This is a genomic window from Providencia sp. PROV114 (assembly GCF_032704305.1).
Taxonomy (GTDB): Bacteria; Pseudomonadota; Gammaproteobacteria; order Enterobacterales; family Enterobacteriaceae; genus Providencia; species Providencia rettgeri.
This window is the reverse complement of sequence record NZ_CP120528.1, coordinates 922,742-980,412: the sequence shown is the minus strand read 5'-3', so window position 1 is coordinate 980,412 and position 57,671 is coordinate 922,742. Positions and strand designations below refer to the sequence as shown.

The 57,671-nt window shown below is 40.5% G+C and carries 55 protein-coding genes, 3 tRNA genes and 1 pseudogene (1 of these 59 cut by a window edge); 23 read left to right on the top strand and 36 right to left on the bottom strand.

The window, feature by feature from the left end:
* Positions 1–85 precede the first annotated feature (85 nt).
* The 14 genes from P3L37_RS04255 to gpt all read right to left on the bottom strand — a co-directional run bounded on the left by P3L37_RS04255 (position 86) and on the right by gpt (position 14,887).
* Positions 86–162, bottom strand: a tRNA-Arg gene (locus tag P3L37_RS04255).
* Between the two features lie 11 nt (positions 163–173).
* A tRNA-Ser gene (locus P3L37_RS04250) sits at positions 174–266 on the bottom strand.
* 437 nt (positions 267–703) lie between these two features.
* The gene (gene csrA, locus P3L37_RS04245; RefSeq protein WP_004264815.1) at positions 704–889 is read right to left on the bottom strand and encodes a carbon storage regulator CsrA; all 186 of its coding nucleotides are present in this window, start codon (positions 887–889) and stop codon (positions 704–706) included.
* Positions 890–1,117: 228 nt separating this feature from the next.
* The gene (gene alaS, locus P3L37_RS04240) at positions 1,118–3,745 is read right to left on the bottom strand and encodes an alanine--tRNA ligase (protein WP_110732234.1); all 2,628 of its coding nucleotides are present in this window, start codon (positions 3,743–3,745) and stop codon (positions 1,118–1,120) included.
* Positions 3,746–4,071: 326 nt separating this feature from the next.
* Positions 4,072–5,139 carry a recombinase RecA gene (recA, locus tag P3L37_RS04235; protein WP_004914068.1) on the bottom strand — a complete coding sequence of 356 codons (1,068 nt, stop codon included), beginning with the start codon at positions 5,137–5,139 and terminating at the stop codon, positions 4,072–4,074.
* Positions 5,140–5,243: 104 nt separating this feature from the next.
* A complete protein-coding gene (gene pncC / locus P3L37_RS04230) occupies positions 5,244–5,747 on the bottom strand; it encodes a nicotinamide-nucleotide amidase (protein ID WP_109911978.1) in 504 nt (167 codons plus the stop codon).
* A 14-nt stretch (positions 5,748–5,761) separates the two neighbouring features.
* On the bottom strand, positions 5,762–6,964 hold the full coding sequence (gene lplT / locus P3L37_RS04225) for a lysophospholipid transporter LplT (protein ID WP_109911977.1): 1,203 nt from the start codon (positions 6,962–6,964) through the stop codon (positions 5,762–5,764).
* 1 nt (position 6,965) lies between these two features.
* Entirely contained in the window at positions 6,966–9,113 is a 2,148-nt protein-coding gene (gene aas, locus P3L37_RS04220; protein ID WP_109911976.1) for a bifunctional acyl-ACP--phospholipid O-acyltransferase/long-chain-fatty-acid--ACP ligase, read from the bottom strand.
* A gap of 140 nt (positions 9,114–9,253) precedes the next feature.
* Positions 9,254–9,751 carry a shikimate kinase AroL gene (gene aroL, locus P3L37_RS04215; RefSeq protein ID WP_004914075.1) on the bottom strand — a complete coding sequence of 166 codons (498 nt, stop codon included), beginning with the start codon at positions 9,749–9,751 and terminating at the stop codon, positions 9,254–9,256.
* Positions 9,752–10,038: 287 nt separating this feature from the next.
* Positions 10,039–11,292 (bottom strand): glutamate-5-semialdehyde dehydrogenase, encoded by a 1,254-nt coding sequence (gene proA, locus P3L37_RS04210; protein ID WP_109911975.1) that lies wholly within the window; start codon positions 11,290–11,292, stop codon positions 10,039–10,041.
* A 2-nt stretch (positions 11,293–11,294) separates the two neighbouring features.
* Positions 11,295–12,398, bottom strand: a complete 1,104-nt coding sequence (gene proB, locus P3L37_RS04205) for a glutamate 5-kinase (RefSeq protein WP_036958967.1) — start codon at positions 12,396–12,398, stop codon at positions 11,295–11,297.
* Positions 12,399–12,514: 116 nt separating this feature from the next.
* Positions 12,515–12,916: a sigma factor-binding protein Crl gene (crl, locus tag P3L37_RS04200; RefSeq protein ID WP_109911974.1), complete on the bottom strand. Its 402-nt coding sequence runs from the start codon at positions 12,914–12,916 to the stop codon at positions 12,515–12,517.
* Positions 12,917–12,987: 71 nt separating this feature from the next.
* Entirely contained in the window at positions 12,988–14,238 is a 1,251-nt protein-coding gene (gene frsA, locus P3L37_RS04195) for an esterase FrsA (RefSeq protein ID WP_004914084.1), read from the bottom strand.
* A 184-nt stretch (positions 14,239–14,422) separates the two neighbouring features.
* A complete protein-coding gene (gene gpt, locus P3L37_RS04190) occupies positions 14,423–14,887 on the bottom strand; it encodes a xanthine phosphoribosyltransferase (protein WP_109911994.1) in 465 nt (154 codons plus the stop codon).
* Positions 14,888–15,324: 437 nt separating this feature from the next.
* On the opposite strand from gpt, the gene pepD reads away from it, so the two are divergent.
* The gene (gene pepD / locus P3L37_RS04185) at positions 15,325–16,785 is read left to right on the top strand and encodes a beta-Ala-His dipeptidase (protein ID WP_109911973.1); all 1,461 of its coding nucleotides are present in this window, start codon (positions 15,325–15,327) and stop codon (positions 16,783–16,785) included.
* Positions 16,786–16,828: 43 nt separating this feature from the next.
* On the opposite strand, the gene dinB is transcribed toward pepD, so the two are convergent.
* Positions 16,829–17,884 (bottom strand): DNA polymerase IV, encoded by a 1,056-nt coding sequence (gene dinB, locus P3L37_RS04180; protein ID WP_004914090.1) that lies wholly within the window; start codon positions 17,882–17,884, stop codon positions 16,829–16,831.
* A 284-nt stretch (positions 17,885–18,168) separates the two neighbouring features.
* Between dinB and P3L37_RS04175 the strand changes: the two genes are divergently transcribed.
* The gene (locus tag P3L37_RS04175) at positions 18,169–19,083 is read left to right on the top strand and encodes a glycerophosphodiester phosphodiesterase family protein (protein WP_110732235.1); all 915 of its coding nucleotides are present in this window, start codon (positions 18,169–18,171) and stop codon (positions 19,081–19,083) included.
* Between the two features lie 178 nt (positions 19,084–19,261).
* Complete coding sequence (locus P3L37_RS04170) at positions 19,262–19,624, top strand: hypothetical protein (protein WP_110732236.1); 363 nt, start codon at positions 19,262–19,264, stop codon at positions 19,622–19,624.
* A gap of 96 nt (positions 19,625–19,720) precedes the next feature.
* Here the strand turns inward: P3L37_RS04170 and nqrM are convergent, their stop codons facing one another.
* The 8 genes from nqrM to P3L37_RS04130 form a co-directional block, all read right to left on the bottom strand.
* Positions 19,721–19,948, bottom strand: coding sequence for a (Na+)-NQR maturation NqrM (gene nqrM, locus P3L37_RS04165; RefSeq protein WP_004914094.1), 228 nt, complete (start codon positions 19,946–19,948; stop codon positions 19,721–19,723).
* A 17-nt stretch (positions 19,949–19,965) separates the two neighbouring features.
* The gene (locus tag P3L37_RS04160; RefSeq protein ID WP_042851653.1) at positions 19,966–20,997 is read right to left on the bottom strand and encodes an FAD:protein FMN transferase; all 1,032 of its coding nucleotides are present in this window, start codon (positions 20,995–20,997) and stop codon (positions 19,966–19,968) included.
* A 240-nt stretch (positions 20,998–21,237) separates the two neighbouring features.
* Positions 21,238–22,464 carry an NADH:ubiquinone reductase (Na(+)-transporting) subunit F gene (nqrF, locus tag P3L37_RS04155; protein WP_004914098.1) on the bottom strand — a complete coding sequence of 409 codons (1,227 nt, stop codon included), beginning with the start codon at positions 22,462–22,464 and terminating at the stop codon, positions 21,238–21,240.
* A gap of 15 nt (positions 22,465–22,479) precedes the next feature.
* Positions 22,480–23,076 carry an NADH:ubiquinone reductase (Na(+)-transporting) subunit E gene (gene nqrE / locus P3L37_RS04150; RefSeq protein WP_004914100.1) on the bottom strand — a complete coding sequence of 199 codons (597 nt, stop codon included), beginning with the start codon at positions 23,074–23,076 and terminating at the stop codon, positions 22,480–22,482.
* A gap of 4 nt (positions 23,077–23,080) precedes the next feature.
* Positions 23,081–23,710: an NADH:ubiquinone reductase (Na(+)-transporting) subunit D gene (locus tag P3L37_RS04145; protein ID WP_004914102.1), complete on the bottom strand. Its 630-nt coding sequence runs from the start codon at positions 23,708–23,710 to the stop codon at positions 23,081–23,083.
* Positions 23,703–24,497 carry a Na(+)-translocating NADH-quinone reductase subunit C gene (locus tag P3L37_RS04140; RefSeq protein WP_004914104.1) on the bottom strand — a complete coding sequence of 265 codons (795 nt, stop codon included), beginning with the start codon at positions 24,495–24,497 and terminating at the stop codon, positions 23,703–23,705. The genes P3L37_RS04145 and P3L37_RS04140 overlap by 8 nt, the downstream gene beginning before the upstream one ends.
* The gene (locus P3L37_RS04135) at positions 24,490–25,728 is read right to left on the bottom strand and encodes an NADH:ubiquinone reductase (Na(+)-transporting) subunit B (RefSeq protein ID WP_004914105.1); all 1,239 of its coding nucleotides are present in this window, start codon (positions 25,726–25,728) and stop codon (positions 24,490–24,492) included. Before P3L37_RS04135 ends, P3L37_RS04140 begins: the two co-directional genes overlap by 8 nt.
* A gap of 4 nt (positions 25,729–25,732) precedes the next feature.
* Positions 25,733–27,076 carry a Na(+)-translocating NADH-quinone reductase subunit A gene (locus tag P3L37_RS04130; RefSeq protein ID WP_109911970.1) on the bottom strand — a complete coding sequence of 448 codons (1,344 nt, stop codon included), beginning with the start codon at positions 27,074–27,076 and terminating at the stop codon, positions 25,733–25,735.
* A gap of 416 nt (positions 27,077–27,492) precedes the next feature.
* Between P3L37_RS04130 and P3L37_RS04125 the strand changes: the two genes are divergently transcribed.
* Positions 27,493–28,230 (top strand): murein L,D-transpeptidase family protein, encoded by a 738-nt coding sequence (locus tag P3L37_RS04125; protein ID WP_109911969.1) that lies wholly within the window; start codon positions 27,493–27,495, stop codon positions 28,228–28,230.
* Here P3L37_RS04125 and P3L37_RS04120 read toward each other — a convergent pair.
* Positions 28,201–28,968, bottom strand: a complete 768-nt coding sequence (locus tag P3L37_RS04120; protein WP_004914108.1) for a class II glutamine amidotransferase — start codon at positions 28,966–28,968, stop codon at positions 28,201–28,203. The genes P3L37_RS04125 and P3L37_RS04120 overlap by 30 nt on opposite strands.
* Before the next feature lie 28 nt (positions 28,969–28,996).
* On the bottom strand, positions 28,997–29,575 hold the full coding sequence (gene lpcA / locus P3L37_RS04115) for a D-sedoheptulose 7-phosphate isomerase (RefSeq protein ID WP_004914109.1): 579 nt from the start codon (positions 29,573–29,575) through the stop codon (positions 28,997–28,999).
* A 390-nt stretch (positions 29,576–29,965) separates the two neighbouring features.
* Here lpcA and fadE point away from each other — a divergent pair, with 390 nt between their 5' ends.
* Positions 29,966–32,431 carry an acyl-CoA dehydrogenase FadE gene (gene fadE / locus P3L37_RS04110; RefSeq protein WP_004914110.1) on the top strand — a complete coding sequence of 822 codons (2,466 nt, stop codon included), beginning with the start codon at positions 29,966–29,968 and terminating at the stop codon, positions 32,429–32,431.
* 55 nt (positions 32,432–32,486) lie between these two features.
* Here fadE and P3L37_RS04105 read toward each other — a convergent pair whose 3' ends face one another.
* Both P3L37_RS04105 and lysA read right to left on the bottom strand, forming a co-directional pair.
* The gene (locus P3L37_RS04105; protein ID WP_238562707.1) at positions 32,487–33,350 is read right to left on the bottom strand and encodes a hypothetical protein; all 864 of its coding nucleotides are present in this window, start codon (positions 33,348–33,350) and stop codon (positions 32,487–32,489) included.
* 152 nt (positions 33,351–33,502) lie between these two features.
* The gene (lysA, locus tag P3L37_RS04100) at positions 33,503–34,762 is read right to left on the bottom strand and encodes a diaminopimelate decarboxylase (protein ID WP_004914119.1); all 1,260 of its coding nucleotides are present in this window, start codon (positions 34,760–34,762) and stop codon (positions 33,503–33,505) included.
* Positions 34,763–34,888: 126 nt separating this feature from the next.
* On the opposite strand from lysA, the gene P3L37_RS04095 reads away from it, so the two are divergent.
* Positions 34,889–35,824: a LysR family transcriptional regulator gene (locus tag P3L37_RS04095; protein ID WP_109911967.1), complete on the top strand. Its 936-nt coding sequence runs from the start codon at positions 34,889–34,891 to the stop codon at positions 35,822–35,824.
* Here P3L37_RS04095 and P3L37_RS04090 read toward each other — a convergent pair.
* Positions 35,798–36,718: a LysR family transcriptional regulator gene (locus P3L37_RS04090; RefSeq protein ID WP_164528472.1), complete on the bottom strand. Its 921-nt coding sequence runs from the start codon at positions 36,716–36,718 to the stop codon at positions 35,798–35,800. The genes P3L37_RS04095 and P3L37_RS04090 overlap by 27 nt on opposite strands.
* 132 nt (positions 36,719–36,850) lie before the next feature.
* On the opposite strand from P3L37_RS04090, the gene P3L37_RS04085 reads away from it, so the two are divergent.
* Positions 36,851–37,723, top strand: a complete 873-nt coding sequence (locus P3L37_RS04085) for an MBL fold metallo-hydrolase (protein WP_272667445.1) — start codon at positions 36,851–36,853, stop codon at positions 37,721–37,723.
* A gap of 172 nt (positions 37,724–37,895) precedes the next feature.
* Positions 37,896–38,540: a DsbA family protein gene (locus tag P3L37_RS04080; protein ID WP_110732238.1), complete on the top strand. Its 645-nt coding sequence runs from the start codon at positions 37,896–37,898 to the stop codon at positions 38,538–38,540.
* Positions 38,541–38,597: 57 nt separating this feature from the next.
* Here P3L37_RS04080 and P3L37_RS04075 read toward each other — a convergent pair whose 3' ends face one another.
* A complete protein-coding gene (locus P3L37_RS04075) occupies positions 38,598–39,407 on the bottom strand; it encodes a prepilin peptidase (RefSeq protein WP_228367457.1) in 810 nt (269 codons plus the stop codon).
* A gap of 279 nt (positions 39,408–39,686) precedes the next feature.
* Between P3L37_RS04075 and rsmE the strand changes: the two genes are divergently transcribed.
* The 9 genes from rsmE to hemW all read left to right on the top strand — a co-directional run bounded on the left by rsmE (position 39,687) and on the right by hemW (position 46,515).
* A complete protein-coding gene (rsmE, locus tag P3L37_RS04070) occupies positions 39,687–40,418 on the top strand; it encodes a 16S rRNA (uracil(1498)-N(3))-methyltransferase (RefSeq protein ID WP_109911964.1) in 732 nt (243 codons plus the stop codon).
* A gap of 9 nt (positions 40,419–40,427) precedes the next feature.
* Positions 40,428–41,375, top strand: coding sequence for a glutathione synthase (gshB, locus tag P3L37_RS04065; RefSeq protein WP_004914137.1), 948 nt, complete (start codon positions 40,428–40,430; stop codon positions 41,373–41,375).
* A gap of 135 nt (positions 41,376–41,510) precedes the next feature.
* On the top strand, positions 41,511–42,074 hold the full coding sequence (locus P3L37_RS04060) for a YqgE/AlgH family protein (protein ID WP_004914139.1): 564 nt from the start codon (positions 41,511–41,513) through the stop codon (positions 42,072–42,074).
* Positions 42,074–42,493 carry a Holliday junction resolvase RuvX gene (gene ruvX / locus P3L37_RS04055; protein ID WP_004914142.1) on the top strand — a complete coding sequence of 140 codons (420 nt, stop codon included), beginning with the start codon at positions 42,074–42,076 and terminating at the stop codon, positions 42,491–42,493. The genes P3L37_RS04060 and ruvX overlap by 1 nt, the downstream gene beginning before the upstream one ends.
* Positions 42,494–42,640: 147 nt before the next feature.
* A complete protein-coding gene (locus P3L37_RS04050; protein ID WP_110732239.1) occupies positions 42,641–43,333 on the top strand; it encodes a YggS family pyridoxal phosphate-dependent enzyme in 693 nt (230 codons plus the stop codon).
* A 14-nt stretch (positions 43,334–43,347) separates the two neighbouring features.
* Positions 43,348–44,169, top strand: a complete 822-nt coding sequence (proC, locus tag P3L37_RS04045) for a pyrroline-5-carboxylate reductase (protein WP_110732240.1) — start codon at positions 43,348–43,350, stop codon at positions 44,167–44,169.
* Positions 44,170–44,188: 19 nt separating this feature from the next.
* Entirely contained in the window at positions 44,189–44,773 is a 585-nt protein-coding gene (locus P3L37_RS04040; RefSeq protein ID WP_042851654.1) for a YggT family protein, read from the top strand.
* 16 nt (positions 44,774–44,789) lie between these two features.
* Entirely contained in the window at positions 44,790–45,383 is a 594-nt protein-coding gene (locus tag P3L37_RS04035) for an XTP/dITP diphosphatase (protein WP_110732241.1), read from the top strand.
* Positions 45,376–46,515 carry a radical SAM family heme chaperone HemW gene (hemW, locus tag P3L37_RS04030; RefSeq protein ID WP_110732242.1) on the top strand — a complete coding sequence of 380 codons (1,140 nt, stop codon included), beginning with the start codon at positions 45,376–45,378 and terminating at the stop codon, positions 46,513–46,515. The genes P3L37_RS04035 and hemW overlap by 8 nt, the downstream gene beginning before the upstream one ends.
* Positions 46,516–46,675: 160 nt before the next feature.
* Here the strand turns inward: hemW and P3L37_RS04025 are convergent, their stop codons facing one another.
* From P3L37_RS04025 to trmB, 5 genes are all read right to left on the bottom strand, one after another.
* On the bottom strand, positions 46,676–47,626 hold the full coding sequence (locus tag P3L37_RS04025; protein ID WP_110732243.1) for a siderophore ABC transporter substrate-binding protein: 951 nt from the start codon (positions 47,624–47,626) through the stop codon (positions 46,676–46,678).
* Positions 47,627–47,837: 211 nt separating this feature from the next.
* Positions 47,838–48,569 carry a DUF2884 domain-containing protein gene (locus tag P3L37_RS04020; protein ID WP_004914162.1) on the bottom strand — a complete coding sequence of 244 codons (732 nt, stop codon included), beginning with the start codon at positions 48,567–48,569 and terminating at the stop codon, positions 47,838–47,840.
* A 23-nt stretch (positions 48,570–48,592) separates the two neighbouring features.
* Positions 48,593–49,519 carry a glutaminase B gene (gene glsB / locus P3L37_RS04015; RefSeq protein WP_094962054.1) on the bottom strand — a complete coding sequence of 309 codons (927 nt, stop codon included), beginning with the start codon at positions 49,517–49,519 and terminating at the stop codon, positions 48,593–48,595.
* A gap of 110 nt (positions 49,520–49,629) precedes the next feature.
* A complete protein-coding gene (locus tag P3L37_RS04010; RefSeq protein WP_109911960.1) occupies positions 49,630–49,962 on the bottom strand; it encodes a YggL family protein in 333 nt (110 codons plus the stop codon).
* Positions 49,962–50,681 (bottom strand): tRNA (guanosine(46)-N7)-methyltransferase TrmB, encoded by a 720-nt coding sequence (gene trmB / locus P3L37_RS04005; RefSeq protein WP_109911959.1) that lies wholly within the window; start codon positions 50,679–50,681, stop codon positions 49,962–49,964. Before trmB ends, P3L37_RS04010 begins: the two co-directional genes overlap by 1 nt.
* 289 nt (positions 50,682–50,970) lie before the next feature.
* Here trmB and mutY point away from each other — a divergent pair, with 289 nt between their 5' ends.
* The 6 genes and pseudogenes from mutY (at position 50,971) to P3L37_RS03975 (ending at position 55,884) form a co-directional block, all read left to right on the top strand.
* On the top strand, positions 50,971–52,023 hold the full coding sequence (mutY, locus tag P3L37_RS04000; RefSeq protein ID WP_109911958.1) for an A/G-specific adenine glycosylase: 1,053 nt from the start codon (positions 50,971–50,973) through the stop codon (positions 52,021–52,023).
* Positions 52,024–52,033: 10 nt separating this feature from the next.
* Positions 52,034–52,303 (top strand): oxidative damage protection protein, encoded by a 270-nt coding sequence (locus P3L37_RS03995; RefSeq protein ID WP_004914180.1) that lies wholly within the window; start codon positions 52,034–52,036, stop codon positions 52,301–52,303.
* 54 nt (positions 52,304–52,357) lie between these two features.
* Positions 52,358–53,431 (top strand): membrane-bound lytic murein transglycosylase MltC, encoded by a 1,074-nt coding sequence (mltC, locus tag P3L37_RS03990; RefSeq protein ID WP_109911957.1) that lies wholly within the window; start codon positions 52,358–52,360, stop codon positions 53,429–53,431.
* Between the two features lie 184 nt (positions 53,432–53,615).
* A tRNA-Phe gene (locus P3L37_RS03985) sits at positions 53,616–53,691 on the top strand.
* Positions 53,692–53,987: 296 nt separating this feature from the next.
* A pseudogene (locus P3L37_RS03980) lies at positions 53,988–54,641 on the top strand (IS6 family transposase).
* Between the two features lie 226 nt (positions 54,642–54,867).
* Positions 54,868–55,884, top strand: coding sequence for a linear amide C-N hydrolase (locus P3L37_RS03975; protein ID WP_004905208.1), 1,017 nt, complete (start codon positions 54,868–54,870; stop codon positions 55,882–55,884).
* 51 nt (positions 55,885–55,935) lie between these two features.
* Here the strand turns inward: P3L37_RS03975 and P3L37_RS03970 are convergent, their stop codons facing one another.
* On the bottom strand, positions 55,936–57,420 hold the full coding sequence (locus P3L37_RS03970; RefSeq protein WP_004905211.1) for a TolC family protein: 1,485 nt from the start codon (positions 57,418–57,420) through the stop codon (positions 55,936–55,938).
* Positions 57,420–57,671 carry the final stretch of an FUSC family protein gene (locus tag P3L37_RS03965; protein ID WP_110732244.1) on the bottom strand. Its footprint extends 1,617 nt past the window's final position, so only the last 252 of its 1,869 coding nucleotides appear in the window; its start codon lies off the right edge, out of view; it ends in the stop codon at positions 57,420–57,422. The genes P3L37_RS03970 and P3L37_RS03965 overlap by 1 nt, the downstream gene beginning before the upstream one ends.

The window sequence follows — 57,671 nt, the reverse complement described above, 5'->3', positions numbered from 1 at the left end:
CTATAAATCAACTTCTTAGTTAATGCTTTGTTTGGCTGCTAAAACCAAAACAAAACCCCATCAGATCTTCTCATAGGGTTAAAGATGGTGCATCCGGGAGGATTCGAACCTCCGACCGCTCGGTTCGTAGCCGAGTACTCTATCCAGCTGAGCTACGGATGCATAATCTAAAATGGCGGTGAGGGAGGGATTCGAACCCTCGATGCAGCTTTTGACCGCATACTCCCTTAGCAGGGGAGCGCCTTCAGCCTCTCGGCCACCTCACCATATTTTAGTTACACACGATTTGTTTTTTCAAACATCTCGTTGCTGTGTGGCGCACATATTACTTTCCTAGACTTAGAAGTCAAACAATTTTTCCAAACTTTTTGCATTCCGGTGTCTGTTTGCACATTTCACAAGCAAGATGATTAGTTTAACACCGGAAAAGATATATTTCAGCCCCTATGACACTAACTTTATAAACAAAAATACTGGAAAAAAATTATTCTACAAATGAATAAAAATATGTTCACAGGATTGATTAGCCTATATTTCAAACAAAAGGAAACAAAATTTCAGTACATGAGAACCGAAAACTAAACAATAATGTGAGTTTGATGCTAGAGAAGTATAAAAATGAAAGGATATTTTTAGAATATAATACGAGTAAGACAAGCGCCCATTCTTGCTGTGTGGTCAATCATTGGACGCTTATTCATTATTATTGATTATCTGGTTGAGTCTTTTCAGCCTGGATCCGTTGATAAATTTCTTCACGGTGAACAGAAACTTCTTTTGGCGCATTAACACCAATACGAACTTGGTTGCCTTTGACACCCAATACAGTAACTGTTACCTCATCGCCTATCATGAGTGTTTCACCAACTCGACGAGTCAGAATAAGCATTCTTTGCTCCTTGAAATATTAAAAGAGTCGGGTCTCTAGGTATCCCCCGCTATTGTCCATCACACACCGTGAAAACGTAAAGCAATGACATTCACCTAAAGCATTGATGCCATCAATACAAGCATTCTAATTATTTACAAGCAAAATATAGCACTACAAACGATACATTAACAATGCCGCAACAGATTAAAGTTGCCTCATCTTTTAATGAGGCAACTTTGTAAGTGCTTACAGGCGTGCTTCAACCCATTCTTCGACACTCGCCATAGCAGTAGGTAATGCGTTAACGTCAGTACCTCCTGCTTGAGCCATGTCTGGGCGGCCACCACCTTTACCACCAACTTGACCTGCAATGTGGGAAATCAAGTCACCTGCTTTAATTTTAGCAGTTAAATCATTAGTCACCCCAACAATCATACTGACTTTATCACCACTTGTTGTTGAAAGCACGATAATCGCTGATTTCAACTGATTTTTAAGGTCATCAACCATAGTTCTCAACAACTTAGGATCAGTATCTCCTAATTGAGTCACTAATAATTTGACGCCTTTCACGTCTTTCGCTTTGCTGCTTAGTGAAGCACTTTCTTGAGATGCTTGTTGATCTTTTAGTTGCACAATTTCTTTTTCGAGCTGGCGAGATTTATCTAATGCCGCTTTCACTTTCTCGACAAGGCTATTCATATCACCTTTAACCAAGTGTGCAATTGCCGAAAGTTGCTCTGATTGATTGTGAATACTTTCAATTGCTGTAGTGCCTGTCGTCGCTTCAATACGACGAACACCTGCAGCCGTACCCGATTCACTCAGAATACGGAATAAACCAATATCTCCGGTACGACGCGCATGGGTACCACCACATAATTCGATAGAAAAATCACCCATACTCAGAACACGTACACGCTCTTCATATTTTTCACCAAATAATGCCATAGCGCCTTTTGCTTTTGCACCTTCTAAATCCATTAGTTCGGTTTCAATTTCTGAGTTTTTACGGATTTGCGCATTCACAATATCTTCTACTTGGCGTAGTTGGTCTTGTGTCATCGCCTCAAAATGAGAGAAGTCAAAACGCAAGTATTTATCATTAACCAATGACCCCTTTTGAGAAACATGGTCACCTAATACTTGGCGTAGTGCCGCATGCAGTAAGTGCGTTGCTGAGTGATTTAAACGGATCGCATCACGTCTAGCACTATCCACGAAAGCGGTAATTCTATGATTAACAACGAGTGATCCCGCTTCAACCTTACCAATATGCCCAATCGCTTGACCATATTTTTGCGTGTCAGTAACTTTAAAGCTCGCACTATCATTATTTAAATAACCAGTATCACCGACTTGCCCACCAGACTCTGCGTAAAATGCTGTTTTGTCTAGTATAACTAAGCCTTCTTCACCAGCATTCAAGCTATCTACAGGCTGGCCATCTTTATATAATGCAGTAATAGTAGCTTGTTGCTCATCATATTGATAACCGGAGAATTCACTGCGCTTATCAACTTTAATTAAAGAGTTATAATCTGCCCCAAAACCACTGGATTCGCGTGCACGACGACGTTGGTCCTCCATCGCTCGCTCAAAACCTTCTTCGTCGACTTTAATATTGCGTTCACGGCAAACATCTGCCGTTAAATCGATTGGGAAGCCATAGGTGTCATATAAGCGGAATGCGGCTTCACCGTCCAGAGTATCCCCTTTCAGTGAGGCAAGCTCTTCATCTAATAATTGAAGACCACGTTCTAAAGTACGAGCAAATTGTTCTTCTTCGGTCTTGAGAACTTTTTCGACCATTGCTTGCTGGCGTCCAAGTTCATCAGCCGCGGACCCCATGACGTTAATCAGTGGCGCCACTAATTTATAGAAGAAGGTATCTTTGGCACCAAGCATATAACCGTGACGAACAGCACGACGGATAATGCGACGCAGAACATAACCACGGCCTTCATTTGATGGAATAACACCATCACTTACAAGGAATGCACAAGAACGAATATGGTCAGCAATAACACGTAATGATTTATTTTCTAAATCTGTCGCACCTGTTGCTTTAGCAGCAGCAGCGATGAGATCGCGGAAAATATCAATTTCATAGTTTGAATTAACGTGCTGCAATACTGCAGAAATACGCTCTAAGCCCATTCCTGTATCGACTGAAGGTTTTGGCAGAGGCTCCATTGTCCCGTCAGACTGACGGTTAAATTGCATGAAGACCAAGTTCCAAATTTCAATATAGCGATCACCGTCTTCTTCTGGGCTTCCTGGAGGCCCACCCCATATGTGGTCACCGTGATCATAGAAAATCTCGGTACATGGGCCACAAGGACCTGTATCACCCATCTGCCAGAAGTTATCTGACGCATATGGCGCGCCCTTGTTATCACCGATACGAATAATACGCTCAACTGGAACACCAATTTCTTTGTTCCAAATGTCATAGGCTTCATCATCAGTTGCGTAAACGGTCACCCACAGCCTTTCTTTTGGTAAGTTAAACCATTCTTCGCTAGTCAATAATTCCCAAGCAAAACGGATTGCGTCATGCTTAAAGTAATCGCCAAAGCTAAAATTGCCTAACATTTCAAAAAATGTATGGTGGCGAGCGGTATAGCCCACATTTTCTAAGTCGTTATGTTTACCACCCGCGCGCACACAGCGCTGCGCGGTTGTCGCTCGGGAATATGCTCTTTTATCCAGACCAAGAAATACATCTTTGAACTGGTTCATCCCTGCGTTTGTGAACAATAGTGTAGGGTCATTATTTGGCACTAGTGAACTACTAGAGACCACTTGATGACCTTTTGTATGAAAAAAGTCGAGAAACGCTTGACGGATCTCAGCGGTGCTTTTACTCATATTTATCCCGATATCAAGCTGGAAACAGAATTACGAATTGTTGAGATGGAATGTAACATCACCTCTAATCAACTCTCCGATTAAAAAGTGACTGATAAGATAAAGTCTCTTTGTGCAGAAGTAAAATATAGATACATCCATTCGCAGCTTTCATTGTAAAGCGTCTAGATATTTTCTGAAAGTATGTTTATACCTTGCACTGGCGTATTTTTCCACAGAAAAACTGTTCAATAAACTATTAATGTAATAGGTTTAAAACAAAACAGGCGCAACCACATCAGCGGAGCGCCTATAATTTACTTACTAATCAATAAACTAGATTGATATTAAAATTCTTCTGGTGTTTCTTCTTCATCAGAATCATTGATAAAGTCTGTTGCCGCACTGCTAAATTCACCAGTGTGGTTTAATAACATTTCACGCAGTTTGGTATCAATTTCTTGAGCGACTTCAGGGTGCTCTTTTAAATAATTTGTTGAATTAGCTTTACCTTGGCCAATTTTATCGCCGTTATAGCTATACCAAGCCCCTGCTTTTTCAATTAATTTGTGTTTTACACCCAAATCAATTAACTCGCCGAAGGTATTAATACCTTCACCATACAAAATTTGGAATTCAGCTTGTTTAAATGGCGCTGCAACTTTGTTTTTTACCACTTTAACGCGAGTTTCACTACCGACAATTTCCTCGCCATTTTTCACTGCACCAATACGACGGATATCTAAACGAACAGATGCATAAAATTTTAATGCATTACCACCCGTTGTTGTTTCTGGGTTACCAAACATAACACCAATCTTCATACGAATTTGGTTGATAAAGATCAGTAGGGTATTAGATGTTTTTAAGTTACCCGCTAACTTACGCATTGCTTGGCTCATCATACGAGCAGCTAAGCCCATATGTGAATCACCAATTTCACCTTCAATTTCTGCTTTTGGTGTTAACGCAGCAACGGAGTCAACGATGATTACATCAACCGCACCTGAGCGAGTTAATGCATCACAAATTTCTAGCGCTTGTTCACCGGTATCAGGTTGAGAGCACAGTAAGTTATCAATATCGACGCCTAATTTTTTAGCATAGATAGGGTCTAAAGCGTGTTCAGCATCGATGAAAGCACACGTTTTACCGCTACGTTGTGCTGCTGCAATAACTTGCAGGGTTAGTGTTGTTTTACCTGAGGATTCAGGGCCGTAGATTTCAACAATACGACCTAGTGGCAAGCCACCAGCACCCAATGCAACATCAAGGGATAAGGAGCCTGTTGAGATAGTTTCAACATCCATAGAGCGGTCTTCACCAAGACGCATAATGGAACCTTTACCAAATTGTTTTTCAATTTGGCCTAATGCTGCTGCAAGTGCTTTTTGTTTGTTTTCATCAATAGCCATGTTTACTCCCTAAGTGCAATGATTTGACCACTGCAAATAAAACGATTGAATTCGGTTTGTTGAAACTGATTATACTGTATAATCATACAGTATCAAGGAAATTTTTAATTTAACTGCTTTAAAAGTGTTTCAAGTATATAAACTGTTGATTGAAAACGAACTTCGTTTCGGTTTCCTTGAAACACTCTATGTTGTGTTGTGACAAATACCGTTTGGTCTGCCTGTTTTTGCGCAAAACCAAACCATACCGTACCAACAGGTTTTTCTATACTACCGCCCCCAGGGCCTGCTATTCCACTAACTGAAACAGCGAAATCTGCACTGGCTTCTTGCAAAGCGCCTTCCGCCATTTCTGTAACAACTTGTTGGCTTACAGCACCATACCGTTGTAAAGACTCGCTCTTAACACCAATCATTTGATGCTTTGCTTCATTACTGTATGTCACAAAACCGCGCTGAAAGTAATCTGAGCTACCCGAGATATCGGTTAAAACCTTCGCAACCCAGCCCCCGGTACAAGACTCAGCGGTTGTGACTGTTTTACCCTGTTCTTTCAGTTTCAGTCCAATCTGAATACTCAGTGTTTCAAGCCGTTTCTCATCTATCATGATGCTATCTACCTTTATGCCATTTTTTTACGAGCACGATCCCAAACCCATAAACCCGCAATCGCAATTGCAAATACAGCACCAAAACCAATACCCGCATTCACAACGGATAAACCTGCTTTAATTGCCAGTGAGTACAAGCCTAACATAATCAGCATTGCACTATTTTCACCTAAATTTTGTACGGCGATCGCATTCCCTGCGCCAACGGTTTCTTTCCCTTTTTCTTGTAATAATGCATTCAATGGAACGACAAATAAACCGCCAAAAATCCCAAGAATAATTAAAATAAAATAGGATGGAATAATGTTAGTTTGCAAGGAAAGTAACACTACCATCACACCTATAATAACTCCCGCAGGGATGCATCGATAAACCGTTTTTAAGGTAATAAATTTGGCAGCAAGCCCCGCACCTGCGACTATCCCCACCGCAACCATCGCATTTAGAATGGTTGGTGTGGTGTTGTCTTGTAACCCCAACGCTACAGGCACCCATGCAACGAGCAGAAAACGCAACGTTACCCCGGCCCCCCAGAACAAGCTAGTTCCGACTAGTGAAAAACGACTCTCTTGATTCGCCCATAGCACACGGCAAGCACTGAAAAAAGACGCCATCAACAGCTTAAGATCCCAACCTTTTCCAGGCCTCGCCGCAACTAAGTGTGGGATGAAAAAATTCGCAATAACGGCTAACGCATACAGTGCAGCACATGTACCTAACGCTAAGATTAAGTTAATATCGGACAGCATTCCTCCGACAACTGACCCCACTAAAATGGCTGCAATTGTTGAAGCCTCCATCACACCATTGGCCTTAACAAGGTTATCGCCGCCAGTGAGTTCACCGAGAATACCGTATTTAGCCGGTGAATAGGATGCTGCACCGATCCCCACTAACCCATAGCAAAGGAATGGGTTTAGGCCAAAACAAATCCCTAGTGCTCCAATAAATTTAAAGATGTTAGAAAACAACATCACTCGGCCTTTTGAAAACCTATCCGCGATTTGCCCAACAAATGGCGCTAAAATGATGTAAGTAAAAACAAACACCATTTGCAAGATAGGGTGACTCCACTCGGGGTAAAATTCGGCTTTGAGCTGGGCTAATATGGCAAATAATAATGCATTATCCGCAAATGCAGAGAGGAACTGTGAAGCCAGTACTGCTTTCATACCTCGGCTCATTAGCGGTGAATTGGAAGTGCTTTCTTGCATATTATTCATCCTTTAATGCCATTTGCTTTAATGTAACAAAATCCGTTTTACCACTACCTAGCACTGGCAACTCTTTAACAAAACGAATATCGCGTGGAACCGCTAACTCGGTTAATCCTTTACTTTTGGCTGCACTGGATAATGCGCTACGGTCTAATTCTTTATCTGTTGTGAACAAAACAAGTGCTTCACCTTTACTGCTATCTGGCTTTGTAACCACACCGTGATTTGCATTGGGAGAAATAGATGCCACCATTTGCTCGATACTTTCGAGGGAAACCATTTCTCCTGCAAGTTTAGCAAAACGTTTAACACGGCCTTTTATAGTACAGAAATTTTTATGGTCTAATTCAACGATATCACCAGTGTCGTACCAACCTTCCTCTATTTCACCTTGTGCATTTTCAGCTTGCGGTGTTTCAAGGACGCCAGGGGCTTCAACGCGCAAATACCCTTTCATAATATTTGGGCCTTTAAGCTGTAATTTACCACCCTGTTCAATTCCAGAAATTGGAATAATTCGCGCTTCCATTTCAGGTAAAATTTGCCCAACAGAGCCTTCTTTCGCGGCCATAGGGACATTGATTGATACAATTGGTGCACATTCAGTGACCCCATAACCTTCAAGAATTCGGATGCCAAATTTATCAAACCAGATTTTTTTCGTTTTATCCGATAATTTTTCTGCACCGGCAACCACATAACGTAAACGTGCGAAATCATACTGATGAGCAAACCGTGCGTAGTTACCTAAAAAGGTTGATGTTCCGAATAATACGGTGCAGTTTTTGTCATAGACTAATTCAGGAATGACTCGGTAATGCAATGGGCTTGGATAAAGGAAAACTCGGCTTCCTGAAAATAGAGGGATAAATAAACCAACCGTCAAACCAAATGCGTGAAATAACGGCAGTGACGACATAAAACGGTCACGTGGGGTGAAATCAGCGATCGTTTTTATTTGTTCTACGTTTGCCATCAAGCTAGCATGGCTGTGAACAACACCTTTTGGTGTACCTTCAGAACCAGATGTGAATAAAACAACGGCTTCATCAGACGGTTTACGAGGAAGAATGGCTTTTTTAGGGTTGAATAAGTGTTTAATAATCCATAATTTATCTTGCCATGTTACCGTATCTTTTAAATCTTCAAGATAAATCCAACTTGCTTCTGGCACTTGTTCTGGAATATGCGTTAAGTTGCCTTTTTCCAAAAATTGGCGCGAAGTAAAGACTACTTTCGCCGCAGAGGCTTTTAACGCGTTACTAATACCGTGACTGCCCGCTGTGTAATTGAGCATAGCAGGTACTCGGCCTCTCATTAAAGCACCGAAAATTGCAGCTGCGGTGACTGTCGCATTTGGCAATAATAGGCCAACTCTTTCATTTTCATGTGTATAGCGTTCAATAATACGACCAACCCCTAAGGTTTTTTTCAATAGGGATTGATATGAGTCTTCTTTAAATGCGATGTCCTCGATACAAGGCGTACGGCGCCCAAAAAACTGAACACTTTGAATAAATTCTTCAACTAATGTGACTTGTGGTAAACAAGACATACGAGCAGATTTCATGATTTGGTACAGGTGTTCACCAGCCAGAGCTCGACGCTCTACAGCCTTAGGTGCTTCAGGCATTGGGATAGCTTGTGCCGGCAAGATATGCAATGTGATCTTCGGAAACCATTTTAATGGAAAAATGCCTTTCAGACGCCCAAAATGGCTATATTGAGCCCCTTCTATACGAATAGGAACAACTTTTGCTCCAGACTTTGCGGCCACAAAAGCCGCTCCTTCGTATATTTTCATTAAAGAGCCATGAACTGAAATTCGGCCTTCTGGAAAAATAACTATCGGGCGCCCTTTTTCTACCTCTTTAACTAGATGACGAATACCTAGAGGGTTGGCAGGATCAAGAGGGACAATATCTGCATAGGGCTTAAGGCGCTTCACCATTTTTGGTGTGGCAAATGTTGAATAAACAGCAAATACAGGTTTAACAGGTAAGAAAAGTGCGATTAATACACCATCAAGGAAAGAAACATGATTAGGTGTAATCAAACATTTATCTTGATTAAACTCTTTCGCATCACCAATAACTTGCACGCGAAACAAAAATTTAAGTACTGTTTTGACTATCTTTGCCAACATAATGAGTCCCTATACTATGATTATATTTTTATATATTAGTGTGATACAACTATACCTTTAGTGACATCTATCTTACTGAGCTACTCCCTTTGCTCTAATTAGTATATTCCGAAAACACCGCAGGCTTATTAGTCATTAGTTTAAGTTAAATCATTAAGTTGTGCGATGATATCGTCGACAGGCTGCGCAGCATCAATAATATGGTGAGCAGTCGCACGGTAGATAGGTTCCCTTTGTTGCATCACTTCTTCAATTTCTTCAATTAAAGATTTCCCGGTCAAACTTGGTCGTTGATCCGCTTGTGGCTCTGCTGCAAGGCGTTTTGCTAAAACTTCAGGATGGGTATTTAAATAAATAACAGTGCCGTTATTACGCATAATTTGCTGATTTTCTTCTGCGAGAACCAGGCCTCCGCCAGTAGAAACAATCATATTATTTTGCTTAATCGACTTAAGGACGTCAGTTTCTAGCTGACGAAAGTAATCCCAACCGTGCTGTTCAACAATTTCAGCGATACTTTTTCCCGCTTTTTCTAAAACCAATTTATCTGTATCAACAAATTGATAGCCTTTAGATTCTGCAAATTTTTTACCAATTGTGGTTTTACCCGAACCTCTTGGACCGATAATGTAAAACATTAAATTTCATCCCATCATCATGAATACTAAGCAATACTGATTACAAATTTACTTATGATAAATTGCTTAATTTGACAAATAAAAAAAGAAAGCCACACAAGTGTGGCGATAGACTGCTGCCAAACATATTATGTTTGGCAGCAATCTAATAGGTTTTGAAAATAAACTAGGAAAATCAATTTATTGATTTTTGGCTGATAACACAAAGCGGGAAAAACCACGCTTTTATCTCGCTTTGTCAACAACCTCAAGCCACACAAGTGTGGCTATCTCATCATTTTTACTCATTATGGACGACTCAAAAAGTCGCCATATCCGATCCATTTATACGTTGTTAGTGCATCTAACCCCATAGGGCCACGTGAGTGTAATTTCTGCGTACTTACTGCGACCTCTGCACCTAAACCAAACTGACCACCATCAGTAAAGCGAGTGCTTGCATTAACATATACCGCTGCTGAATCTACACATTGAACAAAATAGTCAGCTTGATGAATAGATTCTGTCAAGATAGCATCAGAATGCGCAGTACCATACTGGCGAATATGGTCAATAGCTGCGTCAATGTCATCCACAATTTCTACGTTAAGATCCAGTGATAACCACTCATCGACAAGGTTTTCAGGTTTTACATCAACAACTTTCGCTGGGCCTTGTTTTAGTAATGGAAGTGCTTTTTCACTCGCATGCAGAGTGACTTGTTGCTGCGCCATTTTTTCACTTAAAAACGGTAGGAACTCAGTCGCAATCTCTTTATGAACTAATAATGTTTCAAGTGAATTACAGGCACTTGGGCGCTGAACTTTCGCATTAATAATCACATCAATGGCTTTATTAAAATCCACCGATTTATCAACAAATGTATGGCAAACGCCAATGCCCCCGGTAATTACCGGGATCGTGGATTGCTCACGACATAATTTATGTAACCCCGCACCGCCACGAGGGATTAGCATATCAATGTAACGATCTAATTTGAGTAATTGTGCAACTAATTCACGGTCCGGATTATTAATAGCTTGTACTGCATCTGCTGGCAAGCCGCTATTTTCCAATGCTTTTTGAATAACTTCCACTACCGCAAGGTTAGTATGATGCGTCTCTTTCCCGCCACGCAAAATGACCGCATTACCTGTTTTTAAACATAACGAGGCCACATCAACGGTAACATTAGGGCGAGCTTCATAAATAACGCCAACAACTCCCAATGGAACACGGCGACGTTGTAAATTTAAACCGCTATCCAATTGGCTTCCATCAATGATTTGCCCAACAGGATCAGCTAATTGACATACTTTTCTGACATCATCAGCAATACTTTTTAAACGCTCTGGCGTCAATAATAATCGGTCTTGTAACGCCTCACTCATACCGCTTGCTTTTGCCTGCGCCATGTCTTTTTGATTCGCTGCCAGTATAACTGCATTATCTTGTTCTAGTAGATCTGCAATTTGTAATAGTGCTGCATTTTTTTGTTTGGTACTTAACTGAGCTAATTGCCATGAAGCAACTCTTGCTGCCTTACCCATTGTCTCTAACATAATTAACTCACTATCATATCATCACGATGAACAGCCACAGAACCGTGTTCATAACCAAGTATTTTACTGATTTCTTGTGAATGGTGCCCAGCAATCATTCTCAGTGCATCACTGTTATAATGGCTGACCCCATGAGCTAGGTCTTTTCCTGCCATATTACGAATACGGATCACTGCGCCTCGAGAGAAATCGCCTTCAATCTTTTTAATTCCTTTTGGCAACAATGAACTGCCTTTTTCCATAATTGCCAGTTGTGCACCATCATCAATGTAGACATCCCCAGCGGCTGGAGCACCGAAAATCCAACGTTTACGATTTTCCATTGGATTTTTTTGCCCATAAAAACGGGTACCAACTGGAAGATTTTCAATAACCGCATTAATAACATCGGGTTTATTGCCTGCTGCAATGATAACATCAATTCCTGCGCGACCCGCGACATCTGCTGCTTGTAATTTAGTTGCCATTCCACCGGTTCCTAACCCGCTAACGCTTCCCCCCGCCATTTCACGAAGTTCATCATTGATACCATACACTTCGGGTATCAATTTTGCATTTGGATTACTGCGTGGGTCAGCATCATATAAGCCTTCGATATCCGTGAGTAATAGCAGTTTGTCGGCATCGCCAAGAATCGCGGCCAAAGCGGATAGATTGTCATTATCACCGACTTTAATTTCTGCGGTAGCAACGGCATCATTTTCATTAATAACTGGAATGATTCCGTTATCTAACAGAGCTTGCAAGGTATCTCGTGCATTTAAGAAACGTTCTCTGTCTTCTAAATCGGCTCGTGTCAGTAACATTTGCCCGATATGAATACCATAAATGGAGAATAACCGTTCCCATAACTGAATTAAACGACTTTGACCGACCGCCGCAAGCAACTGTTTAGATGCTATGGTAGCCGGCAGTTCGGGGTAATTTAAATGTTCGCGACCCGCGGCAATTGCCCCAGAAGTCACAATAATAATGCGATGCCCTTTTTCATATTGCTGCGCGCATTGCCTGACAAGCTCAACAATATGAGCTTGATTTAAACGGCGCGAGCCCCCTGTTAATACACTGGTCCCTAATTTAACTACCAGCGTCTGGCTATTTTTCATCATTTTTCTGCCATTAGGATTAATAAACCAAAAAGTAGGTATCATTTTTATCAGGAGAAGCGCGTTATGCCAACAAGCATAACGCAAAATTCAACAAAAGTTGGTTTAAAACAAATTTATGCGCTTAATTCCAGTTTTAATTCTGCCATTAGCGGGGAGGGAAAGAGGCTTAACTCAAGTTCAGATAATTGTTTTGCAAGGGCTTGGTGAAATGACACTAAATTTTGCTCGGTCGCTTCAATGGTTGCCGCATCTTTTAGTGCTTTGACTTGCCAACTACCATGACTGTTGTATAGGCCAAAATGATAAATAAATTCAAAGCCCTTATCAGTTGCTACCAATTTTAGCCACCACCCCCAAAATTCGCGTTTTTCTGGGGCAATATTTGCATTCACGCAAACAACGAGGCTATCAAATATATAACAGCCATTTAAACATTGTTTTTCACGTAAATAAGGTCCTATCGAAGCAAACTTCTTTAAATACTTTCCATTTGAGTAATCAGTCGGTAAAGCCATGTTAAGGATCTCCTTCTTGGGAAGATCCCTTTTTAACAAATGGGTAAAAATAAGCAAGTTATTAAATAAAATTAAAGTATTTTTGCTTTTAACCAATTAGTAGTTTCACTTAACGCCTTTTCAAAATTAGCAAAAACAGGCTGGCTTGGTAGCATTATCGTATCAGCATCCATCGAAGAGCGTCGAATTAAATCAGATTCGGCTTTAGGGCTATAAATATCATCTTTGAGGCTAACCGATAACATTGGGACTTTACTGCGTCGCCCTAAAAGCCCTTGATTTTTAAGTGAATAACAACTTAACTCATGGCGTAAAGCAGAACCATCAACTTGATAAATCCCCAAACGACTGGCGAACACATCCAGAACCATTCGAGGAATATCCTGCTGATATTTCTCTTCATGCAATAAACTGTGCACAATTGGCCCTATGACAGCGACTGCTTTAATCTTATCTGGACACATATAAGCTAATCTTAATGCTATATTTGCGCCAAAACGCATACCCACGATACCAAAACGCGTGTGGTCAATCCAAGCGATATCCCCAATCTGGCGAACAATTTGCTCATGTAGGGTGCTTGTTTCCTGTGTAAGCTTTTGTTTTACCGAATAACCAATAGATGGCATATCCAGTGTTAGCATCGCAATACCGAGAGGTTCGAGGTAGTCACGGAAATAGCGGCAAAAATCAATTTGTAAGCTATCTAACATGCCGCAAATCATCACGGTCGGGTAAGGCCCTTGACCGTGTGAAGGAATATGTAAAAAGCCACAGACTTCTTTTCCACCATCAACTTTAAATGGAATTTTCTTTAAGCGATATTGAGAAAATTTTGCTGCGCTATCATACGCTTTACAAGCCAACAAAATAGCTTGGTCAGCCAGCTCGTCACCTTTAATAAAAGGATAAGCTGCAATGCTGTACAAATTAGCAGAACGCAACCAAGCATCCCCTGCTTCTGCACCTTTTTCAAACTCTAACGCTTTTTGCTGCCAATGCATGGCTTGCTGGGACCATTCAAAACACCAGTTTCCACGACGATTACCAATGACTGTATCCAATAAATTATCATCACTACGCTCAGCATCTGAGATAGCAATACGGCTTAGCACCTCTTCAATTTCTAAGGCGTCTATTCCCCGCCAAATCCACATTAAGCGGTTAATCATACGGTACCACCCCGCATGGTGAGACCCACTTAACACACTATGTTCTTTAATTTGAGAAATTGTTTGAGATGAATAAGAGACTAATGTTGACGTTTCAACTTGTCTGACTTTAGGTTTGAAAAGTTTTTCTGAAAGGTTTTGCTGAGTCATCCCTATTTCCTTGTCTATCAGAGTTGAATTTGGCCAAAAATAAAGGGAATGCAAAAATGCACTCCCCAAATTATATCGTGTTTAGCTTAAAAATTTTAGGTATTAATGTGTTTTTGCAATCAATAAATTCTATAACACTTTATAATTACAATGTTTTTACCTAAAGCTCGCGTAAAACACAGATTTATTTATCTTGTTCACACAATGGGTTAACAAAAACGACGCCCATATCCCATGGCTGTTCGATCCATGTGTCTTGTGGAATATCAACTACGTAGTCATCCACTAATGGACGCCCTGCAGGTTTTGCAAAAATAGTAACAAAGTGGGCTTTAGGGTACATGTTACGGATAGCTTGAGCTGTGCCGCCTGTATCCACCAAATCATCAATGACAATATAGCCTTCACCATCACCTTCAGCACGTTTAATCACGGTTAATTCGCGCTGGTTGTCATGGTCATAGCTAGAAATACAAACGGTGTCAACGTTACGAATACCAAGTTCGCGTGCTAGAAGTGCTCCAGGAACAAGGCCACCACGGCTAACCGCGATAATACCGGTCCATTGCTCTACTGGTAATAAACGTTGTGCGAGTTTACGGGCATGTATTTGCAACATATCCCACGTTACGACATATTTTTCGCTCATAAAATTCGGGTCCCGACTGCTGAGTAAATCTGAAATGTGTCTTGCGGAAAAAAGGTTGCGCGAGATTATAGTGATTTGGCCGGTTAAAAACCAGTAAAAAGCACCATTCGACATTAATTATTATCATTTACACTGTCCATTGCTCAAAAGAAAGTGTTATCCTGAGTTTATAAAAGAGGCAGCCTTTAATTCGAAACTTCAGGCTGTTAGGTCATAATTACAGCAATATTCCTTTTAAAATTGAAGCTGAAATTAACGTTGGTTGCCGATCAGCTCCTACTGGGTTATTCAGGATATTATCCCTAAATAGTTCAATTTGTAGCTAGGCGGCAAATGAGTAAATCCTAGGAGCATACATAAGTATGTGACTGGGATTTATGAATGAAGCCAACAACGCTACAGATTGAAATATAAAGGGAAAATAAAAGGAGAGAGACGTGTCTGAGCTAGCTACATTATCCCCCCAACCACTATGGGACATCTTCGCGAAAATCTGTTCTATCCCGCACCCTTCATACCACGAAGAAGCCTTAGCCGCACATATTGTTGATTGGTCAAAACAAAAAGGCTTTCACGTTGAACGTGATGAAGTGGGTAATATTCTGATCCGTAAACCTGCAACCCCTGGTTATGAAAACCGCAAAGGCGTTGTTTTACAAGCTCACTTAGACATGGTGCCACAGAAAAATAACGACACGGTACATGACTTTAAAACAGATCCAATTCGTCCATATGTTAATGGTGAATGGGTCACCGCTGAAGGAACCACTTTAGGTGCTGATAACGGCATTGGCTTAGCTTCTGCGTTGGCTGTTCTTGCTGATGATAGTGTTGAGCATGGGCCAATGGAAGTTCTTCTGACCATGACTGAAGAAGCCGGCATGGAAGGTGCGTTTGGCTTGAAAGCAGGCTGGTTACAAGCCGATATTCTGATTAACACCGACTCAGAAGAAGAAGGTGAAATTTACATGGGTTGTGCTGGTGGGGTTGACTTTACCTCTACGTTTGACCTGACACGTGAAGCATTACCACAAGGCTATAAAACCTTCACAATGACCCTAAAAGGCCTAAAAGGTGGGCACTCTGGTGGTGATGTACATTTAGGCTTAGGTAATGCCAATAAGCTGTTAGCACGTTTTCTAGCTGGCCACGCAGAAGATTTAAACCTAAAACTATTAGATTTCAGAGGTGGTACTGTTCGTAACGCCATTCCTCGGGAAGCTTACGCCATTATTGCCGTTCCTGCGAACAAAGTCGCTGAGTTAACTGCCCTAAGAGCTCGTTATGAAGATATTCTGAAAAATGAATTAGCCGTCGTTGAGCCTAACCTTGTTCTGCTACTAGATGAAACGCAAAGCGAATTAAAAGCACTTTCTGATGACTGCCAAAAACGTTTTGTTTTCTTCTTAAATGCGGCGCCAAACGGTGTGATCCGCATGAGTGATGTTGCCATTGGCGTGGTTGAAACCTCACTTAACGAAGGTGTTGTACGACTAACTGAAGATAAAGCAGAAATTATCTTCCTTGTTCGTTCACTTATCGATAGCGGCAAAAACTACGTTGTTAACATGTTGACATCTATCAGTAAATTAGCACAAGCCCAATACCGTGCAGAAGGTAGCTACCCAGGTTGGCAACCAGATGCAGACTCACCAGTAATGCATTTAGTCAGCGATACCTACAACAAGCTGTTCGGTAAAATCCCTAATGTCATGGTGATCCACGCAGGCCTTGAGTGTGGTCTATTCAAAAAACCTTACCCAGACATGGATATGGTTTCAATTGGGCCAACTATTCGCGGTGCACACTCCCCTGATGAACGTGTACACATTGCAAGCGTTGGAGAGTATTGGAAATTACTAACTGCGGTTTTAAAAGCAATTCCAGTCAAAGAATAAGCAATTAATTGTTATGAAACACCCATCATGCGATGGGTGTTTTTTATAATTCAAGTAATAATTGCCTTTCAAGCTGCGGGCTTTGCAGCATCACATGCAAACCAACTAACCGAACACCACGCCCTAAGCGGCGATTATCCCAAACTTGTTTCGCTATCTGGACTAAATCTTGTTTATTAAGAATTGGGTATACGTGTTCTTGTGTTGTTTGCTGAAAGTCTGCAAATTTAAATTTTACACCTTGACGAGCAATACGCAGATCGGGTTTTACCTTCGCTAGACGTAATTGTAGTTCGTCATAGAGTTTATCAAGCAGAGGCAGACAATCGCTCCATTGATATATATCTTCTGCAAGGGTGCGTTCAACCCCTACCGACTTTCTGAGTCTATCAGGGTTAATAGCACGCTCATCGATACCATGGCATCGATCCCAAAGTACCTGCCCGAATTTACCCATGCTTTTAACCAATGTAACAACATCATATTTTTGGACGTCAGCACAAGTGAGTAACCCCATATCCGCTAATTTCTGAGCGGTTACCTTACCCACGCCAGGAATTTTTTTAAGGGGCAAGCTAAGAATAAATTGATCCATATTTTGCGGCGTGATCACGAATTGGCCATTGGGTTTATTCATATCTGAAGCTATTTTCGCCAAAAATTTTATTGGCGCTATCCCCGCTGAAGCGGTTAATTGCAGTTCATCAAAGATTTGCTGGCGAATGGCCTCAGCAATTAGCGTTGCAGAGCCATGTAATTGCGTACAATCAGTGACATCCAAATAAGCTTCATCAAGAGAAAGTGGTTCTATGAGGTCAGTATAGCGAGCAAATATTTTTCGAATATACAGGGAGGTTTCTTTGTAAAGTGCCATATGCCCAGGAACCACTTTCAAGTGAGGGCAAAGCCTAAGTGCAATCGCAGTAGACATCGCACTGTGAACACCGTAGCGACGGGCTTCATAATTTGCAGTACTAATAACGCCTCGGCGATCTGCGCTTCCCCCCACTGCAATGGGGACATTACGAAGGCTTGGGTCGTCACGCATTTCGATCGCTGCATAAAAGCAGTCCATATCAATATGAATAATTTTACGCACGGGTTAACTCTGCCAATCAAACACCTGATTAAATATACAGTATTTTTATTAGCCATGCAATTATTGTCACATCACCATAAAATTGACGAATGAAAAAGCTAACTCCATGATAATTAGGTAATTCATATTATTGCAATAATCATCTGCCAAGCTATCCAACTCTAGATTCGGCTTAAAGTTTGTCTTAAAAAAAAGTATTACTACTTACTTTTAAACAAAAAAGTAATAAAAAGAGTTGTTTTACCAACAACAATATCTTGAAAAACTATTTATGGATCATCTCTATGGCAATTATATCAACATCAAAATATGTTAAATTTATGGCTCCTCTCATTATGCTGCTTGCTAGCCAAACAGTTTTCGCACTATCCCCTAATTTAGCGCTATCCCCTAAAATTGTAGCTCACCGTGCAGGAACAGCAGATGCACCAGAAAACACAATTTATGCCATTGATTTAGCCAAGCAAAATAATGCCGATGCTATTTGGCTTACCGTTCAACTTAGTAAAGATAATCAATTAGTCCTATATCGTCCGAGTGATCTAGATTCATTGACGGACAAAAAAGGTAACGTATCTGCTTATACAGTAGAACAACTCAATCATGTCAATGCTGCTTATAAGTTTAGTCAAAAACATAATCAGCAATTCCCCTTACAAAAAACAACTATCACTACACTAGAAAATATTCTGCAAAAATACCCAGACACAACTTTCTACGTAGATTTAAAATCCCCTGACGCCAACCCTGATATTCAAGCAAAGGCGATTTTAGCTCTCTTAGATAAAACTAATGCATTTAACCAAGTACGTTTTTATTCCACTAATGATGAATTTTTAAAAGCACTCAAATCCCTATCTCCAAAGATCCCATTATTTGAAAGTCGTGATGAGACTCGCACCCTGTTGGCAAATGTTGTGATGAACCATCAATGTTCAATAGAAAATGACAAAACAACAACTCGCTGGTATGGCTTTGAACTACATCGTAAAGTTGAAGTGGTCGAAAAATATACTTTAGGCGAAGCACGCTCGCCAGCAACCCTTTCATGGGATAAAGAAGCCATTGACTGTTTTAGAAAAAATGGCAATGCCTATATCATTGTCTTTGGTGTTAATAATGACAGTGACTACCAACTCGCAAAAGAAATTGGTGTTGATGCTGTAATGGTTGATTCCCCAAAAGCATTTAAAAAATAATCTAATAACATCACCTAAGCTATTATTACTTTAATAATAGCTTAGGAATTAAATCACATCTTAAAAACATTCTTTTCATCAATTAATAATAATTGTTCTTAATTTACTGCTATAGAAAACTTGATATATTTAATCCATCACAAAAATTCTATTTAAAATAATTTAAAAAAGGTTTTATATGTCAAATATTGGAACAATGATTGTCGAGAATTATTGGAATGAAACATTAAGGAAAGTTGAAATACATTATCATAATAGTGATAACCCCTATGATAATGTGTTTATATTTTATAATCTAGCACATGCCACATCTAGCTCTAACGTAAATTCATTCCCTTACTCAACAACAGGTAAAAGTGCTTGGAAAGCTAAAATTACTACGAAAAGTAATGAACTGTGGAGTAGTGGTGATTTTTTACCTTGCCAAATTAACAACAATGATAATGGAAAGGTCACGATTAGATTTGATGGTGAGACAAAAAGCATGCATGTTAATTACCCTGTCTCTGTTTCATGTGCTAAGAAAATGCAATTAATTTAGACTGTATAACGGGAAAGTAATATTTGGAGATGTCTAATAACTATATTTAGACATCTCCGGCTCATTACTAGTTATAGAACCGTTAAATATTACTATTCAAATAATACGGTTTTTATCCAGTAATTTTTGACGGGCTTCTTCACGCGCCATACGTTTTTTACGTGCATCACAAGGCTCAGGGCAATCACACACCTTTTCAACACCAATACTGCTTAACCCGCCGCAGCTACCTTGGATACTCTTACGTTTAATAATATACCCAAGTGACATACCTAAAAAGGCCAGCAAAAACAGTGCAAAGGCTGCAATAAAAATATTCAGCATTTTTTATCCTCCTACAACTACTGTTTTTTGGTTAAAAATGGTTCGAATGCCTTAGTATAGCGCTCTTCAAAACCTTTATCTGTCTTAACAATCATAAAAACAGGAATATTCATTTTTTCAGCTAAAGCAAAGCCAACTTCAGGCCCTAAAACATTTAGTCCTGTAGATAAGCCATCAGCACTCATGCAATTTTCTGCAATTACTGTAATAGAGACTAAATTATGTGTGATTGGTTTTCCTGTTTTTGGGTCTATCGTATGAGAAAAACGAACGCCATCTTGCTCGAAGTAATTACGGTAGTCCCCTGATGTAGCGATAGAGCGGTCACCTGGTTCAATAATCTCTTGTGCTGTTTGGCTGACACCATCCGATGCGGGTTTTTCTATTGCGATACGCCATGGCACTTCTTTACCATTTGTTCCTTTCGTACGCACTTCACCACCAATATCAACCATATAATTATTGATACCTAATGATTCTAAATATTCAGCAACAACGTCGACACCATAACCTTTCGCAATGGAGGAAAGATCGACATATAGCTCAGGGATTGTTTTAATTAAGTTATTATCTTGAACAGCGAGTTTTTCGATACCAACCCATGCTCTGCGCTTAGCCAATTCTTCATCCGAAGGTGCTTTAGTGACTCTTCCTTCAGGGCCAAACCCCCATAAATTAACTAAAGGCCCAACCGTTACATCTAATGAACCATCTGTCAGCTTATTAATTTCAATGGCTTTTTTAACTACAGTTGCCGTTGCTGCAGAAACAGGGAACGGTGTATTGACTTCTTTAAACTGATTAAAACGACTTAATTCTGAGTCTGGGCGATATGTTGACATTTGGTCGTTAACTTCTTCCAAACGTTTATCTATTTCGGCTTGAATTGCTTCAGGCTTTGGCTCCGAAGAATCTGTGACATATTTAACCGAATAATACGTACCCATTGTTTGCCCCTGAAGATTCTGTTGTTCAGGTCCACCACAGGCAGTAAGAAACAGTGCTGCAACAAATAGCAGTACCGAGGTATAAATTCTTTTACTTAGCATAATTTTCTCCGCGTCAATCATGAGCGCATTTTGTTAAGGCCGCCCAGACTACTAACACACTTTACATCGTCACCCATGCAGAGAATGTTCCAGTCAAAATAATCATAAACCTACCTATTAACCGTTAACTAATTAGCGCTTAATAGATTTACTAAAATCACAAAGAGGGAAAATATTTTCCCTCTTTAAAGTGTTACTGTCTACTGACTTTGATTAGTCTAATAAAATCAGCTAAGTTGCTTAACCACCGAAGTCATCCAATAAGATATTTTCATCTTCAACTCCGAGGTCTTTCAACATTTTGATCACGGCAGCATTCATCATTGGAGGACCACACATGTAGAACTCACAATCTTCCGGTGCTGGATGATCTTTCAAGTAGTTTTCATATAAGACATTATGGATGAAGCCAGTATAACCATTCCAATTATCTTCAGGCATAGGGTCAGAAAGTGCTACATTCCATGTAAAGTTTTCATGTTCTGCAGCGAGTTGGTCAAAATCTTCGGTGTAGAACATCTCACGGACAGAACGTGCACCATACCAGAAACTAATCTTACGTTTAGAATCTAAGCGGCGCAGTTGGTCGAATATATGAGAACGCATTGGTGCCATACCCGCACCACCACCGATAAACACCATTTCAGCTTCCGTTTCTTTAGCGAAAAACTCACCAAACGGCCCAGAAATAGTCACTTTATCCCCTGGCTTTAATGACCAAATATAAGAGGACATAATTCCTGGTGGAACATCCGGATTACGAGGTGGTGGTGTAGCAATACGCACGTTTAGCATGATAATACCATGCTCTTCCGGGTAGTTTGCCATGGAATAGGCGCGAACAGTTGGCTCTTTAACCTCAGACACATAACGGAATAGGTTAAATTTATCCCAATCTTCACGGTACTCTTCTGGTACATCAAAATCTTCATATTTGACAACATGTGCAGGGCATTCAATCTGAATAAAGCCACCCGCACGGAAAGGAACGACCTCTCCTTCTGGAATTTTCAATTTCAGCTCTTTAATGAAAGTGGCTTTGTTATCATTAGAAATAACTTCACACTCCCATTTTTTCACGCCAAATATTTCTTCTGGAAGCTCAATTTTTAAATCTTGCTTAACGTTGACCTGACACGCTAACCGGCAGCCTTCTTTTGCTTCACGTTTGTTAATGTGAGAAAGCTCAGTAGGCAGAATATCACCACCGCCTTCTTTGATTTTCACACGGCACTGACCACAAGAGCCACCACCACCGCACGCTGATGAAACAAAAATACCTTGGTTTGATAACATGCCTAATAGCTTGTCACCCGCAGGAGCTTCAAAACTTTTGTCTGGATCGCCATTAACTTCAACTTTGATGTTCCCTGTGTTGACTAGCTTGGATTTTGCAAACAGGATTAAGCCTGTCAGCACCAAGACAATCAGGGTAAACATCACGACACCTAAAATAATAATTTCCATGAATTCTTCTCGCCTTTATAGCTGCACACCGGAGAAGGACATAAAGCCCAATGCCATTAAACCGGTTGTCACAAAGGTGATACCTAACCCTTTTAGACCCGATGGAATATCTGAGTACTTCATCTTCTCTCGAATAGCTGCCATCAATACGATTGCGAGCATCCAACCGATCCCCGAACCGAACCCATATACGACCGATTCGCTAAAGTTATAGTCACGTTGCGCCATGAAAGAAACACCACCAAAAATGGCACAGTTAACGGTAATCAATGGCAAAAAGATACCTAACGCGTTATACAGTGATGGGAAGTAGCGATCTAAAATCATTTCAAGGATCTGAACTAACGCGGCAATAACACCGATAAACGTGATGAAGTTCAAGAAGGATAAGTCGATACCTTCAGCAATCGCACCATCACGCAATACTAAGTTGTATACCAAGTTATTAGCTGGGACAGAAATCCCAAGAACTACCGTTACAGCGATACCCAGTCCAAAAGCAGTTTTTACATTCTTCGATACCGCAAGGAAGGTACACATTCCCAAGAAAAATGCTAATGCCATATTTTCAATAAAAATGGCTTTAACAAACAGGCTAATATAGTGTTCCATGTGATTAGTCCTTCTCTACCTGAGCTGGTTTCAGGGTACGTAACCCCCAAATCAGCATACCGATGATAAAGAATGCACTTGGCGCGAGGAGGAACAGGCCATTTGGCATGTACCAACCACCGGTTTGTAGTGATTCAAAAACTGTGATACCAAACAATTTGCCGGAACCAAATAACTCACGTAAAAAGCCGACTAAAACAAGGATCACACCGTAACCTAGACCATTACCAATACCGTCCATGAAGCTTTCAATTGGTGGTGCTTTCATTGCATAAGCTTCAGCACGCCCCATTACGATACAGTTAGTAATAATCAAGCCAACAAATACAGAAAGTTGTTTTGATATTTCATAGGCATATGCACGTAAAATTTGGTCAACCACAATAACTAAAGAAGCAATGATTGCCATTTGAACGATAATACGTACGCTGCTCGGAATATAATTCCTGATGAGTGAAATAAAGAAGTTAGAAAATGCCGTCACTAAGGTTACAGCAATCGTCATAACGAGTGCTGTTTCTAACTTCGTTGTCACTGCCAGTGCAGAACAAACCCCTAATACCTGTAAAGCAATTGGGTTGTTATCCAATAACGGTCCAAGTAGGACGCGTTTTACTTCTTTTGAATCAGCCATTATTCAGCGCTCCTTCACGTACTTTTTTCAGGAACGGACCAAAACCGTTATCCCCTAACCAGAAATCAAACATATGCTGGATTCCGTTTGATGTTAGAGTCGCACCTGAAAGGCCGTCGATACCGAATGGGTTATCTGTCGCACCACCGCGCACTATTTTAATTGCCGGAACCCCCTGCTCATTGAACAGTTTTTTACCTGGCCATTGGGCTTTCCACTGAGGGTTATCAACCTCACCGCCCAGCCCTGGTGTTTCGCCATGTGCATAGTAAGTAATACCACGAGAGGTGACACCATCTACATCTACCGCAATAAAGGCATACATGACAGACCACAAACCAGAGCCGTAAACAGGTAAAATAATTTGTGATACTTTTCCAGCTTCATCTTTAACTAAATAAATTTCAGCGCTATTGGCACGACGGCGAATTTTTGCAATATCTTCTGCAGGAGAGAGTGCAATACTCGTTTCTTCGCTGCGTAGCTCGCTATTTAAGTCATAACGGCTAGTGCTATCAGATAATTCATTAGTTTTAAAATTCAAAAGTTTAGGTTCGATACGATCCTTATATACATCTTGAACTTCCTCAGCGGTCATTTTAGGTTGCAGCAAGCCAGCAACACTTAAAATATTACGTTGAGTATCTAACTGAATCTGTTCTTGCTGCTGTGGTTTTAGACCAACTGCAGCCCCTGCGACGACAATAGAGCAAACTAGACAAAGAATAAAAACAACTAGAAATGTTCTGCCGACGCTATCGTTATTCATTGGTTTTTCATTAGCCACGAGCTTTTCTCCGCTTAATATTTGCTTGAACGACCAGATAGTCAAACAGAGGAGCAAACAGGTTGGCGAATAGGATCGCCAGCATCATCCCTTCTGGATAAGCTGGGTTAACAACCCTGATAAGAACACACATTACACCGATCAGAATGCCGTACGCCCATTTACCTTTGTCTGTGAAAGACGCTGATACCGGGTCTGTCGCCATAAAAATCATACCGAATGCGAAGCCACCAAGTACCATGTGCCACCACCATGGCATGGCAAATAACGGGTTAGTATCAGAGCCAATAGCATTGAATAGGTAGGACATTGCAATCATGCCAACCATCACGCCAGCAACAATACGCCATGATGCGATACGGAAGAACATGATAAGAGCACCACCAATAAACAACATCAGTGTTGACACTTCACCAATTGAACCTGGCATATTACCTAAAAAGGCTTGCATCCAAGTAATAGGTTCATGAGTCACCGTGTTCATTAGGGCATGCTCACCACCGGTTGCCCATTGTGATAATGGTGTCGCACCAGAGAAGCCATCTGCTGCAGTCCAAACTAAGTCACCTGATATTTGAGCAGGATAAGCAAAGAATAAGAAAGCACGGCCAGCTAATGCTGGGTTTAAGAAGTTACGCCCAGTACCGCCAAAAATTTCTTTCGCAACAACAACCCCGAAAGTGATACCTAATGCAGCCTGCCATAAAGGAATGGTTGGTGGCACAATCAAGGCAAATAAAATCGAGGTAATAAAGAAGCCTTCGTTAATTTCATGGCCGCGGATCATGGCGAATAAAACTTCCCAGAAACCACCGACTAAGAAAACGACAGCATAAATAGGAAGGAAATACACTGCACCTAGCAGCATTTTACTTCCCCACCCTGCATCCATCGAAAGTGATGCACCTAGAAACTGTGCTAAGCTATAATGCCAATCACTCGCGAGAACTTGCTGTAACTCCGCCCCGCTATATAATTGGTGCAAAGCTGGGATGGCTTGGTTACCAACGTTATACATTCCCCAGAACATCGCTGGGAAAACCGCTAGCCACACCAATATCATCATACGTTTCAGGTCGATGGTATCCCTGACATGAGAACGCCCTTTTGTTACCGTACCCGGCGTATAAAAAACAGTCGAAACTGCTTCAAATAACGCATAGTATTTTTCTAACTTTCCACCGGGCTCAAAATGGTGCTCATACTTTTCAAATAAATTTTTCAGACCCATGGAATCACCCTTCTAGCTCAATCTTGGTCAGAACATCACGTAGCACTGGACCATATTCATATTTCGCTGGGCAAACATAGGTACATAAACCTAGATCTTCTTCGTCCAACTCTAAACAGCCCAATTCTTGTGATGTATCAGTGTCTCCAGCGAGGAGATCGCGCAACAAATGAGTGACCATGATATCGAGAGGCATGACTCGCTCGTAATTACCAATTGGTACCATCGAACGCTCACCGCCGTTCATTGTCGTTGTGAAATTAAAACGTTTATTTTTCAGGAAGTGCCCGATTGTGGTACGCGTAATCGTAAACTTATTAACACCAGGCATAATCCAGCCAAATAACTCTTTATTGCGACCTTCGGCTAACACTGAAACTTGATTGTGAAAACGACCAAGATAGTGATGAGTATCATCACATGTCACGCCCCAAAGGACTGAACCAGAAATAATACGATTTTCACCCGCTTTAAGCTGACCTTGTGTTAATTCATATAAATCAGCACCTAGACGAGTACGCAGAAGACGAGGCTTTTCAACTTGTGGCCCTGCTAATGAAATCACGCGGTCTGTATATAGGTGACCCGTAACAAATAGCTTACCAATAGCAATAACGTCTTGGTAATTAAGGCTCCAAACTTTTTTCTTGATGCTAACGGGTTCCAAGAAATGAATATGAGTTCCCACTAAACCTGCAGGATGCGGCCCTATAAATTGGGTATAAGAAATTTGGTTATGAGCCGTATTCTTCGGTAAGTCTCCCTCTCCATGACAAACATGGATTTTACCTTCTGTTAAACGGCTTAGAACCAAAAGCCCATCGTTAAATGCTTGTTCTTGCTCTTGAATAACTAAAATAGGATCCGCTGCAAGTGGATTGGTATCCATTGCAGTGACAAAAATAGCGATAGGTGAAGAACCTGGTTGTGGAGAACGGCTAAATGGACGCGTTCTTAAAGAAGTCCACAAACCCGATTTTATCAAGTTTTCTTCGACTTGCTGTTGCGTTAATGTAGATAGCTCATCACGAGTATAAGCTGCAAAAGTTTCTTGTTCATCACCATCTATTTCGATGACAACAGATTGAAGCACACGACGCTCACCACGATGAATAGCAACAATTTTACCGCAGGCTGGGCTTGTAAATAAAACCCCTGGGTTCTTTTTATCTTCAAAAAGAACCTGTCCTTTAACTACACGCTCACCTTCTTTAACCAGCATCGAAGGACGCATTCCGACATATTCCTCACCTAGCACAGCTACGTGTTGAATTTTCGGGCCGTCTTCTATCACTTGGGCTGGCTCACCTGCAATAGGAAGGTTGAGGCCTTTTTTAATTTTAATCATAAGATCTGCACAAGTTTATCAGTTAAACCCTAAGCTAACGATTCAGCAATGAATGATAGCGACTCATTAAATAAAAAATAGCTCAAGCAATAGGCATCACTTAAGCAGGTATTCTCACATAATTGTTACTAAATTTTATCTTCTGCCAACCATAATTTTATCAGTTCCCACTCTCTATGTCCGGCTATAGAAGTGACATAGTTCAAGCAAATTGCATTAATATTTAAATTTTTTTGTTAACAATTCGATATTATCGATATTTAAGCTCACATTTATCGATCATTGTTCATTATTTAAACAATAAAGGTTCATTTAAAAACTATTAACAAACTATATTAATTTTCGATTTACTCGTCTAGAATGCATAAAATATGTACTCTTTTTATTCAATAACATTTTCTTGATATGGCTTAGATATGAAATTAAGTAAATTTTTTAGTGCAATTTTCTTATTTGTACTCATATATTCTCCTGTTATTCAGGCAAGTAACTATTCATTTCTACTTAATAATAACGTATCGGATAGCCCAAACTCATCTATTTTTATTCAAATATTTAAGCAAGAAGGTTTATTAGAACTCTACCAAAAAACGCCATCAGGAAAATATAAACTGTCGAAAACTTACCCAATTTGTAAGTTTTCTGGCGGGCTAGGCCCCAAAAAAATTGAAGGTGACCTGAAAAGTCCAGAAGGATTTTATCAAATTACTGCCGAACAGCTCAATCCTAATAGTCGGTATTACCGATCTATCAATATTGGTTTTCCTAATGAGTTTGATAAAGCACAAGGTTATAGTGGCAGCTATCTTATGATCCATGGCAGTTGCGTTTCTGTGGGATGTTATGCCATGACGGACAAATATATGGGTGAGATTTACCAAACAGTAGAAACAGCCTTACTCAGTGGACAGTCCGTCATTAATGTCAGCATTTATCCATTTAAAATGACAAATGAAAATATGCTGCGCTATCGCAATTCCAGCCACTATGCTTTTTGGAAACAATTACAACCGGCCTATGAGTATTTCAACCGCACAGGAAGGCCTGCTGAGGTGTCAGTCTCTTTAGGTAAATATGCGGTTATTGACCAAGCTGAGACCCCAACAAAATTGTTAGGGTCTAAATCACAATATGCGCTCACCAAGATAGAATAAGACAAAATTGCCTGGGTCAATTCGCTGCCAGTTTTCGTTGCCCGTGAGTGGTTGCGTTGCGATCACAGAGACCACATCAGTAGGTGTCGTACACTGTTCGAAATCGATTTCAATATCTTGGTCAAGTAATTTTGCTTTACCAAACGGTGCCTTACGCGTTAGCCAATGTAAATTCGTCGAGCTAAAGGCCATCATATATTGCCCATCGGACAGCAACATATTAAATACGCCTTTATGACGCAATTGGTCAGCTAGTGTCGCAATAAAACGGAACACACTTTTCCAATTCGATGGCCTACGTGGATACTTTTCACTGAGTTGATGAAGTATCCAGCAAAATGCCCATTCGCTATCGGTTTCACCTATCGGGCAATAGCGCCCAGTTTTTAGTGTACGATAGCCTTTTAACTGCCCATTGTGCGCATAAGTCCAATTACGTCCCCATAACTCCCGTGTAAAGGGGTGAGTGTTCACTAACGACACATCCCCTCGGTTTGCTTGGCGAATATGAGCAACAATACTTTCTGATTTAATCGGATATTCCTGCACAAAGCGAGCGACAGGTGATAAAAAACTAGGTTGAGGATCTTTAAATGTGCGACACCCGAGCCCCTCATAAAAGGTGATTCCCCAGCCATCTTTATGTGGGCCCGTTTGACCTCCTCGGGAAATCAACCCACTGAGGCTAAACGAAATATCAGTTGGAACATTGGCACTCATGCCAAGTAACTCGCACATTTAAAAAACTCCTGAAACAGTAATAACGTTATTTCACCATCTCTTTTTCAATTAACTGAATTAAGATATGAATAACTTTAATATGAATTTCTTGAATACGGTCGGCATAACCAAAGTGTGGGACACGAATTTCAATATCCGCAGTTCCCGCCATTTTCCCGCCATCTTTACCTGTTAATGTGATGACTTTCATACCTTTTTCACGCGCAGCTGCAATCGCTTTAATAATATTCCCAGAATTACCGGAGGTAGAAATTCCAAGTAAAACATCGCCTTTCATACCAACAGCTTCAATAAAACGTGAAAAAACATACTCATAACCGAAGTCATTACTCACACAAGATAAATGACTCACATCTGAGATTGCAATCGCAGGATAGCCCGGACGGTTTTCGCGGTAACGCCCTGTTAATTCTTCAGCGAAATGCATTGCATCACAGTGAGAGCCCCCATTACCACAAGATAATACTTTGCCACCCGCTTTAAAAGAGTCAGCCAGTAAAACGGCAGCCTGTTGGATAGCAGCAATATTGGCGTCATCGCTAAGGAAATTCGATAACGTCTCGGCCGCTTCTGTCAGCTCACCGCGGATTAGGTCTTGATACATGAGATTTCCTCTTAATTAAGAATACGTTATAAAAAACACGATTAATTCAGATTCAAATTATCCTAAAAGAAAAATGGCGCTCCATGGCAAAACTCAGATAGATATCAGTAATTAATCTTTAATAGTCAGATTGTTGCACAGGGATAATTTTGTTTCTACTTTTGATTGCGCTGTCTTGATCCTACCGACAAAATTCATCGTGACTCATAGCTAATAACCTGACTTTTCATAGAGCCAATAATACAAATTACTACGATATTTTCCTTTATATGACGTTTTTGTGAGCTAAGTTGTAATTAGGATGTAAATATATTGCTAATTCTTTATTAATGGGTATAGATTAAAGCAACAAACAGGTCAGACCTCTTACAAGTAGACAGGAGCTTCGCTATGATCCTTCTCAGCATCGTGTTATTTCTCGCCTTAATAGGCGTACTTTGTTATCACAAAACATCTTTGGTTTTTAGCTCAGTATTATTATTGGCTTATACCGCGGTTATGGGAGTCATCGATATTTGGAGCTACTGGATGTTACTGCCAGTTGCCTTGGTATTATTTCCTTTTGTCTTCACTCCTGTACGCCAATCGCTTTTCTCTATCCGCGCGATGAAAATGTTCCAAAAAGTCATGCCTCCTATGTCGAGCACAGAAAAGGAAGCCATTGACGCAGGAACAACGTGGTGGGAAGGCGACCTTTTCCGCGGAGCGCCAGATTGGAATAAATTGCATAACTATCCAAAACCACAGCTAACCGCAGAAGAACAAGCTTTTATTGATGGGCCTGTTGAAACCGTTTGTGGCATGGTCAACGACTTCGAAGTGAGCCATGAACTGGCAGATCTAACACCTGAAGTGTGGCAATACCTGCGTGATCACCGCTTCTTCGCGATGATCATCAAAAAAGAATACGGTGGCTTAGAGTTTTCTGCTTATGCGCAATCTCAGGTTCTACAAAAGCTCGCTGGTGTCTCCGGTATTCTTGCTATCACTGTAGGGGTACCCAATTCATTAGGTCCGGGTGAATTACTGCAGCATTACGGCACTGATGAACAAAAACAACGCTATTTACCAGGCTTAGCTACGGGTGAAGAAATTCCGTGCTTTGCATTAACCAGCCCTGAGGCAGGTTCCGATGCTGGTGCTATCCCAGATTCAGGTGTCGTTTGTATGGGTGAATGGCAAGGCGAGCAAGTATTAGGAATGCGCTTAACATGGAACAAACGCTATATTACTTTGGCACCAATTGCCACTGTATTAGGCCTCGCATTCAAACTTTCAGACCCTGATAAACTATTAGGTGGCGAGAAAAACCTTGGTATCACCTGTGCACTAATTCCAACCAATACCCCTGGCGTTGAAATTGGTCATCGCCACTTCCCACTAAATATTCCATTTATGAATGGTCCTACACGCGGAAAAGATATTTTTGTTCCAATCGATTACATTATCGGTGGGCCAAAAATGGCAGGCCAAGGCTGGAGAATGTTGGTTGAGTGTCTTTCTGTCGGTCGTGGTATTACATTACCATCGAACTCAACTGGTAGTTTGAAGAGTATTGCTATCGCGACAGGGGCTTACTCTTATATTCGCCGTCAATTCAAATTACCAATTGGTAAAATGGAAGGTATTGAAGAACCACTAGCTCGCATCGCAGGTAATACCTATCTGATGGACGCAGCAGCAACTCTCATCACCTCTGGAATTATGTTAGGTGAGAAACCTGCCGTTTTATCCGCTATTGTTAAATACCACTGTACACACCGTGGCCAGCGCGCCATTATTGATGCCATGGATATTACGGGTGGTAAAGGCATCTGTCTTGGGGATTCAAACTTTGTTGCCAGAGCTTACCAAGGCGCACCTATCGCCATTACGGTTGAAGGGGCAAATATCCTAACCCGCAGTATGATCATCTTCGGTCAAGGGGCTATCCGTTGCCATCCATTCGTATTAGAAGAAATGGCCGCAGCACAAGATAATAACTTACATAAATTCGATAAAGCCGTATTTGGGCATATAGGTCATGTGGTTAGTAATCAATTCCGTAGCTTCTGGCTTGGTTTAACCAATGGTCGCGGAAGTCATGCACCAACCAAAGATGAAACGCGCCGTTACTATCAAATGCTAAACCGCCAAAGTGCCAACTTAGCATTACTATCCGATGTTGCCATGGGTGTGTTAGGGGGTAGCTTGAAACGCCGCGAACGTATCTCTGCTCGCTTAGGGGATATTTTAAGCAACTTGTATCTCGCATCTGCAACCTTAAAACGTTATGAAGATGAAGGTCGCCAAAAAGCAGACTTACCATTAGTGAAATGGGCGGTTGAAGATTGTTTATATCAATCAGAAAAAGCGATGGATGATCTCCTGAAAAACTTCCCTAACAAGTTGGTTGCGGGGGTAATGCGCATCACCCTATTCCCTACTGGCCGTGCGATGTCAACACCATCAGACCGACTAGACCATAAACTGGCTCAAATCCTGATGGAACCATCAGAAACACGTGATAGGTTGGGCCGTGGGCAGTATTTAACACCTACGGAAAACAACCCTCATGGCCTTGTAAACCAAGCTCTGCTCGATATCATTGCTGCTGAACCTATTTTCGAACGTATCTGCCGCTTAAAAGAGCGTAAACTCAGCTTTACTCGCTTAGATAAACTTGCTGACCAACTACTTCCTGAAAACGTAATTACGCAAGAAGAAGCTGATATCTTGCGTAAAGCAGAAGCAAGCCGGTTACGGACGATTAACGTCGATGAGTTTGAGTTTGATGATTTGGGTGTACTTCCGACAAAAAAGTCACCAGATGAACCTTCAAATGAAGAAACTAGTAAGAAAAAGAAAGCGGCTTGATTAATTTTAGCTAGTAAATCAAAGGGAACTCAAGAGTTCCCTTTGTCATTTAGATTTAAAGCAAATAATCACTGAAATATTCGTCTACTTTGTCTTCATCAATACCTAAATGCCCCTTCCAGCCAGCCCATGGCATCTCCATATCGGAGCGACCTTTAGTATTGTTTAACTGGGACTCAGTACTCACAAGGTCACCAAAATTAACCCTCGACGCTAATGATAAAGGAATAAACTGATTTGGTATCACACCGATCAATGCTAGAGATTGTAAAACCCCTCTATGTGTATATTTATTACCCGGGATTATTTTGGCTTCAGACAAACGCTTTTCAAAATGGCCGGGGGTTTCATCATCCTTAGCAGAACGAAATAAATCCAATAACTGGTTAAATTTAATTTTATCGTCCCCAAGCGGTTGTACTGGCTCAACATTAAGTAAGTGTTTTAAATTTAAATAAGCATATGAGGTATTACCTGTATAGGAATTTCCGTAATACAAGCAATATTGAAAGTAACTATCGTTGATGTGAATTTTTCGATTGTAATCACTGCATACCCAGCAACAGGCTAATTGTGGTTTTTCTATATAGTCATGAATCTGTATATTTTTGAGCTTATGAAAAGCACCTAGCACTGAACGTCCTCGTAAATAACTTCCGCCAACACCTGCAATAAAAGTATCAAAACAGCGCTCTTGGCTGAGTTTTTCCTCTTTTTTTAAACTGTTGAACTTGTGCATAATATCAGCATGGTCATTGAAAGACTCAATGTGATTCACTTGCCAATTAATTCGAGCGAGTTCCAATTGTTCTTTGGCTGACAGTGTACTTTGACTATAAACAGAAACCTCACGACCAACGTCATATTGGCTATTTTCGTACTTATACAGTTTACGAAGAACCCTCATCACTTTTTGCACTGATTTTTACCTTCTAGCTTTTATTATGTTGCGTAGAATTTATACAAGGTAGGTAAAGTACATGGGAATATAGATGTGGTGAATCAGAATAACCGCATCTTACAATAATAGCCCTATGAGTAAGATGCAGTTATCTATAATGAAAGGAAGACTTACAGCTCCAGAGCCAATAGCTCTTCAATCGTTTGGCGGCGGCGAATCAATTGTGGCTTACCATCAACAAACATCACTTCCGGCAATAATGGACGGCTATTGTAGTTTGATGACATGGATGCACCGTAAGCGCCAGTGTCATGAAAAACCAGAAAATCGCCAACTTTCACCTCGGGTAAAGCGCGGGTTACCACTAAACCGCCCTCTAACTGGGTAAATACATCTCCTGATTCACACAGTGGGCCAGCAACAATTGTGTCTTTTAGTTGGGCCCCATCAAGGTTACGTCCATCCATCGGTAATACCGAAATATGGTGATAACTGCCATACATCGCTGGACGCATTAGGTCATTAAAACCACTGTCTACAAGCACATAGTGGCGACTACCCATATCTTTAACAGCTCGCACTTCTGCTAATAGTACCCCAGACTCAGCAACTAAATAGCGGCCGGGTTCTATTTCAAGTTCAATTTTGTGCCCTAAGTGTTGTTCGATGCGTTGGCGAGCGTTATCCCATAAGCTGTAATAATGCGGTACATCGATTAATTCATCACCTTCACGATAAGGGGTTGATAACCCACCGCCTGCTGAAATGGCATGAAGGTCAACCCCTGCGGTTGTGACTAACGCCACCATAGAATCACACACATCGGCAAGATGTTGATAGTCAACCCCTGAGCCAATATGCATATGGATACCAACTAGCGATAAATTGTAATGGCGAATTTTCTCTAACGCTGCAGGTAAATCTTCATGCCAAATACCGTGCTTACTATTTTCACCACCAGTATTGGTTTTTTGGCTATGGCCGTGACCAAAACCTGGATTGATGCGTAACCAAACAGGATGGCCAGCTTTTTGTTCGCCAATTTGCTCAAGCATGTCAATAGAGCCTGCATTCACAGGGATATCTAGCTCAGTCACTTTCGCTAATGTGGCTCTATCGAGCACATCTGCTGTAAATACGATTTCTGAGTTCTCACGTCCAGGCTGGAACCCTGCCACCAGCGCACGTTCTATTTCCCCTAAAGAAACAGAATCGACTTTAACGCCTTGTTGTTTCATTAAGCGCAGAATATGAATATTCGAACATGCTTTTTGTGCAAAGCGGACAGTATCAAAAACTTGTAATTGCTTGATACGCTCAATAATCACCGCGCTATCATAAACCCAAACAGGGCTACCATACTGCTCAGGTAATACACGTAAATATTCAGGTGTTAAATATTGGCTTGTTGTCGTTGCGAATGAAGTCATTGTCTTTCTCGTTTGCAAGTTTTTATTATATTAAAAGCTATTATTCAAAGAATAATACGGGAAAAAAAATATCTATTTTGCTAAAGTCTATTCATATTTGATATAGACTTTATTTAAGGACTTCCTATGCAAGCCATTTCATGGCGGCACATTGAAATATTCCGTGCAGTAATGACAGCCCCCAACCTGACGGAAGCCGCTGCACTGCTAAACACCTCACAACCAACTATCAGCCGTGAACTTGCTCGCTTAGAATACCTTTTACAGTTTAAGTTATTCGATAGGGTCAAAGGACGTCTACAGCCAACAGCACAAGGATTACGGTTTCTTGAAGAAGTCGAACGCTCTTATTATGGTTTGGAACGCATTAAAAACTCAGCGGAAACTATCCGACGCTTCGAACATGCCCAAATCTCGATAACCTGTTTACCTGCTTTCGCGCAATCTTTATTGCCCCATGTTTGCCAATCGTTTATGGAAAATTACCCTGATGTCAGCATCACAGTGATCCCGCAAGAGTCTCCTGTTCTTGAAGAATGGTTGTCCGCTCAGCGTTACGATTTCGGTTTAACAGAACATTTGCAAATGCCTCCGGGCACTGAACAACAAACACTGGGAAGTTTAAATGAAGTGTGTGTCTTACCCGCAAACCACCCTTTAGCCCAAAAAGAAGTCCTAATCCCCAATGATTTTCAAGGCCAACGTTTTATTAGCCTATCATTAACTGACAGCTATCGTCAGTTGATTGACTCAACATTTGCGGAGCACCATGTCGAGCGCAAAATGGTCATGGAGACGCATTCAGCATCATCTATTTGCGCTATGGCACTAAAAGGGATTGGGATTTCTATTGTTAACCCTTTAACTGCATTAGATTTTCATCAACAATCTGCTGGGAAGTTGGCTCTGCGCCCACTCAGCTTTTCCATTCCTTTTACCGTTAGCTTGATAAAACCTATTCACCGCCCTTCATCACAATTGACCAATATTTTTACTCAACATTTAGAGGATAACTTTAATCAAATAAAAACCCAGCTAATTTCCGCGCTGTTGCATCAATAACTGCCAGTGAGGTGAAGTTGCAAACCAATTAGCGAGATAATCAATCACCACCCTCAATGCAGTTGGCATTTTTTGCCGACTCGTATACACAGCGTAAATACCTAGAGGCATTGGCGTATATTCAGGTAATAGTTGAACTAACGCCCCTGAGGCCAAATGATCAGCAACAGAATAATATGGTTGCATAGAGATACCCGCGCCCTGCAATGTTGCCTCAGCGAGAAATACGGATTCATTCGCACTTAATCGCCCATCAACCAATACACTATGCTGCATACCTGCCTTTTCAAAGACCCATAAGCTACGACCAAAAAAATTGTAGGTTAAGCAATCGAGTAAAACTAAATCTTCTGGTTTTTCGGGATGTTTTTTCCCTTTTAAAAAATCAGGTGAAGCACAAATGACAGAATGGCAAGTTGACAATGGTTTTGCGATTAAACTCGGCTCCAGCTGATTAGTAATACGGATAGCCAAGTCAATTCGTTCCTCTATTAAATTAACTGATTTATTCGATATTTGCATATCTATAGCCATATTCGGATAGAGTTTCATAAACTCAGCAATGGCCACAGAAAGTGCACTTTGGGCAATAGATTGTGAGCAACTAATGCGCACTAAACCGGATAATGCTTTTGCATCAAGCTCTTGCTGCACAGGGACCATTTGGGAAATAGCATTAAGTTGCAAAGATTGTTGATATACCCCTTCCCCCGCTGAAGTTAAACTTAATTTCCGCGTGGTACGATTTAATAAACGCACTCCCGCCCATTGTTCCATTTCCGACAAATAGCGAGTCACCATCGCTCTCGACATCTCTAATTTTTCTGCTGCTCCACTTAGGCTGCCTTGTTCAACGATAGTAATAAATACTTCTGCTGCCTTTAATCTATCCATACCACTCTCATTTGACCGAATTGTGCAACAAACAACACCTAATTATGGGGTTTTTCATCTTATCATTGCAATTTAATATACACGCCATGCAAAAAACAAGCTTTCCTGTATAACTTTATTTTAGGATACAAAATGAAATTTACCTTATTAGCTGCAACCGCGTTATTCGCCACTACGATAAATATGACCCAAGCTGAAACACTAACATTAGATGTTTATAATCCTGGAAATAACAGCGTATTTCCGGTTTCCTCTGAAATTATTAGCGGTTCAAGTGAAGTGGTGTTAATTGACGCACAATTTCAAAAAAATGATGCACAACAATTGGTTGATAAAATTAAAAAGCTCAACAAGAAATTAACCACGATTTATATTAGCCACTCAGATCCAGATTACTATTTTGGGCTCGATACCCTAACAAACGCCTTCCCTGAAGCTAAAGTGGTCGCGACAGCAAACACAGTTGAAGCCATTAAAGCAACTAAAGATGGCAAACTGGCTTACTGGAGTGGTGTATTAAAAGATGAGGCACCTGCCCATATTATCGTCCCTGAGGTCATTAAAGGAGATAGCTTCACAGTTGATGGTGAACAACTTGAAATTAAAGGCCTTGATAGCGCATCACCAGATAGAACTTATGTCTGGGTTCCATCATTAAAAGCCGTTGTAGGGGGCGTTATTGTTTCTGACAATATTCATGTTTGGGTAGCAGATACACAAACAGAAGAGTCACGTAAAAATTGGCAGCAAACATTAAAAGACATCAAAGCACTGAACCCAATAACCGTTGTTCCCGGTCACTTTACGGGAGCATCTAAATTAGATACAAGCACGGTTTCTTTTACTCAAAAATACTTACAAGATTTTGAAAATGCAGCAAAAACAAGTAAAAACTCAGATGAACTCATCCAAAAAATTGCGGTAAAATATCCACAATTGGATGACAAATCAAGTTTAGAACTTAGTGCAAAAGTTGTTAAAGGCGAAATGCAGTGGCCTCAATAACCAAGTGATACTCACTATTGCAGCCATTTTGCGCGGTATGTTCCGTAGCAACTCACTGAATGACTAAAAGCAATTTGGCTGATTTCACCGAATGATAGTGGTATTAATTTTTTGATGATAATGATACAACTTAACTCAAATTACTTAAAAAGATCAAATAGAGAGAACGATTATGAGCAACATCACCCTACACTATATTTATGACCCTTATTGCGGCTGGTGCTATGCCGCTGCGCCTTTAATCGAAATTGCCAACCAACACCCAAGTATCAACATTGAAATGCATGGTGGTGGTATGTTAGCTGACAATGCACGCCTACATTTAGATGATAATTTTCGCCAATATATTCTGCAAGCTGATAAGCGCATTGCATCCATGACAGGGCAAGTATTTGGCGATGACTATATAAAAATGCTACACGAACCTAATTTGGTTATGGACTCAACACCACCGCAAACCGCTATATTAGCGGCAACCAAGCAAGGCAAAGGCTTTGAGATGCTTAAAGCCATTCAAAAAACACACTACATTTCAGGACGCCATATTAAAGATACCGCGGTACTTCTTGAGCTCGCCAAAGAAATTGGCCTCGATGTAACCCAGTATGTGCCCGACTACAGTGAGTGTGAGCAACATGAAACTGCGGCCCACATTGAAACAAGTAAGGCTCTGTTAGCGCAGTCAGGTGCATCCGGTTTTCCAACTCTGTTAATACAACAACAGGGGAAATGGTTACGAGTTCCATTACAGAATTACCTCGGTGAGCCGAGTAAATGGCAGCAATTTTTAGATTCTTTGGTAACCGCAGCGTCTTAATAATCACCCTTTTTAATAAGCCACCTTTCAAATATGCGCATAAGGTTGTCATTTAATTTAATATTCAATTATTGATAAATACAACCATGTGCTAGCACTAATAATTAACGCGGGGCCAAATGGAATAGTCTTCGTTGTTTTAGCTATTTGCACCCCAGATAATATCTCGGCGTGGGCTAGATTTACCAGTTGCTTTTTTTGGTATATTTTAGGCCATAGCCCAAAGTTAACCCAGTATTGTAATAGCCCCAACCCTGCAGCGGTGGCCAAAAAGTAAGGTAACTCCCAAACACCAAGCCAAGCCGAACAAGCGGCAACGAGTTTAAAATCCCCTCTCCCCATTTGTGGTTGATAAGTTTGTTTTTCAACCAGTGTAACCACCATTAACATCACTAAGTAGCTGATCAGTACTGCATAAATAGCTGAGACTACATTCCCATTTGGTAAGTGAATTTGATATAGCAACCCCACCCATAATAATGGGTACGTAAGAACATCAGGGAGATAACCTATTTTATTATCAATGATAAATAATGGTATTATTAAATTAATATATAATGTTAAAAATAAAATAATACGTAAATTATTAGATGAATAATATATTATAAAAATTAGTACACTATATATTAGAAGTAAAACAGTATTGTTAATAATAATTTTGGATTTATCAAAATGAACAACGGGTAAATAAATAAGTAGTTTTTTAGTCGTAAAAAAGGATATTAACAGCATAAAGAAAGAAGAAAAAACACAAATAAAATCAATGATGTTTATAGATTTATCATTTTGACATGATAATGTAAATTGCTCAGACGGCGAAATAATAGATATAACCGATGATATTAAAGTACAGAGTAACTCCCTCATATTAACTCCTTATTCCTTTATGGAGATAAAAATAAATATACTGTGAATTTCTGCTATCCCCAACACTTTAATTCCGTTGAGTAGAGTCGGTTTATTCGAATATCATGATCTTCTAGTTTACTTTCATCACTGTTTAAGATGTCACCTATGGCACAGACATACTATAAAAGGTCAGTATTTCGTTATAAACTAGGTAGCAGCGCTTGAGTTTAACAATTCAACCCCCATATTCATCAAAGTTATATTATTTATTAACCCAGTCTGTACTAAGGAAAAGCTATGCGCATTCCACGCATTTATCACCCAGAGCCTCTTCAAATAAACACAACAATTTCTCTTGGTGATGATGCTGCAAACCATGTAGGTCGAGTACTGCGCATGACTGCAGGCCAAAAACTCGAACTTTTTGATGGCAGCAATAAAACCTTTAGTGCTGAAATTACTGAAGCAACTAAAAAAAATGTATTCGTACACATTAAAAATAGCCAAGTTGACGATAGAGAATCCCCTCTCGATTTACACCTCGGGCAGGTCATGTCTCGTGGGGAAAAAATGGAATTTACTATCCAAAAATCTGTCGAACTCGGAGTTAATACAATAACACCTTTATTATCAGAACGTTGTGGTGTTCGCCTAGATGGCGAACGGCTCGAGAAAAAATTACTTCAATGGCAAAAAATTGCGATTGCTGCCTGTGAACAATGTGGCCGCAACCGAATTCCAGAAATTCGCCCAGTACAAACCCTTGAAGCATGGTGCGCGGAAACTGACGGTGCATTTAAAGTCAATTTGCACCCACGAGCAACAGAAAGTATTAATACGTTACCCACTGAACTGAAGAAAGTACGATTGTTGATTGGCCCGGAAGGTGGCTTGTCAGCAGACGAAATTGCCATGACAGCAAATTATCAATTTACCGATATACTGTTAGGGCCTCGAGTATTACGAACAGAAACGACTGCGCTAACCGCTATCACAGCACTACAAGTGCGCTTAGGTGATCTGGGGTAAGGAGAAAAAATGATCAAGCTCGGTATAGTGATGGATCCTATTTCATCCATCAAAATCAAGAAAGACACCAGTTTTGCAATGATGCTGGAAGCTCAGCGTCGAGGTTATGAAATCCATTATATGGAAATGAATGACCTGTATTTACACCAAGGTGAAGCTCGCGCACAAACAAAAATCGTGACAGTCGAAGAAAACCCAGAAAAATGGTACGAATTTCATGGGGAACAAGATATCCCCCTAAGTTCACTTGATGCCATTTTAATGCGGAAAGACCCGCCTTTTGATACTGAATTTATCTATGCGACTTATATTTTAGAAAGAGCGGAACAAGCTGGCACCTTAATTGTGAATAAACCGCAAAGCTTACGTGACTGCAATGAGAAACTCTTTACTGCTTGGTTTGCTGAGTTAACACCTGACACATTGGTCACGCGCAGCCCACAAAAGTTAAGAGAATTTCACCAAAAACATGGCGATGTCATATTCAAACCACTAGATGGTATGGGTGGCGCTTCGATTTTCCGTCTTAAACAAGATGACCCAAATGTGGGCGTAATTATCGAAACGCTAACGGAACATAGCTCCCGTTACTGCATGGCCCAAAACTTCCTACCAGCAATTAAAGATGGTGATAAACGTGTCTTGGTGGTGGATGGTGAACCTGTTCCTTATTGCTTAGCGCGAATTCCAGCTCAAGGTGAAACCCGAGGTAACCTTGCAGCGGGTGGCCGTGGGGAAGCTCGTCCATTAAGTGAAAGTGACTGGGCCATTGCGCGTGCCGTAGCGCCAACATTAAAAGAAAAAGGCTTAATTTTTGTTGGCCTTGATATCATTGGTGACCGTTTAACCGAAATTAACGTGACTAGCCCAACGTGTGCACGGGAAATTGAAGCCGCATTTGATATCTCCATTACAGGTATGTTAATGGATGCCATTGAACGCCGTCTCAATAAATAATTTATAGTGGTGGTTTATCTTCACTGATGGCTTTTATTATTTTCACACAATAAAAGTCATCCGTTTTATTTACCACCTATAAGTTTGCCTTTTATTGTGTTCTCTCAATTGTTTTAAATTTGCTGGAGTCTAAGTTTGAATCTGCAAAACCATTTTCTTATCGCCATGCCATCCTTAACAGACCCTTATTTTGAGCAGTCAGTCGTTTATATGTGTGAGCACAATGAAAAAGGGGCGATGGGGATTGTGATTAACAAGCCTATTGATGATTTTTCTGTCGATAAGATGCTTAAAAAACTCGAAATTACGATTTCAGATAAAATTGATAACCGTAATTTAAAGAAGCCTGTCATTGCGGGTGGTCCCGTGGCTGAAGAGCATGGGTTCATCTTACACACACCGATAAAAGGTTTTTTATCGAGTCTGCACTTAAATGATGAAGTGATGGTGACAACGTCAAAAGATATCTTAGAGACTTTAGGAAGTGAGCACTCCCCCTCAAACTCTTTAGTTGCACTAGGTTATGCAAGCTGGGAACCAGGCCAACTTGAACGTGAAATCATGGAAAATAGCTGGTTGACCGTTGAAGCTTCTCCTGAGCTTATTTTTGATACACCAATTCATGAACGCTGGACTGCTGCAGCTAAATTAATTGGTATTGATATTCATACTATTTCAATGCAAGCGGGGCATGCTTAATGTCTGGAAGAACTTTGTTAGCCTTTGATTTTGGAACCAAAAGCATCGGTGTGGCCGTTGGACAAGAAATTACAGGTACCGCGCGACCATTAACCTCACTAAAAGCCAGCGATGGCCGCCCTGATTGGCAACAAATCGAAAAGTTACTTAAAGAATGGCAACCTCAGTTGGTTATTGTTGGCCTTCCCCTTAATATGGATGGCACGGAACAACTGGTTACAAGCCAAGCCCGTAATTTTGCAAATCGAATTCATGGCCGTTTTGGTGTTAAAGTCGAATTACATGATGAACGTCTTTCCACGGTTGAAGCAAAAGCAGGCCTTTTTGAACAAGGTGGTTATCGAGCTTTGAGTAAAGGAAAAGTAGATTCTGCGTCTGCTGTTGTGATCCTTGAAAGCTGGTTTGAGCAACATATTTAAGCATTGCGTATTTTACGTGGTTATTTTTAGCTTAACCTCATGCAATGGTGCCGTTCTGATGTAATTTGCTTTACACTATGGTCAATAGCCGCTATTCATGTAAGACATGAATAAAATAGTATTGAATAAACCATATTGAATAAAATAATGACCATTCAAAATAATATCTCTGATGTCACCGCGCGTATTGAGCATGCTGCCGCAGAGTGTCAGCGCTCACCACAAGACATTACTCTACTCGCGGTAAGTAAAACCAAACCTTGTGAAGCTATTTCAGAAGCCATTGAGGCAGGTCAGCGCCAATTTGGTGAGAATTATGTTCAGGAAGGTGTTGAAAAAATTCAATATTTCTCTGATAGAAATGACTTAGTTTGGCATTTTATCGGCCCATTACAATCGAATAAAAGCCGCCTTGTTGCTGAACATTTTGACTGGTTCCATACCTTAGACAGAGCCAAAATCGCTCAGCGCTTAAATGACCAACGTCCAAATGGAAAAGCGCCCCTCAATGTGCTAATTCAAATCAATATCAGCGATGAAAACAGTAAATCAGGTATAACGTTAGCAGAAGTTGCAGACCTTGCGGCACAAGTCGCTACGATGCCAAACCTTGTGTTACGCGGCCTGATGACGATCCCTGCACCTGAAACGGATTATGAACGCCAATGTGCTGTGTTTCATCAAATGAATGAGGCATTTAAGCAATTAAAAACCACTTATCCCACTGTTGACACGCTTTCAATGGGGATGACTGACGATATGCGTGCAGCAATCCATTGCGGCTCAACACTTGTTCGCATAGGAACCGCTATTTTTGGCGCTCGCCAATATCACCAATAAGATAGGAGAACAGAATGCAACATCGTAAAATTGCCTTCATCGGCGCCGGAAATATGGCTCACGCCATCATTGCTGGGCTGGTTAACCATGGTTACCCTGCATCGATGATCACAGTGTGCTCTCCTACACCTGTACGTCGAGACAAACTGGCCGAACAATATGGCATTATCAGCAGTAATGATAATTTAACTGCGGTCAAAGCTGCAGAGGTCATTATCCTCGCGGTTAAACCACAAATGATGAAAGAAGTGTGTGAACCGCTGCAAAATGCCACAAACTTTGACCAAAAATTAGTACTGACAATCGCCGCGGGGATCCCTGCAGAGCGGTATAATGATTACTTTTCACACCAACTGAATTTAGTACGCATCATGCCAAATACACCATCGTTGGTGGGTAAAGGCGTTAGCGGGTTATTCGCTCAAGGGAAGGTTTCTGAACCAGACAAACAGTTTTCTCAAGAGCTGATGCAAAGTGTTGGCTCTACAATTTGGTGCCAACAAGAACAAGACATCAATAAGATTATTGCTATTACCGGTAGCTCCCCTGCCTATTTCTTTCTATTTATGGAATCAATGCAGCAAAAAGCGGAACAACTCGGTTATGATAAGCAACAAGCTCGCGAGCTCGTTCTGAATGCAATTGAAGGGGCTGTAGAACTAGCTAAGTCACAAAGTGACACGGACTTTTCGGCTTTACGTGAACAAGTCACCTCTAAAGGCGGTACCACCGCGATGGCTTTAGAGCAATTTTATAATGGAAATCTTCCGCAAATTGTTGCCGATGCAATGCAAAGCGCAATAAACAGAGCAGAAGAAATGGAAAAACTTTTTTAAATTAATCGCGGAATTCACCATGCAGACCTTAGTATTCGTCGTTACTACCCTGATCCAACTGTATATTTTTGTATTACTACTGCGCGTATGGATGCAGTGGGTACGCGCAGACTTTTATAATCCTTTTTCGAAATTTGTCGTTAAAGCAACACAGCCTATCGTCGCACCATTACGCCGAATCATTCCTTCTTTTGGCGCGATAGATACCGCTTCAGTGGTTGTTGCGTTTGTTTTAGCCATTGCAGCCATTATCTTTGGTATGTGGGCAACAAACTTACTCCCTATTTTAGGTATAAGCATTTTACCTATGGGATTGATTTTATTATTAACCTATACCGGTAAATTAATTTTTTGGATGATTTTAATCCGTGCCATTTTAAGCTGGGTTAGCCAAGGCCGTAACCCAGTAGATTATTTATTATACCAATTAACCGAACCTTTAATGGCGCCAATCCGTCGCATCATTCCTGCTATGGGCGGGTTAGATTTCTCTGCAATGATTGTGATGTTTATTTTAATCGCATTGAATTACCTGCGTGTAGATATCTCACTGATGATTGACCCATCATTGACTGCAATGATGTATTCCATTGGTATTATGTAAAAACGAGTTTTAAATAATGCAAAAAGTTGTTTTAGCCACCGGTAACCCCGGAAAAGTGAATGAGTTAGCTGACCTACTACGTGATTTTGGGATGGATATCGTCGCACAAACCTCATTAGGTGTTGAGTCCGCAGAAGAAACGGGCTTAACTTTTATTGAAAATGCGATCCTAAAAGCGCGTCATGCAGCAGCACAAACCGGGTTACCCGCAATTGCTGATGATTCAGGAATTTCCGTTGATGCCCTTGGTGGCGCGCCGGGGATCTACTCTGCCCGCTACGCAGGTGAAGAAGCAACAGACGAGCAAAACCTAGTTAAGCTATTAGAAGCAATGAAAAATGTGCCTGACGACCAACGTCAGGCTCAATTTAACTGTGTGTTAGTTTATTTGCGGCATGCAGAAGACCCTACGCCATTAGTATTCCATGGCCGTTGGCACGGTATCATCACCCGTGAACGCAAAGGCCAAGGCGGCTTTGGTTATGACCCCATATTCTATGTTCCTGAATTAGGTTGTACCTCAGCAGAGCTAACAAAAGCGGAAAAGCAAGCCGTTTCACATCGTGGAAAAGCACTCACAATGATGTTGGATGCGCTAAAGAATGCTTAAATTACCCCCGCTGAGCCTGTATATCCATATCCCTTGGTGTGTACAAAAGTGCCCTTATTGTGACTTCAACTCACACACACTTAAAGGTGAGATCCCTCAGCAAGAATATGTGGCACACTTATTGGCCGATTTAGACACCGATGCAAAATTAGTTGCAGGACGTTCGGTGAAAACTATTTTTATTGGGGGCGGAACCCCCAGTTTATTAAGTGCTGAGTCAATGCAAGCTTTAATGGATGGCGTACGTCAGCGAATTGATTTAGACCCACATGCAGAAGTTACCATGGAAGCAAACCCTGGTACTGTTGAAGCTGGCCGTTTTGCTGGTTACCAAGCAGCTGGAATTAATCGTATTTCTATTGGCGTACAAAGCTTCGGTAACGATAAACTAATCACTTTAGGACGTATTCATGGCGCTGATGAAGCGAAGCGCGCTGCTCAGTTGGCTGCTAATCTTAATTTAAGAAGCTTTAACCTCGATTTAATGCATGGGTTACCCGCGCAAACTCAAGTTGAAGGTTTATCTGATCTGCGCCAAGCTATTGAACTTGCTCCTCCGCACCTGTCATGGTACCAACTCACTATTGAACCTAACACTCAATTTGGCTCACGCCCTCCGGTATTACCCGATGACGATACGCTGTGGGATATTTATGCTGAAGGCCATAAATTATTGAGTGCGGCAGGTTACCAGCAATATGAAACATCCGCCTATGCTAAACCCGGTTACCAATGCCAACACAACCTCAATTACTGGCGCTTTGGTGACTATTTAGGCATCGGTTGCGGCGCTCATGGAAAAATTTCTTTTGAAGATGGTCAAATTTTACGAACCGTAAAAACAAAACATCCTCGAGGTTATATGGAGGGCCGTTATATGCACCAATCCTATGACGTTGGCGCTTCCGATAGACCATTTGAATACTTCATGAACCGCTTTCGCCTTCTTGAAGCCATGCCACGCGCTGAATTTACCCAATATACAGGGTTACCAGAATCAACAGTTAGAGCGGCTATTGATGAAGCTTTAGCTAAAGGCTATATCACAGAAACCGTGAATGAATGGCAGATTACAGAGCATGGAAAATTGTTTCTCAATTCGCTATTAGAGCTATTTTTAGGTGAAGAATAGCGGCTATTCGGTTCATTTATAAATTACTTCACTGATAAATTAGATGAAAGCCCACTTCAAACGAAGTGGGCTTTTGTTTAGAGATAAAAATGAAATAGACAAGAATAACAATTGAGGTAATACATATTGCCACCATCAATAAGACAGTGGCAGATATCTGTTATAGAGCATTCACCACCGCATTAACTTGCTCTGTTAAGCTAACTAAACCGCCACCTGACAAGTACCATAAGTCAGATTGCAGGTAAGTAATTTTGCCATCTTTATAAGCTTTGGTTTCTTGAATATTGCTATCTTCAAATACTGTTTTATCCAATTTACCTGCACCAATCGCTTCGCTACGGTCAACAATCAGGATCACATCTGGGTTAGCTTGAGCAATAGTTTTGGTATCCACAACACGGCGTTTTGCTTTATCTGCACTTTCATCAACCGGTAGGTCAGCGCGTTGTGTTTTCACAACGTTGTAAACAACGGCTTGGCTATTTGGAATTAATTTGCCGTCATTATGCATCAATACTAAAACTTTTTTATTGGAATCAGCCGCTTTCTTCTGGGCGTCTGCGATGACTTTATCTAATTGGACTAACTGCTCATCAACCGCTTTTTGGTTACCGTAGAGCTCACCAATCACACTAATATTGGCTTTTACAGAATCAATATAGTGTTTGCTATCAGAGCCTAAATTGATGGTGGGTGCAATTTTTGATAACTCATCATAAGACTTACCTTGACGACCCGTGATCACAATCAGATCAGGTTTTAATTGTGCGATTTTGGCTAAATCAGGTTGTTTCATTCCACCTGCATTTTCCATTGATGCAGGAATACTGCCTTTTATATAAGCAGGAGCATTGCCAGTTGGTAATGCAACAACCTTGTCACCTAAGCCGAGTTTTTGCATTGAGTCATAAACACCGAAATCAAACAGAACCACTTTTTGTGGTTTTTTCATGACTTCAGTTTCACCTGATAGGTGTTTGATCGTCACTTTTTCAACGCCTTGCGCTGTAACCGCATTTGGCGTGAAAGTGGTAGATTCAGCGCTAAGAGCAAAAGGCGCAGAGAATGACAACACAGAAACAAGCAGAGCAGGAATGAATTTTTTCATTTAAATGATCCCAATTTAGTCATTAAGCCAAACCCGCATTGTAAAGTGAGTGGCTTAGATGTCAATCAAATAAGAATCAATTTCATTTTCATTCCCATTAATGGAGTTAATATCACACAAATTGATGATAACGATAATATAGATAAATAAAAAAACAGTAATGTACAAAAATACATTACTGTTCATAAGGTTATTATTGATTTTAAATCTATTAGTGACTTTTGATTGAATTAAGTAATGAGACGCGTTGTTGCTCTATTGAAGTCACTTTAGAACAAACTTGTTGGCCGAATTGCTGGAAGCTTTTCTCTTGTTTTTTCCATTCAGATTCGAGTTCTTGTTGTAACCCGCCTAAGTTACCTAGCATACCTTGTAATGCTTTATTGGCATCGCCACCCGATAATAATTGCTTACGCCCCATCTCATTAATGCTGTCTTGTAAAATGCCGCCTAAGCTTTCATTGACTAACTCGCGCCCTTTCGTTTCAACCGTTTTCATGGCTTTATGGTGAAACACATAACCATTGGGACGAGTCTCAATAATTTGGTTGATTTGCCCATTAAGATCTTTTTCTAATTTTGTTAACCGGTTACGGATATTGCTATCACTGCCAACCACTTTGACGACAACTTTGTCTATCGTTTCCCTTGAAGTTGATAATTTTTTTTCTGATTCTTGTTTTATCCAAGGTAAATCCTGACGAATATCGGCTTGGTAACGAATAGCTTGCTGTTTTTGCGCCTCTGTTGCAGCCACATTTTTACCGTTAAGTGTGATCTCACCGTTTGGCGTAATTTTTAAATCACCACTCGCACCAATAACTTGCACACTTTCGGGTGTCATAAAGATGTCATCCTTTGGCGTTACAGAACAATTATAATCTGCAGCTTGGCTCGTCGCACAAGCAAGGAGTGAAAATGCAATTAATGTACGGCGTAACATAAAATCTCCTAGTAGAGCATTAATTAAAAAACAGAACGCCCAATTCGTTTCGATAATAGCTCTAAAGCCGCACAGCCGACTAAAGAGTTCCCCGCCGAATCTAGCTCAGGTGACCAAACCGCGACCGTAAATTGGTTTGGTACTACGCAGACAATACCCCCGCCAACGCCAGACTTGCCAGGCATTCCTATCCGAAATGCAAACTCACCAGAACCGTCATACATACCACAAGTCATCATTAATGCATTGATTTGCCTTGATTGTAGTGGCGTGATGATGGGGTCAATAGAGCAAGATGACATTCCTTGCGATGTTAAATAGGAAAAACATCTCGCTAATTCAACACAGTTCATACTTAGAGAGCAATAATGAAAATAAGTTTCGAGAACCGTTAAAACATCATTTTCAAAATTCCCAAAGGATTTCATAAGATAAGCAATGGCCGCATTACGGCTAGCGTGTTCCAGTTCTGAACGAGCGACAACTGTGTCATAGCTAATATCCGGTTCGCAAGACAACTTTCGGACAAACTCCAACATACGCTGTTTTGGTGCGCTTAAGCGTGATTGCAGCATATCGGCGATAACAATGGCTCCCGCATTAATAAACGGGTTTCGAGGTATCCCCTTTTCCATTTCAATTTGAATTAGCGAATTAAATGGTAGCCCGGAGGGTTCTTTACCTACTCGGCTCCAAATTTCCTCTTCCTCATAACGCGTCATTGCAAGCGTAAGGCTTAATACTTTTGAAATAGATTGAATTGAAAAGCGTTGATATGCATCCCCTGCGGTAAAAATATCACCATCGATTGTGGATACAGCAATACCTAAATGGTGGGAAGGCACACAACCTAAAGCAGGAATGTAATTTGCAACACAACCTTGCCCAATCAGTGGGCGAACTTGGTCTAGGATATCGTTGAGTAGCTGGTTAGAAAACATGGCGCTCAAAACGTTGACTCCAGATAGTATTTGCAACAGAAAATAAAGGCACCCAATTTTTGGATGCCTCTTCAAGCGACTGAAAGTTCAGTTTATTTATTGAGGTTGACTCAATAAAATTATTCTTCCCACCAAACATCAAAAAGCTCAGAAACGACGACGTCATTCATACCTTTTGATTTTAACCAGTTTTCAACAATTTGACGGTGCTCTTCGGTACATTTGCCAATTTTTTGTAGGCAAACGATCCCTTCCCAGCTCATATAGCCACTTGCTTCAAATGCTAAACCATTCGGTTCAATCGCTTCTGCAATCAGTTGGTCAACGGTGCTGTCAACTTCCTCAATCGGCGTACCTTCTTTAAAGCTCCACTTAACGGTAAAGCCCAACTCTTGGAACTCATCCAAGCGTAATTTTTTACGTAAACGACGACTACGTTGTTGTTTAGCCATTATTTGATCCTCTCAAACATTAAATCCCATACACCGTGCCCTAACCGCTGGCCGCGCTTTTCAAATTTTGTTTCTGGTCTTGTTTCTGGACGAGGAACGTAATCACCTGATGGCGATAAGTTTTTATACCCTTCGACACTCGTCATCACTTCAAGCATGTGCTCTGCATAAGGCTGCCAATCCGTTGCCATATGGAAAACACCACCGATAGCTAGTTTACTACGAATTTTTTCTGCAAACGGAACTTGCACAATACGGCGCTTATTGTGTTTCGCTTTATGCCATGGGTCAGGGAAAAATAACTGAACCATTTCAAGGCTTCCATTTGGGATCATGCAGTCTAAAACTTCTATTGCATCATGGCACATCACCCGTAAATTGGTGACATTTTCTTCTTTTGCTGATGCTAAACATGCGCCAACACCGGGAGCATGAACTTCGATACCTAAAAAGTTTTTATCTGCATTTTGAGATGCCATGGTCACCAATGAGGCGCCCATCCCAAACCCAATTTCCAAGGTAACTGGATTTGAGTTATTAAATACTTTGGCAAAATCAAAAGGCTCATTGATAAAATCGATGCCTTTTTCTGCCCATTCTTTTTCTAATGCGTCTTCCTGACGTTTTGTCAGACGCCCTTGACGGCGGACAAAACTACGGACTCGGCGCATAACCCGCCCATCTTCATTATATTCGGGGGAGATAACATTATTGATCATAATAAAGGTTCTAAAATGAATGCCCAATTAAGTTAGTGTGCCAACAATCAAGTTTATAAGGTGATTGGTTACCAAATTTATCAATTTACAGCCCTAAATGCCCAAGTTACAGTGAGTACCCTTACCCTTGAAGCATGATGGATATCGGAGTTTAGCAAAACTTCCACAAGGATGCAGTTGATAATTAGCTAACTTTACACTAAACAACACAATAGCGGTTTACAGCCCTCTTCGTCTATGGTGCAATTCCTGCCATGACTGGAAATATCAATAAAAAATAAAATTATCAATGGAAGCTCAACAATTTTCATCTGCAGTGCTTGACTGGTATCACAAATACGGTCGTAAAACGTTGCCATGGCAACAGGAAAAATCGTCCTACCATGTTTGGTTATCAGAAGTCATGCTGCAACAAACCCAAGTGAGTACTGTAATCCCCTATTTTGAGAAGTTTATCTCTCGTTTTGAGGATGTTACCGCCCTTGCCAACGCACCTCTTGATGAAGTTTTACACCTATGGACAGGACTCGGCTATTACGCTCGGGCTCGGAACCTCCATAAAGCGGCACAAGTGATCGCGACTCAATATGATGGCTCGTTTCCCACTACATTTGATGAAGTATTAGCGCTACCCGGTGTTGGCCGGTCCACTGCTGGGGCAATTTTGTCTTTATCGCAAAAACAGCATTATCCTATTTTAGATGGTAATGTTAAACGTGTATTAGCTCGAGCTTATGCGGTTGATGGCTGGCCGGGTAAAAAAGAAGTCGAAAATCGCTTGTGGGAAATCAGTACTGATGTCACGCCAAAAGAGGGAGTTGAATTTTTTAACCAAGCGATGATGGACTTAGGTGCTATGGTCTGTACTCGCAGTAAACCAAAATGTGAGCTGTGCCCACTTATTTTTGGTTGCATGGCCTATGCCAATCATTCATGGCAAAACTACCCGGGCAAAAAGCCTAAACAGAAAATTCCTGAAAAAAGTGCTTGGTTTCTAATTATGCAGCACGGTGACAGTGTGTGGTTAGAGCAACGCCCACCATCCGGTATTTGGGGGGGGTTATTTGCCTTCCCACAATTCAATTCTTTAGAGCAACTCAATGATTGGTTGAGAGAATCAGGCCTTGAATATACTCAATTAGAGCAATTAATTTCCTTCCGTCACACATTTAGCCATTTCCATTTAGATATTATCCCTGTAAAAGTTAACATTCAGGCATTTAATTCTGCCATGGATGAAGGCAAAGGACTCTGGTATAACTTACACTTAGGCGCAACTATCGGCCTTGCAGCCCCAGTTGAAAGTTTACTAAAACAGCTCGCCTTACTACCTGATATTTGAGGAAAAATTAATGAGTAGAACCATTTTTTGTACATTTTTACAACGTGATGCAGATGGGCAAGATTTTCAGCTTTACCCAGGTGAGTTAGGAAAACGTATTTTTAACGAGATTTCAAAAGAAGCATGGAGTCAATGGATGGCAAAACAAACTATGCTTATTAATGAAAAGAAACTCAATACCATGAACCCTGACGACCGTAAAATGTTAGAACAAGAAATGATTAATTTCTTGTTTGAAGGCCATGATATCCATATTGATGGCTATACACCTGAAAAATAATCTGTTTGTCTACCTACTAAGTAGGTAGACTTTTGCCCCAAGACTGTGAATCGTATGAAAAAACTATTTGCGCTGAGTTTGTTAATTCCCTTAATTGTTTCTTGTTCTAGCAAGCAAAAATCTGACTTTAACCCTAATTATGTCAAAGATACCAATGGGTTCGATATTTTAATGGGCCAATTTGCCCACAATATTGAAAATATCTGGGGCATTAAAGAAGTGTTAATTGCAGGCCCAAAAGACTACGTTAAATATACCGATGAATACCGAACTCGTAGCCATATTAATTTTGATGCGGGAACCATCACGGTTGAGACAATTTCAGCAATAGAACCTTCACAGCACCTAAAGAAAGCTATTGTCACCACCTTATTAATGGGAGATGACCCTAATTCCATTGACCTCTATTCTGATATTAATGATATTCCTCATAGCAAAGAACCCTTTTTATTTGGCCAAGTGCTAGATAACACAGGAGAAGCTATTCGTTGGGAATGGCGAGCCACAAAGTTTGCTGATTATCTGATAGAAAATAAAATGCAGCGCCGGCAGTCTGGTATGAATATTGTTTGGTCCGTAACTATGCAACTAGTACCAAACCATTTAGATAAACGGGCTCATAAATATTTACCTTATATTAAAAAATCTTCAGCCAAATATGGTGTTGATGAATCATTAATCCTAGCTATCATGCAAATTGAATCGAGTTTCAACCCTTATGCGGTTAGCCGTTCTGATGCACTTGGTTTAATGCAGATAATGCCAAATACAGCAGGGAAAGATGTTTTCCGCTCACAAGGGAAATCCGGTGTTCCTAGCCGTAGCTATTTATTTGACCCAGAGAAAAATATTGATACAGGCACTGCTTACTTAGCTATATTGCAAAACAGCTACTTAGGCGATATTCGTAACCAGACCTCACGCCGCTATGCGGTCATCACTGCCTATAATGGCGGAGCTGGTAGCGTATTACGTGTCTTCCACAGTGATAAAAAACAAGCAGCACAACGTATTAATAATTTAGAGCCTGGAGAAGTGTATGAAACTTTATCCACTAAACACCCAGCGGCTGAGTCACGTAATTATCTTATCAAAGTGAACAAAGCACAGAAAAATTATCTCCGCTAAAATTTTTCCAATATTGCATGCCAGCCAAAATTGGTTTTTAGGCTGGCATTTGTTATTAACCTTAATAATTTTATGTATATTCGATTAAAAACTGGCTAACATGTTGAAAAAAAGCGCATACAGTCAAAAGTTTATTGAAAGCGCCTTGACTCAACCAATGAAATCAGGTTTAATACGCTCCGTTGCCCGGATAGCTCAGTCGGTAGAGCAGGGGATTGAAAATCCCCGTGTCCTTGGTTCGATTCCGAGTCCGGGCACCACTAATTCTCAACAGACGTCAAATGACGTCTGTTTTTGTTTGTAACGCCCGCTAAAATTAACACTCCGCCAAAGTTTCACCTCAACTGAATTCTATTCGACTCTACCCACATCAACCCTACTGTGCAGGTACAATTGCGGGTATACACTAGTTCGATAGAATCTTGTACCCTCTTTATCTGGCACTATTGCAAAATTTAAGTAATAGGTATGCTAAATTAATTATTTTGTTACTGAGAATTGTTTGGTGAATGCATTTAAAGCTCGTCATTTCACAGGTATTATCATCCTTTGAGCTATGCATTGGTACTGCAAATACGGTATCAGTTATCAAGAACGCTTGGAAATGTTGGCTGATGGTGGTGTAAATTTAGTTCACACGACAATCTATCGCTGGATTCAACGTTATGCGCCAAAAATAGAAAAGCGGTTATGTTGGTATAGGTGTAGTCCCTCCGACCTCAACAATTGGCATTTAAACGGAACTTATATCAAAGTGAATGGGAAATGGACGTACCTTTACCGAGCTGTCGATAGCCGAGTGCACAGCATTGAATTTTACCTCTCACCACATCGTAATACCAAAGCTGCCTATCGGTTTTTAAGAAAAATATTCAATCGAGTTAGAAATGGCAAATCCTCAGGGTTATCAATACAGATAAAGCCTCACCTTATAGTCAAGCTCTTAACCCTCTCAAAAAAGAAGGAAAATGCCCTACACATGTAGAGCAACGGCAAATCAAATTTCACAATAATGTCATTGAATGCGATCATGGAAAATTGAAGCGCGTGATAAATCCCACCTTAGAATTTAAATCAATTAAAACGGCACATGCGACTATTAAAGGTATTGAGGTAATGCATGCACTTCGCAAGGGTTAAGCTGAACATTTGTTACTATGCTCAACCGCTAAGCGAAATGTACCTAGTGAATCGACTCTTTGGTATGTAGCCCATTTCGAGTTGAAAAACTCAATCTCACCACTTTATTTGCAACAGTGCCCTTAATTGGGATTCTGTTATTATTTTAATGGGTCACCTATTATTGAAAAACAATTTCAATATAAATAATCTTCATTATCAGGTAATATTTATTTAGCTACCTTACGACCCACATTTATTAAAATGAAGTGTAGCCTACAAATTCGCGAATACTTCATAAAACGAGGTTAAATGGAATGTGTACGAGTTTATCAATAACAGATAGCCAAAATAATATTTACCAAGGGCGAACATTAGAATTAACGGAAGACCTGCCCTCTTGGATAACATATTATCCTGCGAATACTTTTTTTCAGAAAAAAGCCCCTAACGGGGAAAATGGTATTAATTATACATCTAAATTCGATATTCTTGCGATAACGACCGAAGTTTATTTTGATGGAGATAACCATAATATATTCCAAGGGTTAAATAGTGCAGGATTAACGTTTAGTGCAAATATGATTTCTGAAGCAGAGCTTACGCCAATTAATCCGGAAAACTATTATTTATCATTGCCTGTTACCGCATTAGGCGAATGGGCTTTATCCCTTTTTAGTCATGTTGATGACGTTAAAAAAGCGGTTGAAAATGGTTACTTTTGGTCCCCTATTCTTGTTAACTTTAGGAATTTAACATCACCATTCCACTATGCTTTTTATGATAAACACGGTGGTAGCATTATTGTTGAAGCCGTAAATGGCAAATTACAGGTTTTTGATAACCCTACTCGTGTCATGACTAATGGGCCTGATTTTCAATGGCATTTAAAAAACCTGAATAATTATACTCAGTTATCAAACCTAGATATATCAACAAGTTTACTGGGTAATATTCGAGTTACTCAACCTGATAGTGGTATTGCAACATCAAATCTACCTTCGTCTGATACATCTGTTGGGCGTTTCATTCGAGCGGTTTTTTATAGTACTTATGCGCCAAAAGTTGACAATGCAAAAGACGCTATGATTACACTCGCTCACATTATGAATAATTTTGACCGTACTAAAAATATGACTGTTGATAATATGGGGGAAGGAGAAGGCACTCAAAATAGTTTACTTTCTGAATATACTGTTTGGAGCTGCTTATCTGATTTATCTAATGGTGTAATATATATTAGAGGTTATGGCGAAATGAATTATAACCAATATTCAATTAGCCAATTTAGTAGTGCAGGAAAACCTGTATTTCAACAACTGGACATTTATTAATTTATAATCGCAGAAGATAAATACTAGGTTATCTTCTGCTATCTCATAAACCTATTTTATCGTAGCGTCTTCATATTTTGGTAAAGCCCTTTCAATTTCACCTAATGCAAAGGCTAAATCCACAGCAGCAATAACTGAACCCGTATAAGAATCAATATGAGCAAGCTCGGCTGTTAATAATGCAATTTCTGCGGCATTAATTTCAGTCACTGTTCCTAAACCATTTTTATAAAAATCAACACTGGCGGTATAACTTAATTGAGTTGTTTCGACTAGGTTTTTCGCCGCTTTATTGGCCTCAACCGCTGATTTTAGTGCATTCTCAGTTAAACTCATCTCTCGAATCGCCATTTCTTGGCTTTTCCGCAAATTCTCTTGGGCAATAAGAATATCCGACTGAGCATTCTTCATACGTGCTTGCCTTATTCCCCCTTCATAAAGCGGAATACTGATACCTATCAAAATATTTGAAGATGAAGAACTTTGGTTGATACCCGGTAGTCCTTGCACATCTAAACGGCTGTTTCCCCCCGCGACTGCCCCCGCTAAATAGACTTTAGGGAAATAGTCGGATTCCACAGATTGGGTCGTTTTCATCGCTGCCAGTGTAAGTTCATAGTTAGCAAGCACATCAGGGCGCTGGGCTAACGCATTTCTGATCCGTTCATGGGTCAACGGTGCGATATTATCAGGCAAAACATCGTTATCATTATATTGAATATTAATTGTTTTCAGTGGAGATATACCGATGGTAGAGAGTAATAATTGGTATTGATCTCTTTCTTTCCCTTTAGCTAATACGTTCTGAAACTCTAATTGTGAAACTTGCTGCTTCGCTAATGCAACATCCAGTACGGTTGCTAGCCCACGCGCTTTTTTTTGCTCTACGGCATACAATAAACGCTGACTTCGCTCCAAAGCTTCATAAGTTATTTTTGTTTTTTTCTGTGCTGCACCATAAGCATAATAAGCAATGGTTACATCATGAATAATTTTTTGGTGAAGTAAATTAAAGTTAAGGTCAGAAGCTAAAGATGCATGTTTGGCTGCATCAGTTAATGCTCCTCGCTGACCAAAATCAAACAATAGCCATTGAAACGTTATCGCAGGGATAAAAACATGGTTAGAAACATCAATTTTATCGACTAAATCATTATGTGGTAACTTCAATGTTCCACGTTGATAGCCACTTAATGCTGTTGCAGTTATAACGGGTAAATAGGTACTTTCAACCATTCCCACATTGGTTGCGGCTTTTTTAGCAAGCTCCCAAGCAATACGTGTTTCAGGATTATTTTTTTGTGCAACATCGATAAGGCTTGCTAGGTCATATTGATCTTTAAATACTTCGTTATGTTCAGCATATAAATTCTCTTCAGGGGAAGAGATATATGTGTCAGTTTCATATTGTAAAGGCTGCGGCGCTTTATCCATAAATGAACGGCTCGTATCGACACAACCGACAAGAAAAATGCTGAATATCGAGATGAGTAAATATCGTTTTTTGTCGTATCTCATTGATTGGGTCATTGTCATTACTTCTCGCTCACTAGTTCTTTAATAACTTGCTCTTTTTCTTGAGCCGATAAAGTTGAAGGTATCGTATTTAAGACATCATATTTCAAATCACTGGCAGATTTTAAATTTGTATTCGAATCAAAATGATCTTTATGATTAAAAGGAATAAATTCAGACGAATAATTTTGGTAACTATCTACTGAAACCTTGGTTAAGAATTGGTTTAAGAAATGAGTTAAAGCCCCCCCTTTATCTTTAAAGTGGGTTTC

Excerpts from the sequence above, each read along its gene's own strand:
- P3L37_RS04025 (WP_110732243.1), bottom strand. The coding sequence starts at position 47,626 with ATGAAAAAATTCATTCCTGCTCTGCTTGTTTCTGTGTTGTCATTCTCT.
- nqrE (WP_004914100.1), bottom strand. The coding sequence starts at position 23,076 with ATGGAACACTATATTAGCCTGTTTGTTAAAGCCATTTTTATTGAAAAT.
- lpcA (WP_004914109.1), bottom strand. The coding sequence starts at position 29,575 with ATGTATCAAGACCTAATCCGCGGTGAGCTGACAGAAGCGGCCGAGACG.
- rsmE (WP_109911964.1), top strand. The coding sequence starts at position 39,687 with ATGCGCATTCCACGCATTTATCACCCAGAGCCTCTTCAAATAAACACA.
- csrA (WP_004264815.1), bottom strand. The coding sequence starts at position 889 with ATGCTTATTCTGACTCGTCGAGTTGGTGAAACACTCATGATAGGCGAT.
- P3L37_RS03975 (WP_004905208.1), top strand. The coding sequence starts at position 54,868 with ATGTGTACGAGTTTATCAATAACAGATAGCCAAAATAATATTTACCAA.
- P3L37_RS03995 (WP_004914180.1), top strand. The coding sequence starts at position 52,034 with ATGAGTAGAACCATTTTTTGTACATTTTTACAACGTGATGCAGATGGG.
- P3L37_RS04085 (WP_272667445.1), top strand. The coding sequence starts at position 36,851 with ATGAAATTTACCTTATTAGCTGCAACCGCGTTATTCGCCACTACGATA.
- alaS (WP_110732234.1), bottom strand. The coding sequence starts at position 3,745 with ATGAGTAAAAGCACCGCTGAGATCCGTCAAGCGTTTCTCGACTTTTTT.
- frsA (WP_004914084.1), bottom strand. The coding sequence starts at position 14,238 with ATGACTCAGCAAAACCTTTCAGAAAAACTTTTCAAACCTAAAGTCAGA.
- aas (WP_109911976.1), bottom strand. The coding sequence starts at position 9,113 with ATGTTGGCAAAGATAGTCAAAACAGTACTTAAATTTTTGTTTCGCGTG.
- nqrF (WP_004914098.1), bottom strand. The coding sequence starts at position 22,464 with ATGGAAATTATTATTTTAGGTGTCGTGATGTTTACCCTGATTGTCTTG.
- trmB (WP_109911959.1), bottom strand. The coding sequence starts at position 50,681 with ATGATCAATAATGTTATCTCCCCCGAATATAATGAAGATGGGCGGGTT.
- ruvX (WP_004914142.1), top strand. The coding sequence starts at position 42,074 with ATGTCTGGAAGAACTTTGTTAGCCTTTGATTTTGGAACCAAAAGCATC.
- P3L37_RS04080 (WP_110732238.1), top strand. The coding sequence starts at position 37,896 with ATGAGCAACATCACCCTACACTATATTTATGACCCTTATTGCGGCTGG.
- P3L37_RS04145 (WP_004914102.1), bottom strand. The coding sequence starts at position 23,710 with ATGGCTGATTCAAAAGAAGTAAAACGCGTCCTACTTGGACCGTTATTG.
- P3L37_RS04075 (WP_228367457.1), bottom strand. The coding sequence starts at position 39,407 with ATGAGGGAGTTACTCTGTACTTTAATATCATCGGTTATATCTATTATT.
- P3L37_RS04095 (WP_109911967.1), top strand. The coding sequence starts at position 34,889 with ATGCAAGCCATTTCATGGCGGCACATTGAAATATTCCGTGCAGTAATG.
- hemW (WP_110732242.1), top strand. The coding sequence starts at position 45,376 with ATGCTTAAATTACCCCCGCTGAGCCTGTATATCCATATCCCTTGGTGT.
- P3L37_RS04090 (WP_164528472.1), bottom strand. The coding sequence starts at position 36,718 with ATGGATAGATTAAAGGCAGCAGAAGTATTTATTACTATCGTTGAACAA.
- mltC (WP_109911957.1), top strand. The coding sequence starts at position 52,358 with ATGAAAAAACTATTTGCGCTGAGTTTGTTAATTCCCTTAATTGTTTCT.
- proC (WP_110732240.1), top strand. The coding sequence starts at position 43,348 with ATGCAACATCGTAAAATTGCCTTCATCGGCGCCGGAAATATGGCTCAC.
- P3L37_RS04040 (WP_042851654.1), top strand. The coding sequence starts at position 44,189 with ATGCAGACCTTAGTATTCGTCGTTACTACCCTGATCCAACTGTATATT.
- P3L37_RS04120 (WP_004914108.1), bottom strand. The coding sequence starts at position 28,968 with ATGTGCGAGTTACTTGGCATGAGTGCCAATGTTCCAACTGATATTTCG.
- crl (WP_109911974.1), bottom strand. The coding sequence starts at position 12,916 with ATGGCTTTACCGACTGATTACTCAAATGGAAAGTATTTAAAGAAGTTT.
- gshB (WP_004914137.1), top strand. The coding sequence starts at position 40,428 with ATGATCAAGCTCGGTATAGTGATGGATCCTATTTCATCCATCAAAATC.
- aroL (WP_004914075.1), bottom strand. The coding sequence starts at position 9,751 with ATGTTTTACATTATCGGTCCAAGAGGTTCGGGTAAAACCACAATTGGT.
- P3L37_RS04035 (WP_110732241.1), top strand. The coding sequence starts at position 44,790 with ATGCAAAAAGTTGTTTTAGCCACCGGTAACCCCGGAAAAGTGAATGAG.
- proB (WP_036958967.1), bottom strand. The coding sequence starts at position 12,398 with ATGAAAAATAGCCAGACGCTGGTAGTTAAATTAGGGACCAGTGTATTA.
- recA (WP_004914068.1), bottom strand. The coding sequence starts at position 5,139 with ATGGCTATTGATGAAAACAAACAAAAAGCACTTGCAGCAGCATTAGGC.
- mutY (WP_109911958.1), top strand. The coding sequence starts at position 50,971 with ATGGAAGCTCAACAATTTTCATCTGCAGTGCTTGACTGGTATCACAAA.
- P3L37_RS04125 (WP_109911969.1), top strand. The coding sequence starts at position 27,493 with ATGAAATTAAGTAAATTTTTTAGTGCAATTTTCTTATTTGTACTCATA.
- fadE (WP_004914110.1), top strand. The coding sequence starts at position 29,966 with ATGATCCTTCTCAGCATCGTGTTATTTCTCGCCTTAATAGGCGTACTT.
- nqrM (WP_004914094.1), bottom strand. The coding sequence starts at position 19,948 with ATGCTGAATATTTTTATTGCAGCCTTTGCACTGTTTTTGCTGGCCTTT.
- P3L37_RS04170 (WP_110732236.1), top strand. The coding sequence starts at position 19,262 with ATGTCAAATATTGGAACAATGATTGTCGAGAATTATTGGAATGAAACA.
- P3L37_RS04130 (WP_109911970.1), bottom strand. The coding sequence starts at position 27,076 with ATGATTAAAATTAAAAAAGGCCTCAACCTTCCTATTGCAGGTGAGCCA.
- P3L37_RS04175 (WP_110732235.1), top strand. The coding sequence starts at position 18,169 with ATGGCAATTATATCAACATCAAAATATGTTAAATTTATGGCTCCTCTC.
- P3L37_RS03970 (WP_004905211.1), bottom strand. The coding sequence starts at position 57,420 with ATGACAATGACCCAATCAATGAGATACGACAAAAAACGATATTTACTC.
- P3L37_RS04050 (WP_110732239.1), top strand. The coding sequence starts at position 42,641 with ATGACCATTCAAAATAATATCTCTGATGTCACCGCGCGTATTGAGCAT.
- P3L37_RS04160 (WP_042851653.1), bottom strand. The coding sequence starts at position 20,997 with ATGCTAAGTAAAAGAATTTATACCTCGGTACTGCTATTTGTTGCAGCA.
- P3L37_RS04020 (WP_004914162.1), bottom strand. The coding sequence starts at position 48,569 with ATGTTACGCCGTACATTAATTGCATTTTCACTCCTTGCTTGTGCGACG.
- P3L37_RS04010 (WP_109911960.1), bottom strand. The coding sequence starts at position 49,962 with ATGGCTAAACAACAACGTAGTCGTCGTTTACGTAAAAAATTACGCTTG.
- proA (WP_109911975.1), bottom strand. The coding sequence starts at position 11,292 with ATGTTAGAGACAATGGGTAAGGCAGCAAGAGTTGCTTCATGGCAATTA.
- gpt (WP_109911994.1), bottom strand. The coding sequence starts at position 14,887 with ATGAGCGAAAAATATGTCGTAACGTGGGATATGTTGCAAATACATGCC.
- P3L37_RS04135 (WP_004914105.1), bottom strand. The coding sequence starts at position 25,728 with ATGGGTCTGAAAAATTTATTTGAAAAGTATGAGCACCATTTTGAGCCC.
- pncC (WP_109911978.1), bottom strand. The coding sequence starts at position 5,747 with ATGATAGATGAGAAACGGCTTGAAACACTGAGTATTCAGATTGGACTG.
- lplT (WP_109911977.1), bottom strand. The coding sequence starts at position 6,964 with ATGCAAGAAAGCACTTCCAATTCACCGCTAATGAGCCGAGGTATGAAA.
- lysA (WP_004914119.1), bottom strand. The coding sequence starts at position 34,762 with ATGACTTCATTCGCAACGACAACAAGCCAATATTTAACACCTGAATAT.